We start from the raw sequence: 57671 nt of genomic DNA on the forward strand, positions 1-57671 counted from the left end.
CCCCATCGCCCACCGCCCCGTCGCCCACTGCCCGGTCCCGAGACCGCAGGGAGGCGCCGAGACCCTGGGGATACCCCACGGTCTCGTCCGGCGGCTGCGGTCTCAGGGCGGGAACGGAGTCGGGCCGAGGGGATGCCGCCGACCGCGCGGTCTCGACGGCCCGCTCCTGCGGGCGTCCGGTGTTGAACGGCGGATCCAGGTAGATCAGGGTGAACGAGGCATCCGGCAGGGTGCGGATGACGTCGAGGTTGTCGCCTACGTGGATCTCGACAGACCCTTCGACAGGCTCCGGGACCGGGACGGAGGTCACGGGACGCGGCGCAGCCACGCGTCGGTCGAGAACTTGGATTCCACGAGCGCCTCCGCTTCGGCGTACTCGTCGGGCGTGATGTGCCCGGGCACGGCGCCGTACAGGTTCGTGAAGGTCTCTTCGAGCTTGGCGATGATCGCCTCGCGCGGCAGTCCGGTCTGGCGCCGCAGCGGGTCGACGCGCTTGGCTGCCGACGTGGTGCCCTTGTCGCTGAGCTTCTCGCGCCCGATGCGCAGCACCTCGGTCATGACCTCGCCATCCATGTCATAGCTGAGGGTCGCGTGGTGCAGCACTCCGCCGTTGGCGAGGCGCTTCTGGGCGGCGCCGCCGATCTTGCCCTGCGGCGAGGCGATGTCGTTGAGCGGCTGGTACGTCGCGTCGATGCCGAGGGCCCGCAGCGCCTGCAGAACCCAGTCGTCGAGGAACGCGTACGAGTCCGCGAACGTCAGCCCTTGGACCAGGGATGCCGGCACGTACAGCGAATACGTGACGATCGAGTTGGCGCCCATCATCATCGCGCCTCCGCCCGAGATGCGGCGGACCACGTCGTAGCCGTGCTTGGCCGCCCCCTCGGGATCGACCTCGTTGCGCAGCGACTGGAACGAGCCGATGACGACGGCGTTCTCGTCCCACTCCCAGATGCGCAGCGTGGGGCGACGGCGGCCGTCGCCGACGCGGCCGGTGAGCACCTCGTCGAGCGCGAGGTTCATGCGCGGCGACACCGGCTTGTCGTGGACGATCTCCCAGTCGAAGTCCCGCCAGCCCGGCGCGGTGACGAGCGCCCGCCGCACGGCGGTGCCGACGGCCTCGGGCGTGAAGCCCAGCAGCTGCGCCCCGTCGGGGAGCGCGCCGCGCACGGCGGCGGCGATGGTCGCGACATCGGCCTCGATGGGCAGGCCGTTGACGGCGGCGTCGATGTCGAGCAGCGCGTCGTCGGGCTCGAGAAAGAAGTCGCCCGCCAGCCGGAAGTCCGCGATGCGCCCGTCGCGCTCTTCGAGGTCGACGACCACGAGCTTTCCGCCGGGCACCTTGTATTCGCCGTGCATGCTTTCAGCCTACGGCGCGGGTGGATGCCGCGACCGACCTCGCTCGTGAGACACGCTTCGTCTCGCTGGCGCTCGCTCAGCGACCGGGAACCAAGGCCCCGCACCGCCCAGCGGCGGGGGACGCTCGTCCCGGTCGTCCAACGACTGGCGCTGCTCGTGAGACACGCTTCGTCTCGCTGGCGCTCGCTCAGCGACCGGGAACCAAGGCCCTGCACCGCCCAGCGGCGGGGGACGCACGTCCCGGTCGTCCAACGACTGGCGCTGCTCGTGAGACACGCTTCGTCTCGCTGGAGTTCTCGGTCGTTGAGCGAGCGAGGAACGAGCGAGACGAAACGCTGCGGGCCGCCCGTCGGATCCGGCCATCTCGCGACGTCTGCGTGGACCGGGTTCTCGAGAGCGGCTCGCGACGTTTCGTCTTCGCGCGCCAGAGCGCGCTCCGCTCAACGACCGGAACCCCGGCCCGCGCGCCACTCATCGACCGGAACGCACGTCCCGGTCGCTGAGCGAGGGAGCGCCAGCGACCGAGACGAAGCGTGTCTCACGGATACGGCGGGCTACGACGTGCAGGCGCGGCCGTCGAGCAGGAACTGCCACGGCGTGCTGAGGGAGCTCTTCGCGTGCACGACGGTGTCGGGGGCGTTGCCCGTGCGCTTGGGCATGCCCGTCACCGTGACGACGTCGCCGGACTGAACCACAGCTGCCCGCGTCGCCTTCACGACCTTCTGCCCCTCCGGCACCGCGAAGCCCAGCGAGAACCGGTCGCCGAGCCGGCCCGACAGGCGCACCGCGGCCGACGTGCCGTCGGCGGACGGCGCCCAGTCGACGTGGCAGTCCAGCGGGGCGATCGCGGGGTCCGCGAGGGCGATGAGCTCGCGGGCCTGCTGCGCGAACCACTGCCCGGCGGCGGGGTCCTCGTAGCCGCGCTCGGGATCGTCGGGGCCGGCCGTTCCGCGGTAGCACTTGCCGTCCGACTCGCCGGGCACCTTGATCCACAGGTAGGCGTCGACCAGAGCGACCCCGGTCGTCGTGTCGGGGCGCAGGCCGAGTCCGCGGTCGGGCGGGTTGCACCAGTCCTCGTGGGCCGAGTACACCCCATCGGGGTACTGCCACGGTCCGAGTCCGTTGCGGCTGGTGTCGATCACGAAGTGCGTGGACGGCTGCGTGCCGCCGAGGATCGAGGCGTACCGCGAGTCGACGCCGGACGTGTTGAGCGCCGGGTCGGCGGCATCCGCTCTCCACTGTCCGTACTGCGACATGCTCACGCCCTGCCAGCCCGTGGCGGGGCCGCCGTTCCAGTACTGGTTGCCGCACGAGCCGAAGTCGCCCGGGACGACCTCGGTGACGTAGGCGATGCACTGCGACACCCAGGTGCCGAACGCTGTCGAGTTCGCGGTGAACTGGTAGTTCGACGCGTTGAGGAAGAACCCGTCGGCGCGCTGCACACCGCCCTTGAGCAGGCGGTCGGAGATCTCGCCGACATTGAGCCAGCTCGCGCCCGTGCCGTCGAGGTACACCGAGGTCGCCGGAAGGGCGGCGAAGGCGTCGACGGCGTGGCTCAGCTGCGCGAACCGGTCCGACGCCGCCGTCTCTGCGGGCACCTCGGCGGGCTGACACCACTCAGCCACGCCGTCGAGCGTCGTGTAGTGCGGGATGATGCCGAGGCCGTCCGGTTCGAGGATGACGGTCGCGTCGCGTCCGCCGATGCCCGCAGCGAACCCGTCGATCCACGCCGCGTAGGCGGCGGTGTCGGCCGCGCCGCCGGCGGAGTACTGCGCGCAGTCGCGGAACGGCAGGTTGTATGCCACGAGCACGGGCATGCGGTCCTGCGCCGCCGCGGCCGACACGACGGCGTCGACGGCCGCCTCGACCTCGGCCGGCGTGCCGTCGGTGAACCATGTGGCCGAGGCGATCGAGCCGAGCAGCTGCGCGTCGTCGCGCGCCTGGCCGCTGAGCGACTGCGCCGCCTCGAGGGTCGTGCTCCACGGATCGACGTAGAGCTCCGATCCCGCAAGCCCTGCGTCGTCGTCGGCGAGCGCCGCGGTCGCGGTCAGGGGCAGCGCGAGGCCCGCGGCGAGCGCGGCCGTCGCAGCGAGCGCGAGCGCGCGTCTGGTGCGCGGCCGCCCGCGGGATGGAAGGGATGCCTCGTGTCGTTCCTCGCGCAGCACACGTGCCGGGGTCATGGGTCCTCCTGTGGTCGTCGTCGACCGCCGGGCGTCGTCGTCCGGGGAGCGGGCATCGGCGAGCATGGGAGCGCTCCCACGATGTTCACTGGGGCCAGGATGACGCACGCACCCGCCCGCCGTCAACGCCGGGGCCACAGCTCCGGATCAGGCGCGGGACGGGAACCGCTGATCGAGCCACGCGAGCAGGTCGGCGCGGACATCGGTCTGCATGGTCTCGTTGAAGATCTCGTGCCGGGCACCGGGGTAGACGAGCGTGGTCACATCGGTGAAGCGCGAGCGCGTGCGGTACGCCTCGGCGAGGCGATGAACGCTGCGCGGACCACCCACGGGATCGTCTCGCCCGACCATGAGCAGCGTCGGGATGCCGCGCCCGGTGCGGCGCCTCGGCTTGCCGAGCAGGCGCACGGTGTCGGCGATGCCGAACAGCTGCGGGAGCGTGGTCGTCGTCGTCAGGGGATCCGAGAGGAACTCTTCGCCGACGGCGGCGTCGGACGACAGCCATTCGACACCCGTGGCGCCCGGCCCGTTCCAGCGCTTGTTGAGTGCGCCCGCGTTGAGCGAGCCGGGCCACAGCAGCGACGAGCCGCTGAGCACGAGTCCGTCGTATGCATCGGGGTGCGCGTTCACGAGCTTCTGCGCGAGGAACGACCCCCACGAGTGCCCCAGGAGGATGAGCGGCAGCCCGGGATTGTCGTCGCGGATCAGCTCGGTCAGCTGCCAGACCGCGGCGACCGCGGCACGGAGGCCGCCCGGGCCGAGCCTGCCGAGCTGCGACGTGTCTCCGCCGTGCTGCTTCATGCCGGTGCGGCCGTGCCCGCGATGGTCGTCGGCGTACACGGTGTAGCCGTCGGCGGTCAGCGCGTCGATGAGGGCGCCGTAGCGCCCGGCGTGCTCTCCGACGCCGTGCAGCAGCTGCACCACCGCCCGGGGCTCGGTCGCCGGGTGGACGTCGTAGACGATCGTGACACCGTGTGCGTCGATGAACTCGGGCATGCCGAGAGTCTAGGGGTGCGGCATCCCGAACTTTCTTTAGCAAGGCTAATGAGCTAGGCTAAGTATCCGGATGAGCAGCCACGGAACACTTGATACAGAACCCACGACGCCCGACGATCACGCAGACCTCTCCCCCGCCGCCTCGCAGCTGAGGATCGCGACCTTCCGCCTCGCGCGCCGCATGCGCACGCAGCGCGCCGTCGACTCCATGAGCGACGGGCAGTTCGCCGTCCTCGCCGCGCTCTGGAAGCACGGCCCCCACACGCTCGGCGAGCTCGCCGAGCGCGAGCGCGTCTCGGCCCCCTCGATGAACCGCACGGTCAACTGCCTGCAGGAGTCGGGCTGGATCACGCGCACCGCCGACGAGAAGGACGGCCGCAAGGTTGTGATCTCGCTCACGGATGCCGGCCACTCCGTCGTGGACGAGACCGCCCGGCGTCGCGACGCGTGGGTCGAGTCCGCCCTCGCGCAGCTGACCGACCAGGAGCGCGCCACCATCGCGCAGGCGGCCGAGATCATGGCTCGGATGGTGACGCTGTGAAGGCCATGTTCCGCTCGCTGTCGCTGTACAACTTCCGCGTCTGGTTCATCGGCGCGCTCATCTCGAACATCGGCGGCTGGATGCAGTCGACCGCCCAGGACTGGGTGGTCCTCACCGAGCTGACCGACCACGACGCGACCGCGATGGGCGTCACGATGGCGCTGCAGTTCGGCCCGCCGCTCATCCTCGTCGGCGTGACCGGGTGGATCGCCGACCGGTTCGACCGGCGCAAGCTGCTCATGCTGACGCAGAGCGCCCTCATGCTCCTGGCCGTCGCGGTCGGCGTGCTGCTGCTGACCGGCGTCATGACGCTGCCCCTGATGTGGGTGTTCGCCCTCGGGTTCGGCATCGCCAACGCCTTCGACGCCCCCGCGCGGCAGGCGTTCGTCTCGGACGTCGTGGCGAAGGAGAACACCTCGAACGCGGTCGCCCTGAACGCCGCGTCGTTCAACACGGCACGCCTCATCGGTCCCGCGATCGGCGGCATCATGATCGTCCTCGTGGGCACGGGGTGGATGTTCCTGGCCAACGCGGCGACGTTCCTCGCGATGCTCATCGCCCTGTGGGTGATGCGCACCGACGAGCTCGTGCCGCGCGTCAAGGCGCCCGGCGCTGCACGGCTGGCCGACGGCTTCCGCTACGTCGCGCGCCGTCCCGACCTCATCGTCACGTTCGTCATGGTGTTCCTCATCGGCGCCTTCGGCATGAACTTCCCGATCTTCGCCTCGACGATGGCGCTGGAGTTCGGGCGCGACGCCGACGGCTACGGGCTGCTGAGCTCGGTGCTCGCGATCGGCTCGCTGGCGGGCGCGCTGCTGTCGGCGCGACGCGATCGAGCCCGGCTGCGCGTGGCCATCTACGCCGCCGGCGGCTTCGGCGTCGTGTCACTCGTGTCCTCGCTGATGCCCGAATACGTGCTGTACGCCGCGACCCTCGTGTTCGTCGGCTTCTGCACCGTGACGATGCTGACGACCGCCAACGGCTACGTGCAGACCTCCACCGATCCGGCCCTGCGCGGGCGCGTCCTGGCGCTGTACATGGCCGTCATCATGGGCGCCACCCCGATCGGCGCGCCCATCGCCGGCTGGGTCGCCACGACCTTCGGCCCGCGCGCGGCGATCCAGGTCGGCGCCGTCGCCGGACTGCTCGCCTGCGTGATCGGCATGACGTGGATGATCGCGTCGGGCCGCATGCGCCGCCACGAGTCGCGGCGGTTCCTGCTGACCGTCGACGAGACGCGTCCGCTCACGATCGTGGCACCCGAGGAGTTCAGCGACGAGGTCGCCGCGACCACCCCGATCCGCACGATCGCCGACGACACGCCCCGCGCCGCCAAGGCGAGCTGACACTCCGCCCGCGACGGATGCCGGCAGCGCGTCAGTCGGCGTCCGTGCCGGCCTTCGCGTCGAGCACGTCGAGCGCGTTCTCGATGCCGGTGAGGTCGTAGCCGCGGATGAGGTTGCGGAAGCACTCGTGCATGGCTGCGGCCATGTCGGTGCAAGACGGGTCGAGCAGCCACTGCACCTGAAGCCCGTCCATCAGGGCGATCGTCGCCACGGCAGCCCGGCCGGGGTCGACGCCGTCGTTGAGGCGGCCGGCGGCCGCCACCCGCTCGAACGAGCTGGTGACGCTGGTGCGCACGTACTCGTAGCGGTTGATGAAGTACTGGTGAGCAGGGTGGTCGGGCGACGTCGCCTCGGCCGACAGCACGCAGTACAGCTCGACGATGCCGGGAGTGGACGCGTTGAAGCGGGCGAGCTCGGCAAGCGCACGCAGCGCCTCGACGCCGTCCGGCATGTCGAAGTCCACGCGGGCGCGCGAGAGGTCGTCACGGTGATCGAGGAGCGCCAGCAGCAGCGCGCTCTTGCTGCGGAAGTGGTGCAGGAGGCCGGCCTCGCTCATCCCCACCCGCTCGGCCACCTCGCGGAGGGAACCCGCCCGATAGCCCGACTGCGCGAACACCTCCAGCGCCGCGTCGAGGATCGCGGTGCGCGTCTCCTTCGACTTGGCGTACTCACCGCGGGGCTTGCGCGTCGCCGTGGGAGCGGTCCCCTTCCGCGCGGCGGCGGTCGTCGTCTCGGTCATCGTCTCACCGTATCCCCGGACGTCTCGCCACGCCTTCGTCGGGGTGCGACCGGGTCCTTCCTCTCCGTTCTATAACGAATTCCTAGTGCTCGCTAGTTTTTTGTGTCAAAAACCTAGCAACCACTCGTATTTGCTGTTAGCGTCAGCGCCCAGCAGGCGATCCGCAGGGGCATCGCCACAGATGAAGGGACCAAGGATGTTCCGTTGGAAGGCCACAGCAGCCACCATCGCGATCGCCGCGATCGTCCTGACCGGCTGTGCCGGCAGCGGTGACGGAGGGGCGGACTCGGGCGGCTCCGGTCGCGCGGACCGGCTCACGCTCACCGCGATCGCCGCCCCCACGAGCTACGACATCGGCGCCGGAGCGGAGTACGGCAACCGCAGCCCGTTCTTCCAGGCCGTCTTCGACACGCTGCTGCAGAAGGACTCCTCCGGCGAGATCGAGCCCTGGCTCGCGACCGAGTGGAGCTACAACGACGACAACACCGTGCTGACGCTCACACTCCGCGACGATGTCGAGTTCACCGACGGCACCGCCCTCGACGCCGACGCGGTCGTGGCGAGCCTCGAGCGCTTCCGCGACGGCACGTCGCCGCAGGCCGCGACGCTCGCGGGCAAGGAGTTCGCCGCCGTCGACGCCACCACGGTCACCATCACCCAGGCGGCACCCGACCCGTCGCTGATCAACCTGCTGTCGATCGCCCCGGGCCTGATCCAAGCGCCCTCGACGTTCGACGACCCCGACTCGGCGACCGAGCCCATCGGCTCCGGTCCGTACGTGCTCGACACGGCGTCCACCGTCACCGGTACGACGTACGTGTACACCGCCAACCCGGATTACTGGAACGCGGATGCCGTCAAGTACGACAACCTCACCATCAACGTCATCGAGGACCCGACCGCGACGCTCAACGCCATGAAGGCCGGCGAGGCCAACGGCGCCAAGATCGTCGACAACAGCGCGATCCCCGAGATCGAGGCGTCGGGCTGGACCATCGAGTCCAACGAGCTCGACTTCCAGGGGCTGCTGCTTTTCGACCGCGACGGAACGATGGCGCCTGAGCTCAAGGACGTCAACGTGCGCAAGGCCATCAACATGGCCTTCGACCGCGAAGCGCTGCTGGAGGCGCTGCAGTCCGGCTACGGCACGGTGACCGAGCAGGTGTTCCCCGCGACGTCGGCCGGCTTCGACGAGTCGCTCGACAGCACGTACGAATACGACCCCGAGGGCGCCAAGAAGCTCCTCGCGGACGCCGGCTACCCCGACGGGTTCACGCTGAACATGATGTCGACCCCGGCCTTCCAGCAGACGTTCGACCTCGTGGCGCAGCAGCTGTCCGACATCGGCATCACGGTCAACTACACCGATCCCGGCACCGGCAACTTCATCACCGACATGCTCGCGCCGAAGTACCCCGCGACGTGGATGGCGCTGGAGCAGAACCCCGACTGGCAGCTGATCAACTTCATGATCGCGCCCGACGCGACGTTCAACCCGTTCCACTCGCAGGACCCGCAGGTCGACGAGTACATCGCCACCATCCAGACCGGCACGCCGGACGAGGCGGAGCAGGCGACCAAGGACCTCAACGCCTGGATCGTCGACAACGCCTGGTTCGCGCCGTTCTACCGGGTCCAGGGCACGTTCGCGGTCGACGCGAACACGAACCTCGAGTTCTGGCCCACCAACGCGTACCCGTCGATCTTCGACTTCTCGCCGAAGAACTGACAACCCGCCCCGCCTGCGCGCCCGGCGCGCGGGCGGGGCGACATCACCACCCACGGGAAACGTCATGCTTGCATTCATCCTCCGGCGCCTGCTGTCGGGCGTCGTGCTCATCGCGGTGATCTCGTTCCTCGCGTTCGTGCTGCTCTATCTGGGCGGCGGCGACATCGCCCGCCGCATCCTGGGCGAGAACGCGACAGCCGAGACCGTCGCCAAGAAGACCGAGCAGCTGGGCCTGGACCGCCCCCTGCTGCAGCAGTACGGGGACTGGGTCGCCTCGGCCTTCACCGGCGATCTCGGTCGCAGCTGGTTCACGGGCGAACTGGTGTCGGTCAGCGTCACCAACCGCCTGGCCGTCACGCTGTCGATCGTCATCGGCGCGACCCTGGTCTCGGCCGTCGTCGCCGTCGTGCTCGGCGTCCTCGCCGCCCGCCGCGGCGGCTGGGTCGACGGCTCGGTCCAAGTCCTCTCGCTCATCGGCTTCGCGATCCCGGGCTTCCTCATCGCCCTCGGGCTCGTGCTCGTGTTCGCGATCAACCTCGGCTGGTTCAAGGCGACCGGGTACATCCCGATCTCGACGTCGTTCGCCGGCTGGCTGTCGTCGGTGACGCTGCCGATCATCGCGCTGTCGATCGGCGCCATCGCGACGGTCGCACAGCAGGTGCGCGGTTCGGTCATCGACGCGATGTCGCGCGACTACGTCCGCACCCTCCGTTCGCGCGGCCTCAGCACCGGCTCGGTCGTGTACCGGCACGTGCTGCGCAACGCGGGCGGACCCGCGCTCGCGGTGCTCGCGGTGCAGTTCATCGGCCTCCTCGGCGGTGCCGTCATCGTCGAGCAGGTGTTCGCGATCCCCGGCATGGGTCAGCTCACCGTCCGCGCGACCACGCTCGGCGACATCCCTGTCGTGATGGGCGTCGTGATCGCCTTCGCGATCATCGTCGTCGTCGTGAACCTCCTCATCGACCTCGCCCAGGCGGCGCTCAACCCGAAGGTGCGACTCTCATGACCGCCATCGACGTCCCCCTCGACGTGCCGGTCGCACCGGTACGCGTCTCGCTCCGGCGGCGCCTGCTGCGGCGCCCGCTCGGCCTCGCATCGCTGATCTTCCTGGTGCTCCTGGGCATCGTCGCCATCATCGGCCCGGCAATCGCCCCGCAGGACCCGAACTACGTCGACATCCGCAACGTGCTCGCCCCGCCGAGCGCCGAGCACCTCCTCGGAACCGACGGCAGCGGCCGCGACGTGCTGTCGCGTCTGCTGGCCGCGACCCAGACGACGGTCGCGGCGGCGCTGCTCGCGCTCGTCGTCGCTGTCGTCCTGGGCGTCGTCAGCGGCCTCATCGCCGGCTACTACCAGGGCTGGTTCAACAGCGCCGCCACGTGGGTGACCGAGCTGAACATGGCCCTCCCCGGCATCGTCGTGCTGCTGGCGGCGCGGGCGGTGCTCGGCCCGTCGGTGTGGATCTCGATGTTCATCTTCGGCATCCTGCTGGCGCCCGCGTTCTACCGGCTGGTGTACGCCTCGGTCACCGCTGTGCGCTCCGAGCTGTACGTCGACGCGGCACGCGTGTCGGGGCTCAGCGACTCGCGCATCATCGGCCGTCACGTCCTGTCGGTGGTGCGGGCGCCCATCATCATCCAGTCCGCGATCATCGCGGGCATCGCCATCGCGATCCAGTCCGGCCTCGAGTTCCTCGGCCTCGGCGACGTGGCCGTGCCCACGTGGGGCCAGATGCTCAACGACGGCTTCAAGAACATCTACAAGGAACCCCTCCTGATGCTCTGGCCGTCCCTGGCGATCGCGCTCACCTGCATCGCCCTGACGCTGCTCGCGAACGTCATGCGCGACGAGCTGGAGCGCACCGTGTCGGTGCGCCGCAAGCGCCGCCGGGCGGTGTCGACGGCCACCGGCTCGGTGGCCGCGGTGACGACGTCCGTCGCCCTCGGGGGCGGCGACCTCGTCGACCTGGACGAGCTGCCCGTCCACGAGGGCGCGGCCGTCATCGTCCACCGGGACGACGACCGCAGCAAGGCGACCGAGAAGGTGCTGGAGGTGCGAGACCTGCACGTCGGATACGACCAGCCGGACGGCTCGCACATCGAGGTGGTCCACGGGGTGTCGCTCGACGTCCGCAAGGGCGAGGTGCACGGCCTCATCGGCGAGTCGGGGTCGGGCAAGACCCAGACCGCGTTCGCGGTGCTGGGGCTCCTCCCCCGCGGCGGCCATGTGACGTCGGGGTCGATCCGCTACGAGGGCACGGAGCTCGCGGACGCCGCCGACCGCACCTACGCGGGCATCCGCGGCGCGCGCATCGGCTACATCCCGCAGGAGCCGATGTCGAACCTCGACCCGTCGTTCACGATCGGCAGCCAGCTCGTCGAGCCCCTGCGCAAGACCCTGAATCTGTCGAAGAAGGATGCCGCCGAGCGCTCGCTCGACCTGCTCGCACGTGTCGGCATCCCGAATCCGAAGCGCACCTTCGACGCGTATCCGTTCGAGGTGTCGGGCGGCATGGCGCAGCGCGTGCTGATCGCCGGAGCGGTGTCGACCGACCCCGACCTCATCATCGCCGACGAGCCGACGACGGCCTTGGACGTGACGGTGCAGGCCGAGGTCCTCGACCTGCTGCGCGACCTGCAGGCCGAACGTCACATGGCGATGCTGCTGGTCACCCATAACTTCGGCGTCGTCGCCGATCTGTGCGACCGCGTGACGGTCATGCAGAACGGCCGGTTCGTCGAGCAGGGCCCCGTGCGCACGATCTTCCACGACGCGCAGCATCCGTACACGTCCTCACTGCTGGAGGCGATCCTCGACGAGGGTCCCGCCCGCGGTCCGCTCGCCGGTGCGCCGGCCGTCGCGAAGGGAGCGGGAGCATGACCGCGCCGCTGCTGGAGATCACGGACCTCGTGGTCGAGTACCCGGGCAAGGGGTTCCGCGCCCAGCCGTTCCGCGCGCTGAAGGGCGTGTCGCTCGACATCCTCCCCGGCGAGACGGTCGGGCTCGTCGGAGAGTCCGGCTCGGGCAAGACGACGCTCGGCCGGGCCGCGCTCGGCCTCGCCCCGGTCACCGAGGGGTCGATCACGTACGACGGCCGCGACATCGCGCACCTCAAGCGCGGCGAGCGCCGCGACCTCAGCTCCGAGATCCAGGTCGTCTTCCAGGACCCGTACTCGTCGCTGAACCCGTCGATGACCGTGGAGCAGATCCTCACCGAGCCGCTCACGGCCGCGGGAGTGGCATCCACCGAGGCGAAGTCCCGCGTGCGCGACCTGCTCGACCAGGTGGGGCTGCCGGCCGACGCACGCGGCCGGCTGCCGCGGGAGTTCTCGGGCGGGCAGCGTCAGCGCGTCGCGATCGCACGGGCGCTGGCCCTGCAGCCGCGGCTCATCGTGTGCGACGAGCCGGTGTCGGCACTGGACCTGTCGACCCAGGCGCGCGTGCTCGACCTGTTCATCGACATCCAGGAGCGCACCGGGGTCGCGTACCTGTTCGTCACCCACGACCTCGCCGTGGTGCGTCACATCAGCCACCGCGTCGCGGTGATGTACCGGGGCGAGATCGTCGAGAGCGGCGACGCCGACCAGGTGACCGCGCGCCCGGCGCACCCGTACACGCAGCGCCTCTTCATGGCGGCGCCGGTGCCCGACCCCGACAAGCAGGAGGAGCGCCGCATCGCCCGGCGCGTGCTCCTGGACGCCGAAGCGGCTTCGAGCGCCGCGTGAAGAACCGGATGCCGCGGCCCGGCCCGTCCCGTGGGTGGCGGGTCGCGGCATCCACCCTCCTCCCCGAAACGGAACCCTCATGACAGACGTCGCCGTCCATCCCGCCGCCGTGCAGCACCTGGTCCCCCTGCTGGAACGCTTGACGCTCGAGCAGAAGGCCGCCCTCGTGCAGGGCGCGGACTTCTGGACCACCGTCCCGCTGCCCGGGATCGGCCTGCGCGCGATGACGCTGTCGGACGGCCCGGCCGGTGTCCGGGGCCCGCGGTGGGACGAGCGCGAGCCCTCGCTGAACCTGCCGTCGGGATCGGCGCTCGCCGCGTCGTGGGACGTCGACCTGGCGTACCGGTACGGGGCTGCCGCGGCATCCGAAGCCCGCCGCAAGGGCGTGGACGTCGTGCTCGGGCCGACCATCAATCTGCACCGGTCCCCGCTGGGCGGCCGCCATTTCGAATGCTTCAGCGAGGACCCCGAGCTCACCGGCGAGCTGGCCGCCGCCTATGTGCGCGGGCTGCAGGACAACGGTGTCGCCGCGTGCCCCAAGCACTACGTCGCGAACGACTCCGAGACCGACCGGTTCACGGTCGACGTGCGGGTCGACGAGCGCGCGCTGCGCGAGCTGTACCTCGCGCCGTTCGAGCGGGCGGTCGTCCACGGCGGCGCGTGGACGATCATGAGCGCCTACAACGGGGTCGACGGTGTCACGATGACGGAGAACGACCTGCTCGAGACGCCGCTCAACAGCGAATGGGGCTTCGACGGCACCGTCATCAGCGACTGGACGGCCGTGCGGTCGCTCGGCTCGGTGCCCGCCGCCCAGGATCTCGCGATGCCCGGACCGGCTCCGGCCTGGTCGGGGCTCGTCGAGGCGGTCCGCGACGGCCGGCTCGCCCAGGCCGACCTCGATCGCAAGGTGCTGCGCCTGCTGCTGCTCGCCGAGCGCGTGGGCGCGCTCGGCGACGCGTCGCCGGCGACCCCCGCGCCGCTCGACGGTCCGGCCTTCGCCCGTGCCGCCGCCGTCGAGGGCACCGTGCTGCTGCGCAACGACGGCGTGCTGCCGCTGGCGCCCGCCGCCCTCGGCCGCGTGGCGGTCATCGGCCAGAACGCGCGCGAGGCCCGCACGCAGGGCGGCGGCAGCGCCACCGTGATCCCCGAGGCCGTCGTCTCTCCCCTGGAGGGGCTGCGCGCGGCGCTGCCCGACGCCGACGTGCGCTTCGAGCTCGGCGCGGTCGTGCAGGAGGGCGTGTCCGAGCTTCCGCTGCACCAGCTGACCAACCCCGCCACCGGCGAGGCGGGTGTGCGCGTCGCCTTCTTCGACGCCGAGGGCACCGAGCTGTTCGCCGAGAACCGCCGATCGACCGCGCTGGTGTGGTTCGGCGGCGACGCGCCCGTCTCGGCGAGCGCGACCGTCGTGTTCGAGACGCTGTACCGCCCGGCCGAGACGGGCGACATCGAGCTCGGCTTCGCCGGCGCCAACCCCGGCAGGCTCTACGTCGACGACGTGCTCGTGCTCGACGACGCCCCCGTCATCGAGGGCTCGGATCTCGGCGCCGCCTTCCTCAACCCGCCGTCGATCACGGCCACGGTGCATGTCGAGGCCGGACGCGAGACAGCGATCCGCGTCGAGTTCACGCGGGCCGCGGCCGGCGCGCTGTCGGGCGCACTCAGCGCCACGCTGGGCGTCGCTCCCGGACGCACCGACCCCGAGGAGCTCATCGCCCGCGCCGTGGCGGAGGCTGCGGCATCCGACATCGCCGTCGTCGTGGTGGGCACCAGCTCGCGGGTGGAATCCGAGGGCTACGACCGCACGAGCCTCGACCTTCCCGGGCGCCAGGACGACCTGGTGCGCGCCGTCGCCGCCACCGGCACACCGACCGTCGTGGTCGTGAACGCCGGGTCGCCGGTTGTGCTGCCCTGGGCTGACGAGGTCGCCGCGGTCGTGCAGGGCTACTTCGGCGGACAGGAGTTCGGCCGGGCGATCGCCGATGTGCTCACCGGCGCCGCCGAGCCCGGCGGGCGCCTGCCCACCACGTGGCCCGCGTCGCTCGCCGACGTCCCGGTGCGCGACGTCACACCCCGCGACGGCCGGCTCGACTATCGCGAGGGCCTGCACATCGGGTACCGCGCGTGGCTGCGGGACGCGGATGCGGCCGCGCCCGCCTTCCCGTTCGGCCACGGCCTGGGGTACACGACCTGGACGTGGGATGCCGCGCACCGCCGCGGTGACGCCGTGGAGGTCGTCGTCACGAACACCGGGCGGCGCGCGGGCAAGCAGGTCGTGCAGGTGTACGCCGAGCGCCCCGACTCGACCGTGGAGCGCCCGGTGCGCTGGCTGGTCGGCTTCGCCGCCGTCCGCGCCTCCGCGGGCGAGAGCGTCACCGCGACGATCGCGGTGCCGTCGCGGCGCCTCGCCCACTGGGCGGGCGAATGGGTCGTCGAGCCGGGCGAGTACGTCCTGCGTGTCGGCGCGTCCGCGACCGAACTTCCGCTCACACTGGCGTGGCACACCGAAGGAGCCTCCGCATGACCCTGTCGCCGCTCACCTCGTCGCACCTGCACGGCGCCGCCGACGCGCGCCTCGACGATCTCGTCGCCCGCCTCGACGGCTACCTCGCGGCCGACCCCGACCTGTCGTTCCAGGTCGCCGCCTTCCATCGCGGCGAGCCCGTGCTCGACGCGTGGGGCGGACCGCACCTCGCCGAGGACTCGGTCATCGTGCCGTACTCGGTCACGAAGAACACGATCGGCCTGTCGGTCGGGCTGCTCGTGGACCGCGGCGAACTCGACCTCGACGAGCGTGTGTCCCACTACTGGCCGGAGTTCGCCGCGAAGGGCAAGCTCCGGGTGACGGTGCGTCAGCTGCTGTCGCACCAGGCGGGCCTGCCGCAGGCCACGCCGCCGCTGCGGTGGGACGAACTCCTCGATCACCACGCCGCCGCCGAGCGGCTCGCCGCGAGCGCGCCGTTCTGGCACCCGGGCAGCGCGTTCGGCTACCACGCGATCACGATCGGCAATCTGGCCTCGGAGCTGGTGTTCCGGGTGACCGGCCGCACACTGCACGAGTTCTACGAGTCCGACATCCGCGCACCCCACGGCATCGACTTCCACCTCGGCCTCCCCGTCTCCGAAGAGCACCGCCGCGCCGCCGTCCTGCCCATGATCCGGCCGGAGTCCGACACCAGCACGCCCTCGTTCTCGGCGCTCGGACCGGTCGTCTTCGCGATGGGCGGCGACCCCGTCGACATCGGCAACGACGCGGTGAGCTGGCGCTTCGGGCATCCCGCAGGATCAGGGACCGGCACCGCCCGCGGTCTCGCGCGGCTGTTCGCCGCGGCCGTCACAGGTGTGGACGGCGCCGACCCGTTCCTCAGCGCCGACACCGTCGAGCAGATCGGCCAGCAGCAGGTCCGGGGCTACGACGAGGTGCTGCATCAGCACGACCGCGCCCACGCGATCGTGTTCCAGAAGCCCTCGCAGCAGCTCGCCTTCGGCGGTCCGCGCGCGTTCGGCCACGACGGCGCGATGGGCGCGCTCGCGTGCGTCGACCCCGACAGCGGCGTGGCCTTCGCGTGGACCATCGCCCGCGGCCCGTGGCCGGGCGGCGCGGATCCGCGTGCCGTCGAGCTCGCCCGCGACCTCGGCATCCTGCTCTCGTCCTGACCGCTCCCGTTCTGCATCAGCCGACCCGATCGGAAGGAACCCCGTGTTCGACCGCGCCTCCACCTTCGGCGACACCCTCGACAGCCCCGCCGGCCGCGCCGTGCTCGAGACCCACCTGCCCGGCATCGCGGCCTCGCCCATGGCCGCGCAGTTCCGCGGTGCGCGACTCGGCCAGCTCGTCGCGCTCGTCCCTGCGCTCGAAGACCCGGCCGCCCAGGAGCGACTGTGGGAGGCCCTCGCGGCCGTCGAGGACGGCGACGCCGACCGCGTCCCCTACCCGCCGGCCATCGCACCGGACCCCGCCTACGAGGGCGAGGAGGTGGCTCGCGGCTCGGCATCCCTCGTCCTTCCGCAGCCGACCGCGCAATGGGACGTGCTGCAGGTCCGCTTCGAGGGGCCGAGCCACGGCAACCCGTTCGTGGACGTCGAGCTCGACGCGCTGTTCACGCGCCCCGACGGCACCCAGGTCCGCGTCGGCGGGTTCTACGACGGCGACGGCGTGTACGCCGTGCGTGCCCTCGCCGATGCGCAGGGCGAGTGGAGCTTCGTCACGCGCTCGACGGCGCGCTCGCTGGACGGGATCGCCGGCGCCGCGGTGGTCACGGCGGCCCGCGACGGGGCGCACGGGCCGGTGCGCGTCGACGGGCTCCACTTCCGCCACGCCGACGGCACACGCCACCGCCCCCTCGGGACGACCGCCTACGCGTGGACCCACCAGCCCGACGGCCTGCAGGAGCAGACCCTCGCGACGCTCGCGGACGCGCCGTTCACGAAGATCCGGATGTGCCTGTTCCCCAAGTCCTACCTGTTCAACGCGAACGAGCCGACCGACTTCGTGTTCCCCGGTTCGCTCGCCGACGGCTTCGACCTCGAGCGGTTCGACCCCGCCCACTTCCGCCGGCTCGAGCAGCGCATCGCACAGCTCGGGGCGCTCGGCATCGAGGCCGACCTGATCCTCTTCCACGCGTACGACCGGTGGGGCTTCGCCGACCTCGGTCCCGCCGTCGACGAGCGCTACCTGCGCTACACGGTGCGCCGCCTCGCGGCGTTCTCGAACGTGTGGTGGTCGATGGCCAACGAGTACGACCTGCTGTGGTCGAAGACGGGCGACGACTGGGAGCGCCTTGCGGCGATCGTCGGCGAGGAGGACCCGTTCGGGCACCTGAACTCCATCCACAACTGCCGTCCGTACTACGACTACTCGCGGCCGTGGATCACGCATGTCAGCATCCAGCGCGTCGACGTCTACCGCACCGCCGAGAACACCGACCAGTGGCGCGAGCGCTGGGGCAAGCCCGTCGTGATCGACGAATGCGCGTACGAGGGCGACATCGACCAGGGCTGGGGCAACATCACCGGCGAAGAGATGGTGCGCCGCTTCTGGGAGGGTGCCGTGCGCGGCGGGTACGTCGGCCACGGCGAGACGTACCTGCCCTCGGCACTCGGCCTAGAGGACGAGGTGCTGTGGTGGTCCAAGGGCGGGACGCTGCACGGCACGTCGCCCGAACGCATCGGCTTCCTGGAGCGGCTGCAGTCCGAGGCGCCCGACGGCGTGTGGGATCCGCTGCCGTCGGACTGGGACGTGCCGTGGGGCGGCACCGACACCCACCGCGTCGGCTACTTCGGCTTCAACCGCCCGCGCTTCCGCAGCCTGGTGCTGCCCGACGGCGAATGGACCGTCGACGTCATCGACACGTGGAACATGACCGTCGACCGCGTGCCCGGCACCCACCGGGCGACGGTGCGCGTCGAGCTGCCGGGCCGGCAGTTCATGGCCGTGCGCACGATCCGGGTCGGCGACTGACGCCTCCGCCGTGCGGCCTCAGCGCGGCTCGCGCACGCCCACGCGCTCGAGGTGCGCGTTCGTGAACCGCCCCTCGGGGTCGAGGCGCTCGAAGACGGCCCGTGCGTCAGCCAGTCGCGGGTGGACGCGCTCCAGGGCGGCGCGGTCGAAGCCGTGCACCTTGCCCCAGTGCGGGCGGGCGCCGAACGGCTCCAGTGCGGCCTCGATGCGCGCGACGGCGGCGACCACGTCGTCGGGCCGATCGGCGTACCACGTGAAGTGGATGATCGCGCTGTCGCGGCCGTAGGCGGGGCTCAGCCACAGCCCGTCGGCCGCCGCCGTGCGCAGCTCGGTCCAGAAGAGGAGCGGGCGGATGCCGTCGGCCAGCGCCCGCACGGCGTCGAGGGCCGCAGGGGCCACGCCGCGGTCGACGAAGTACTCCGTCTGGATCTCGTCGCCCAGCGACGGCTGCGCGTCGAGCCGGAAGTGCGGCAGCCGCAGCAGCCACGGACCGGGCACGCCGCCGATCTCGGTGGCGTTGTCGCCCTGGACGAAGGGCGACACCTCGCCGTGGGTGCGGATGCCGTCCAGCAGCGTGTCGGGCACCGCGTCGTCGTCGGCGTCGAGCCGCGTCTTGACCCACACGAACCCGACCGAAGGCTCCTCCCACCGCGAGAACACCGACACGCTGTATCCGGCGGCCGTGAGCTCGTCGTAGCCGGCGAGGGCGGCATCCCACGACACTCCCGTGTACAGGTCCTGCCGCAGACGGAACGCCGGCACGAGGTCGAGGGTCAGCGACACGACGATGCCGTAGGCGCCGAGCCCGACGACGAGCGCGTCGAAGTCGGGGTCGCCGCGGCGCACCTCGTGCACCTCGGCGTCGGCGCCGACGTAGCGCAGCGCGCGCACCGAGGCCGACAGCACCGGGTTGGCGTCGCCCGAGCCGTGGGTGCCGGTCGCCGTCGCACCGCCGACGTTGATGTGCGGCAGCGACCCCATGTTGCGCAGCGCCCAGCCGCGCTCGTGCAGCCACACGGCGAGGACGCCGTAGCGGATGCCGGCCGGGACGGTCACGGTGCCCGTCGCCTCATCGAGCTCGAACTCGGGGGCGAAGCCGGTGACGTCGACGAGCGTGCCGGTCGTGTCGGGCAGGTCGGTGAACGAATGGCGGGTGCCCAGGGCGCGCACGCGGCCGGGTCCGGCGAGCGCGCGCCGGACGTCGTCGACGGTGGATGCCGTCACGATCCGCGGTGCCGTGTACTCGTAGTTGCCTGCCCAGTTGCGCGGCATCGCACTCCCTCTCGTCGTGTCCCCTCCATCCTGCCGCGTGCGGTGCGCCGTGTTCCGCTCCGTGTCGGAGGTCCGACCTAGTGTCGAACGCGTCTTCGACCGCATGCGCGTCATGTCGGAGCCCGAGCGAGAAGGTGGGCGAGAATGAGTATCGTGCCGGAACTGCTGGAGCGAGCCGCCGACGACACGGCGGGCGCGCGAAAGGCGCGCGGCGCGTTCTTCACGCCCCCGGCGATCACGCGCTTCCTCGCGCAGTGGGCGATCCGGGAGGGGACGGATGCCGTCCTGGAGCCGTCCGCCGGCGACGCGGCGTTCCTCGTCGAGGCCGTGCGCCGCCTGCGCGACCTCGGCGCGACGGAACCCCCCGCCGTGAGCGGCATCGAGATCCACCCGCACAGCGCCGAGGTCGGTCGCGAGCGCATCCAGCGCATCGGCGGTTCCCCCGCGCTCATCGTCGACGACTTCTTCAACGTCGAGCCCGAGGCGCGCTTCGACGCCGTGATCGGCAACCCGCCGTACATCCGGTATCAGCAGTTCACGGGCGAGGCGCGGGCGCGGGCGCGCGAGGCGGCGTTCCGCGCCGGCGTGGCGCTCACCGGTCTCGCCTCCAGCTGGGCCGCCTTCACCGTGCAGTCGGCGCTGCATCTGCGCCCCGGCGGCAGGCTGGGGCTCGTGCTTCCGGCCGAGCTGCTGAGCGTCAACTACGCCGCGCCGGTGCGCCGGTTCCTCTTCGAGCGGTTCGCCCGGCTCGAGCTCGTGCTGTTCACCGAGCAGGTGTTCCCCGAGGCCGAGGCCGACGTCGTTCTGCTGATGGCCTCCGGCTTCGACGAGGGGACGAGCCGCCACGCCACCGTGTACGAGACGACGAACGCGGCGGGGCTCACGGCGCTGCCCGACGGGCTGACGTTCACGCCGGCCGATCCGTCCGACAAGTGGAACGCCGCACTGGTCGACCCCGATGCCATCGAGCCGCTGCACTCGCTGCGCGAAGCGGGTGCGTTCGTGCCGCTCAAGGCGTGGGGCGAGACGACGCTCGGCATCGTGACCGGCAACAACGGGTACTTCACGCTCAGCCCTGCGCGCGCAGCGACGCTCAAGCTCGACGCCTCCGAGCTCGTGCCGCTGTCGCCTCCGGGCAGCAGTCATCTGCGCGGTCTGACGCTGTCGGCCGAGCTCCTCGCCGAGCTCGGCGCCGCGGGTCGCTCGACGCTCATGTTCCGCCCGACGGGCGACACGCTCTCGCCCGCGGCGAAGCGGTACGTGCGCGCCGGCGAACGCACCGGCGTGCACGAGGCGTACAAGTGCCGCACGCGCAGCCCGTGGTACCGCGTCCCACTGGTGCCGCCGGCCGACTTGCTGCTGACGTGCATGAACGCCGACACCCCGCGCCTCACCACGAACGAGGCGGGTGTCCACCACCTCAACTCGGTTCACGGCGTGTATCTCGACGCCGCTGTGCAGGATCTCGGGCGTGAGCTGCTGCCGCTCGCGAGCCTCAACTCGGTCACGGTGCTCAATGCCGAGATGGTGGGGCGCGCGTACGGCGGCGGCATCCTCAAGATCGAGCCGCGCGAGGCCGACCGCTGGGCGGTCCCGTCGCCCGCGCTCGTCCGCGAACGCGCCGGGGCCCTGCACGCGGTGCGCGAGCTGATCGCCGCCGACCTTGCGGCCGGGCGGTTGTGGGATGCCGTGCAGCGCGTCGACGCCGCCCTCTTCACCGACCGCGAGCTGCCGTCGGAGGCCGACCTGCACGCCGTGCGCGCCGCCCACGCTCGCCTCATGGAGCGGCGGGTCGCGCGCTCGCGGACCGCACGCTGACTCTCCCCCGACGCCGACCGAACCGAAGGACCCGCTCCGTGCCGACCAGAAAGCCGTCCATCGCCGAACAGGGATGGCAGCTGTTCGATCGCATCGTCGAGCGGGCCACCGTCGCCGGGCACACGTCACCGTGGACCGTGGCGGACGGCGATGTCGTCTACCGGCCGGACTTCGAGACGCTGCGCCTGCTGCTGGGCGTGCCGCTGCACCTGAACGCCAACTCGCAGTCCGGCGTGCCCGCTCTCGCGCTGGACGTGTGGATCGCGTACGAGCTGAGACGCGCCGGGTTCGACCCCGACGCCGCCTGGCCCCGTGAGTCCGACCCGCGCATCATGCCGGCCGCGCTGGCGGCGCTGCTCGAGGCGACGCCGGTGCGCGGCGGCGAGCGCGCGCTGCTCGAAGAGCGGATCCGCATCAGCGGCTCGAAGTCGGGCCTCGTCGGCGGCAAGGCCAAGATCCTCGGCAAGAACTACCAGAAGCAGGTCGACGTCGTCCTGTCGGACTGGCGCACCGGGCCCGAGATGCTGATCAGCACCAAGCGCATGGACTCGTCGTTCGGCAAGAACGCCGCCAACCGCGTCGAGGAGTCGTACGGCGATGCGAAGAACCTGCGGCTGCGGCATCCCCTCGCCTCACTCGGATTCGTGTTCGGCCTGCGCACGACGATCTACGAGAAGGAGGCCGCCAAGGCGGCGTGGCTCATCGACCTGCTCGGCAAGCTCGGCCAGGAGGACGACGCGTACCACGCCGTCGCCCTCGTGCTGATGGAGTACGCGCAGGACCCGCCCGCCGACGGCGACGACGTCAACGAGCCCGAGACCGGGCCTGAGACCGCGCCCGAGCCTGCGGCGGACGCGCCGCTGGAGACGGCGGGCGACCCCGATCAGCTCTTCGCGCTCGACGACCCGGGCCCCGCCGCCGGCGTCGACACGGCCCTGGCGGCGGCTGCGGCGCGGGCCGCCGCGCAGGCCGAGCTGGACGCCGCGATCGCGCTGCTGCCGCCGGTGTCGGTCGTCCTCGACGAGCGGGTGCCCGACGAGCTGCACCCGGCGCGGTTCCTGCGCGCCATGGTCGAGCGCACGCTCGCGATCACACCCGTCGACCACCACCCCGAGGCACGAGCACGCCGCGACGCAGCGGTCCGCGCGGCGCGTCAGGCGGCCGCGGCGGGCTGACGCGTCGGTCAGCCGGCAGCCGCGGCTGCCAGTCGCTCCGACGCCGTGGCCATGTGCGTCGCCATCGCCGAGGCTGCGGCGTCCGCATCCCCGGCTTCGACCGCGCGGAAGACGGCGTCGTGCTCGTCGATCGCGATGCGCGCTTCAGCTTCGTCGTGGACGGCGCGGTCGGCGTACACCTGCAGCAGCGACCGGACGACGTGCAGCAGGTCGACGAGGGTGTCGTTCGCTGCCGCGGCGGCGAGGGCGTTGTGGAAGTCGAGGTCGGCCCTCGCGAACGACTTGAGGTCGCCGACGCCCGTGCGCATGCGCTCCAGCGACGACTGCAGGGCGTTCCGATCGGCTGCCGCCGCCCGCCCGGCCGCCAGACGCGCGACGTAGATCTCCAGGCCGGAGCGCAGTTCGAGCAGCTCACCGGTGTTCTTCTGCCCGATGAGGAGCCCCCAGCGGAGGGTCTGCGGAAGCAGCTCGCTCGCGGTGCCGCGCAGATAGGTTCCTGAGCCCGGGCGGACGTCCACGATGCCGAGGATCTCGAGTGCCGCGAGCGCCTCGCGCACCGCCGACCGTCCCACCCCCAGCGTCGCGGCGAGCTGGCGTTCCGGAGGCAGCCGCGTGCCGGCGGCGAGGTCGCCGCCGGTGAACAGGTCCATGAGCCGCCGCGCGACCTCCGAGACCGGCGTGCCGCTGGGCAGCGCCCCGAGGGCGGCCGTGATCTCGGCGGAACGGTCGTCGGGGTACGCAGGCATGCGAACAACTTACGACAGGAACTGCCGCGCCCGGGATTGCATTCGGTCAACCGGTTTGTCAGACTGACGACAGGCGACGCGGGTCGCCTTTCTCACGCGTCAGCGAGAAAACGTTTCCTGATTCTCAGCGAAGAGGTCCTGACAATGAAGTTCCGCAGCAGCACGCTCATCACGGGGGTGGCACTGACCGCCCTCGTCGCTCTCACCGGGTGCGCGTCGCAGACGCCCACCGCCGCGCAGCCCACGCTCGACCCCGACGAGGAGGCGTCGATCAGCTTCGCGTTCTGGGGCAACGACGTCCGCGCCGAGCTGTACGACGAGGCGATCGCCGAGTTCGAGAAGCAGCATCCCAACATCGACGTCTCGGTGCTGTTCCTCTCTCCCAACGACTACTGGGAGAAGCGCCAGATCGAGGCCAGCGGCGGCGGTCTTCCCGACGTCGTGACGATGGACGTCGCCTACATCCGCCAGTACTCGCAGAACGGGTCGCTGCTCGACCTCGAGCCGTACCTCGGCACGATCATCCAGACCGATCCCATCGACCCCTCGGTGCTCGGGGCGGGCGTCGTCGACGGAGTCACGACCGCCGTGCCGCTGTCGACCAACGCGTGGTCGATGTTCATGAACACGACGATCCTCGATCGCATCGGCGTCGAGCCGTTCGCCGGCGGCACGTGGGAGGACTACTACGAGTGGGTCGCCGACACGAGCGACGCCGCGAAGGCCGCGGGCCTCAGCGACGTGTGGGGCGGAGTCGACCCGACCTCACGGTTCGTGAACTTCGAGATGCAGCTGCGCGCCGAGGGCAAGGAGCTCTTCGACGAGGACGGGCAGCCGGGCTTCGACGAGGAGCGACTGGCCGAGTACTGGGAGGAGGGCGCCGACGTGCGCGAGGCGGGCCAGTTCGTGCCGCAGCAGCGCACCGCTGAGGTGCAGCCCCTGACCGCCTTCGACAGCGCGATCAGCGCGAGCGACACCCAGACCGACAACTTCGCGGCCGGATTCCTCGCGAACCTCGGCGACGGCTACGAGATCTCGCTGCAGGCTCCGCCGCTGTCGGTCGAGGGGGCGAAGGACCTGTACCTCAAGGCGTCGCAGCTGTACTCGATCGCGGCGAACACGGACCACCCGGCCGCTGCCGCGACGCTGATCGACTTCTTGATCAACTCGCCGGAGTCGGGCGAGATCTTCGGCACCAACCGCGGCCTGCCCGCGTCGGCGACCGCGCGTGAGGCGGCAGACCTCGACCCGGTCAGCCAGGACATCGTCGCCTATGAGGAGTCGATCTCGGACCGGCTGGGGGAGGCCCCGCCGGCGCCGATCGTCGGCTACGGGTCGCTGCACGAGAAGTTCCGCGAGCTCACCGAGGAGCTGAACTTCGGGACGATCACCGTCGACGAGGCCGTGGAGCGGTTCTTCGCTGAGATGGACGTCGTCCTCAGCCAGAACCAGTGACCGCCTCGGCGGGGTCCGGTGCTCGTCCACCGGGCCCCGCCGTCCGGCCGACCGCCCGACCGCACAGGAGCACCGTGCCCGCCCCCGATCCCGCACCCGTCAGACCGGCCCTCGGCATCCAGGGACCCGTCGTCGCATTCCACGATCCCTGGGCCGGCGACGCCTCGGACGCCGTGATGCGGACCGGGACCGGCATCCCGATCCCGTCGCAGGACCCGCCGCCCACACCGGCCCAGTTCGTCGCCGCGCTGGGCGACCTCGGCGCCGACTTCTATGTGCATCATGTGCTGCCGACGCACGAGGACCCCACGGCGATGGTGCGCGATCTCACCGCCGGCGGCATCGACGTCGTGCTCGGCAACGAGTACGGCAACATCAACGGCCCCTACGCCGAGGGCACCAATCGCTACGACGTCCCCGCCGACACCCTCCGCGCGGCCGCCGCCTCGGGGCGCCTCGTCGGCGTGCTGTACGACGAGCCCGAGCACCTGCAGATCCACGCCGACCAGTACCGCCGTGACGCGCACCTGCCCCACTTCGGTCAGACCGAAGGGCTCGGCGCCGATGAGGCGATCGCAGTGATCGACACCACCGTGCACGAGATCGTCGGCCGTGTCGACGCCGCGGTCGCCGGCGGTGGCGGCGCCCGCGTGCCGGTGCTCTCGGAGCAGGTCTTCCCGGTCATGTTCCATACGCTTGCGCGCGCGGGGATGACCCCCGCACCCAAGGTGATGAAGGAGTCGTTCCAGCCGCTGCAGCTCGGCACGGCGCTCGGCGCCGCCCGGCAGTACGACCGCGAACTGTGGATCTGCGCCGACCTGTGGGGTCCCGACATCGGGCCCTGGCTCACGCGGGCTCCCGGCTTCCCCGGCCACTCCCCCGCCGAGTTCGCGTCCGCGCTGCGTCTGGCCCACCTCTTCGCGCCGACGCGGCTGTTCGTCGAGAACATCGACGTCCTCGTGCGCCATCGCGGCGAGGGGCGCTTCGAGACCACGGAGCACGGGGAGGTGTGGCGCGAGTTCGTCACCGACTTCGTGCCGCGGCATCCCCTCCGCTGGTCGCACCGCGACGCGCGGGCCGACATCGCCCTCGTGCACGCCGACGACAGCGACTTCGGCCGCGGACAGCGGCCGTTCGGCAACCGGGCCGCCACCGCTCCCGAGACCTCGCGCAGCGTGTTCGCGGCGTGGCACGCGCTGAGCCACGGCCAGCTCCCCGCCACCGGCAGCTGCCTGCACATCCCGGGGTACGACTTCCCGCGGCACCGGCTGAACGCGATCCCCCGTTCGGAGTTCCCCCTCGCCGAGGGGGCGACCGAGCCGACGCGGCTGCACGGGCTGTTCCAGGCGACGCGGGGCGTCCTCGTGTTCGACGAGCACGTGCGGGCCGATCAGCTGACCGACGCGGGGCTCATCGTCGTCGCCGGCAGCCGCCTGCCCGCCGCCACCCTCGCCGCGCTGCGCACGCGCGCCGACGCGGGCGCCACGGTGCTCGTCGCTTCGTGGCTGTGCGACGCCGCGCACGCGCGCACCGAGCGCGTCGGCTCGGGCCGGTGGGTGGTCTACGGCTCCCTCGACGAGGCCGATGCCCTCGACGCCCTGTCGGCGCACCTCGGCCCGGCCGACGTGTGGACGCAGCGCTTCGGAGATCACGAGCTGCGCATCCGCCCGGCATCCCCCGGTGGCGAGACCCTCGATTTCGAGATCGCGGATGCCGCACCGCGGCCGCTCCGCTGAACCGGCGCGCAACGGATTCTCACTTGCAATTGGTCAACCGGTTTGACACACTGGTTCCCGCCCACCTCGATCACCGTCGATGAGCCAGGAGTCACTGTGGACCAGAACCAGACCATCGCCGCCGCGCCGGATGTCGCGCGCTCGGCGATCCGCAAGGTGTCGATTCGGCTCGTGCCGTTCGTCGCGCTGATGTTCTTCATCAACTACCTCGATCGCACGGCGATCGGCTTCGCCGCCCCCAACGGCATGAACGAGGATCTGGCGCTCTCCGCGGCTCAGTTCGGCTTCGCGTCGGGCGTCTTCTTCATCGGCTACATCCTGCTGGAGGTGCCCTCGAACCTGGCGCTGCACAAGTTCGGCGCCCGCCGATGGCTCTCGCGCATCATGGTCAGCTGGGGCATCGTCGCCCTGCTGTTCACGTGGGTGCAGAACTTCGAGCAGCTCGTCGTGCTGCGGTTCCTCCTCGGCGTCGCCGAGGCCGGCTTCTTCCCGGGCGCGATCCTGTTCCTGAGCCTGTGGGTTCCCGCGCAGTACCGCGGCCGCATCCTCATGCTCTTCTACCTGGCCCAGCCGCTCACCACCGTCATCGGCGCCCCGCTGGCCGGCTGGCTCATCCAGCAGCACGGCGCGCTCGGCCTCGAGGGCTGGCGGTTCATGTTCCTCGGCGTCGCGGTCCCCGCGATCATCGTCGGCGTCATCGCCTGGTTCTACCTCAAGGACCGCCCGGCCGACGCGAAGTGGCTCACCCGCGACGAGCAGGTGTGGCTGACCGACGCACTCGACCGCGAGAAGACGGCGACCCAGAAGAAGGAGCAGGGCCACGTCTCGGCGAAGTTCGCGTTCAAGAGCGGCCGGGTCTGGGTGCTCTCGTTCATCTACTTCGGCTTCATCTACGGCCTGTACGCGCTGGCGTTCTTCCTGCCGACGATCATCGAGGGCTTCCAGGCCCAGACCGGGCAGACCTTCGACACGCTGCAGAAGGGGCTCATCACCGCGATCCCCTACCTCCCGGCCGCGGTCGTCATGTACTTCTGGTCGCGCAGCGCGTCCAAGCGCGGGCTGAAGACGTGGCACATCGCCGGGCCCGCGATCGCCGGAGCCGTCAGCATCCCGCTCGCCCTCTTCGCCGGCTCGCCCGCCGCCACCATCGCGGTCATCACGGTCACGGCGTGTGCGATCTTCGCCGCGCTGCCGAACTTCTGGACGCTTCCCACGCGCTTCCTCACGGGTGCCGCTGCGGCCGCCGGCGTCGCGCTCATCAACACGATCGGCAACCTCGCCGGCTTCTCGGCCCCGTTCATCACGGGCGCTGTGCACGACTGGACCGGCGGCTACGAGGTGCCGATGTTCATCGTCGGCTTCGTCATGCTCGTCTCGGCGGTGCTCATGGTGCTGCTGGCGCGCAGCAACCGCATCAACCCCGTCGTCGTCGACGACGCGGACGGACCCGACGCCGACGCCGTCCTCGCCGCACCGGCCGACACCGTGGACGGCGACGCACGATGACGCGGCTGTGGAACGACCCCGCGGACTTCGCGGACGAGATGATCGACGGCTTCGTCGCGGCCAACGAGCGGTACGTGCGGCGGGTGCCGGGCGGCGTGGTCCGCTCGACGGCCTCGCCGGCGGGCCAGGTCGCGGTCGTCGTGGGCGGCGGGTCGGGCCACTACCCCGCGTTCGGCGGGCTCGTCGGCCCCGGGCTCGCGCACGGCGCAGCCATGGGCAATCTGTTCGCCTCGCCGTCGACGCAGCAGGTCGTCTCGGTGGCGAAGGCCGCCGACAACGGCGGCGGCGTGTTCTTCTCGTACGGCAACTACGCCGGTGACGTCCTCAACTTCGATGCCGCCCAGGAGCGCCTGCGCGCCGAGGGCATCGCGTGCGAGACCGTCACCGTGACCGACGACGTCGTCAGCGCGACACCCGACGAGAGGCACAAGCGCCGTGGCATCGCCGGCGATCTGACGGTGTTCCGCATCGCCGCGGCGGCTGCCGAAGCCGGCGCGGACCTCGCCGAGGTGACCCGCCTCGCGCGCCTCGCGAACGAGCGCACGCGCTCGTTCGGCGTCGCCTTCACCGGCTGCACGCTGCCCGGCGCCGAGCAGCCGCTGTTCACCGTGCCCGAGGGCCGCATGGCGGTCGGGCTCGGCATCCACGGCGAGCCCGGCGTCGACGAGACCGCCATCCCGACGGCCGACGGCCTGGCGGAGCTGCTCGTCGAGAGGCTGCTGGCCGAGGTGCCCGACGGGGTCGACGCGGTCCGGGGGGCCCGCGTCGTCCCGATCCTCAACGGCCTGGGCTCGCTCAAGTACGAGGAGATGTTCGTCGTCTACCGGCGCATCGCCCGACTGCTGGCCGACGCCGGCATCGAGGTGGTCGACCCGCACGTCGGCGAGTACTGCACGAGCTTCGACATGGCCGGCACGTCGCTCACCCTGTTCTGGCTCGACGAGTCGCTCGAGGCGCTGTGGCAGGCTCCCGTCGACACGCCCGCGTACCGGCGGGGCTCGGTGACACCACGGGAGCGAGTGGATGCCGTCGCCGCGGCCGCGGGCGGCTCGGACGCGGTCGGGCCCGCGGACGAGGCATCCCGAGCCGTCGCCGGCACCGTGCTCGCCGCGGTCCGGACGATCGCCGAGACCGTCGACGCCCACGTGGACGAGCTGGGCCGCATCGACGCCATCGCCGGCGACGGCGACCACGGCATCGGCATGCAGCGCGGCTCGCACGCCGCCCTCGCCGCGGCGACCGCGGCGGTCGATGCCGGTGCGGGCGCGCGCACGACCCTCGAGCGCGCGGCCGACGCGTGGTCCGACAAGGCGGGCGGCACCTCCGGCGCGCTGTGGGGCGTGATCCTCACCTCGATCGCGGCACGGCTCGGCGACGAGGGCGCACCCGAGGCCGCCGCCGTCGCGGCGGGAGTGGCCGCCGGGTCGCAGGGCGTCATGGACTACGGCAAGGCCGCGGTCGGCGACAAGACCCTCGTCGACGCGCTCGTGCCGTTCGCGGCCACGCTGTCGCAGGGCATCGACGGCGGTGCCGGGCTCGTCGACGCCTGGCGCGCGGCGGCGGCCGTCGCGACCTCCGCCGCCGAGGCCACCGCCGAGCTGCTCCCCCGGATGGGCCGCGCCCGCACGCACGGGCAGAACAGCGTGGGGACGCCCGACCCGGGCGCGATCTCGCTCGCACTCATCGCCACCGCCGTGGGCGAGACGCTCGCCGGCCTGGCGACCTCGAACGACGACAAGGAGAACGCATATGTCGACTGACAACGCGCAGCCGCTGCGCATCGTGATCGGCGCCGACGACGCCGGCTTCGATTACAAAGAGATCCTCAAGAAGGACCTGGAGCAGAACCCCGGAGTCGTGTCGGTGGTCGACGTGGGCGTGGACGCCGACGGCCACACCCCGTACCCGAAGGTCGCCATCGAGGCGGCGCAGCGCGTCGCCGCGGGCGACGCGGACCGTGCCCTGCTGATCTGCGGCACGGGCCTCGGCGTCGCCATCGCGGCGAACAAGGTGCCCGGCATCCGCGCCGTGACCGCGCACGACTCGTTCTCGGTCGAACGCGGCGTCCTGTCCAACAACGCCCAGGTGCTCACGATGGGCCAGCGCGTCGTCGGCATCGAGCTCGCCCGCCGTCTCGTGCGCGAGTGGCTCACCTACCGCTTCGACACCACGTCGGCGTCGGCCGACAAGGTCGCCGTCATCGACGAGTTCGAGACCACGGGCAGCTGCTGATGACGCAGGTCACCGTCGGGGTGAGCCTGAAGACGTACTTCGGGCATGAGCAGGCGCGCACGTGGTTCGCCGAGGTCGCGCAGCGCGCCGCCACACACCCCGCGGTGACGTCCGGAGAAGTGCGGCTGTTCGTCATCCCGACCTACCTGCAGATCCCCGCCGCCCTCGACACGTTCTCGGCCACCCCGGTCGTCGTCGGTGCACAGGACGTGTCTGAGTACGAGCCGGGCGCCTACACCGGCGAGGTCACTGCCGCCGAGCTCGCTGAGCTGGGCGTGGCGGTCGCCGAGATCGGGCACGCGGAGCGCCGCCGGCTGTTCGGCGAGACCGACGAGGTCACCGCCCGCAAGGCGGCGACCGCCCTCGCCCACGGCATCACACCGGTGCTGTGCATCGGCGAGACCTCCAGAACCGACGCGGTGGATGCCGCCACCGCGACCGTCGCGCAGCTCGCGGCCGACCTGACCGGCGCCCCGTCCGGGCCCGTCATCGTCGCGTACGAGCCGGTGTGGGCCATCGGGGCGCCCGAGCCCGCACCGGTGGAGCACATCGCGACCGTCACCCGCGCGCTCCGCGCCGCGGTGGAGGCCGACCCCGCCCGCACGGGCAGCGTCGTCATCTACGGCGGCTCGGCCGGACCCGGCCTGCTCACGCGCCTGGGCGATGACGTGGACGGCCTCTTCCTCGGCCGCTTCGCGCACGACCCGTCGGCGCTGGACGCGGTGCTGGACGAGGCGGCGGCGCTGGCCGCCGCCCGCGGCGAGGTGCGCGCATGATCGGGCTGGGCACCTACGCCTTCTTCTGGCAGCACTCCGACCAGGTGCCGCAGCCGCTGTCGCTCGTCGGCGCGTTCGAGGCCACGAAGGGCCTCGACGTCGACCTCTTCCAGATCTGCGACTACGCGCCGCTGGAGGGGATGGACGACCACGAGCTCGCCGACGCCGCCGCGGCCGCCCGCGACCTCGGACTCACGATCGAGCTCGGCACGAAGGGCGTCGAGCCCGACCGGCTCTCGCGCTATCTCGACCTCGCCGGGCGCTTCGACGCGCGCCTCGTGCGCAGCATGCTGTACTCCGCCGAGAACCGGCCGACGCTCACCCAGGCCGAGGAGTGGCTGCGCGCCGCGCTGCCGGCGTACGAGGCATCCGGGATCGATCTCGCCCTCGAGACCTACGAGCAGGTGGCGACCGCCGACCTCGTCGGGCTGATCGACCGGATCGGCAGCCCGCGACTGGGCGTCTGCCTCGACCCCGCCAACGTCGTCGCGAGGCTCGAACGGCCGCGCGACTGCGTCGAGCTCTCGGCGCCGCTGGTCAAGAACGTGCACGTGAAGGACTTCGCCTTCGCCCGGCAGCCCGGCTGGGTGGGCTTCACCTACGGCGGTGCGCCCATGGGCGAGGGCCTGCACGACTACCCGCACCTGCTCCAGACCGTCCGTCCACGCGAGCGCGGCATCAACGAGGTCGTGGAGCACTGGCTGTCGTGGCAGGGCGACGCCGAGACCACCATCCGGACCGAGCGGGAATGGACCCGCACCACCATCGAGTACCTGAGGAGCAACTCATGAGCACCACCGCTGAGAACACCAGCACCGACACCTTCAAGATCGCCGTCGTTGGCGCGGGCGGCAAGATGGGCATGCGCGTGTCGAACAACCTCGTGAAGACCGACCACCAGGTCGCGTACGTCGAGAACTCGCCCGCCGGCCGCGAGCGCACGATCGAAGCGGGTCGTGAACTGACGGATGCCGCCACCGCCGTCGCGGACGCCGACATCGTCGTGCTGGCCGTGCCGGACCTCGCGCTGCAGTCGGTCACCGCCGAACTGGTTCCGCAGCTGAAGTCGGGCGCGATCGTGCTGACGCTCGACCCCGCCGCGGCCTACGCCGGCCTGCTCACCACGCGCGAGGACGTCGTGCAGGCCGTCGCACACCCGTGCCACCCGTCGATCTTCCTGCAGCGCCAGACGCCCGAGGAGTGGGCCGACACCTTCGGCGGCATCGCGGCGCCGCAGGACGCCATCGCCGCCGTCGAGTCCGACGACCCGGCCACGAAGGCGATCGTCGAGGCGACCGTCCGCGCGATCTACGCGCCCGTCATCGACGTGCACTGGGTGACCGTCAAGCAGCTCGCGCAGCTCGAGCCGACCCTCGTCGAGACCGTCGCCTGCATGATCGGCGCGCTGCTGAACGAGGCCCTGAACGAGACCGTGAACACCATGGGCGTTCCCGAGGCAGCGGCGCGCAGCATCCTCTACGGTCACACGCAGGTGGCGCTCGCCAACGGCCTGCGCGGCGACAACCCGTTCTCGGACGCGTGCCTCATCGCCATGGACTACGGCCGCGAGTCGATCATCAAGGACGACTGGAAGAAGATCTTCCGCGACGACGAGCTCGACAAGAACCTGGCGCGGATGCTGCACCTCGACCACATCGAGCGCTGACGAGCGAGCGCAGCCGGAGAGGAGAGAGCATGGGACAGCTCGAGGGCAAGACCGCGCTCGTGACGGGCGCGGCGCTGGGCATCGGCCTGGCCGTCGCGACGCGGTTCGCGCGTGAGGGTGCGCGCGTCATCCTCGCCGATCGCAACGGCGACGGCGCGGCGGCTGCGGCCGCGGCGATCGGCGAGAACGCCCGCGCGGTGACGATGGACATCTCCGACGAGGATGCCGTCGTCGCGGCCTTCGCCGAGGTCGAGGCCGCGGGCTGGGCGCCGGACGTCGTAGTGGCAAACGCCGGCGTGCAGCTGTTCGGTCAGGATGCTCGCGCGGCCGAACTCGACCTCGACGTGTGGCGCCGCACGATCGACATCAACCTGACCGGGACGTTCTTGACGGTCAAGCACGCGGTGCGCGCGATGCTGCCGCGCGGCGGCGGGTCGATCATCCTGACGGGCAGCCCGACGGGCGTCAACGGCGAGGGCAGGGACTTCACCGCGTACAGCGCGTCGAAGGCCGGCATCCACGGTCTGGCACGCACAGTGGCCGCGGCGTATGCCGATCGCGGCATCCGCGTCAACACCGTGCAGCCCGCGTACACCGAGACGCCGCTCGTCGCCGCGATCAGCGAGGATCCACAGTCGCGCGCCGCCATCATCGGCCGCATCCCGCTCGGCCGCGCCGGCACGCCCGACGATGTCGCGGGCATCATGGTCTACCTCGCGAGCGATGACGGCGCGTTCGCCACGGGTGCGCTGTTCCAGGTGGACGGCGGCATGACCTCGCTCTGACCCGCTGGCCCCGCCGGAGCACCCCGCTCCCCTGTCACGAACCGCGGTCGAGCGACGCGCATCGCGACAGGGGAGCACTCGAACAGCAAGGATGGAGCGCATGACCGACGCGTGGCACGCCGACGAGGCACGAGTCTGGCGGAGCGGACCGTGGTCGCTGGAGCTGCGCGGCGACGAGCTGGCGGACCTCGCGTACGAGGGCCGCGTCGTGCTGCGGTCGGTGCGCGCGGTCGTGCGCGATCGCAACTGGGACACGGCCGGCATCGTCGTCGACCGGGTCGACACGTCCGACCTGGCGGTGACGCTGCACGTCCGCTCCACGGGTCTCGGCAGCGACCTGCGCGGGGTGGTGCGTGCCGAGGTGCGGGGCGACCGGCTGCGCGTGCTCACCGATCTGGAGTCGGCGACGGAGTTCCCCACCAATCGCACCGGCCTCGTCGTGCTGCACCCGCCGACCCTCGCCGGGTCGCCGCTGCGGGTGACGCACCCGGACGGCCGGGTCGAGGCATCCACTTTTCCGGCGCGGATCAGTCCCCACCAGCCGGCGTTCGACATCGCCGGCCTCGCATGGTCGCACGACGGCCTCGACGTCGCGGTGCGCTTCGAGGGCGACGTCTTCGAGATGGAGGACCAGCGCAATTGGACGGATGCCTCGTACAAGACGTACAGCCGTCCGCTCGGGCTGCCGTTCCCGTACCGCCTCACCGCCGGTGAGCGCGTCCGGCAGTCCATCGACGTCGAGGTGTCGGGCACGCCCCTCGCGTCCGACGCGGATCCGGTGGCCCGCATCCGGCTCGTCGAGGGCGCCCCGCTGCCCGCGATCGCCGTCTCGGCGTCGACGGCGCCCGATCCCGCACCCGATGCGCCCGCCGCGACGGCGACGGCCGTGCTGGTCGAGCTCGACCTCGCGATGCGCAACTGGCGCGCGGCGCTCGCCCGAGCGGCGGCAGCCGGGACGCCGCTCGACGTGCGCTTCGTGCTGTCGGATGAGGATCCGTCGACGATCCACGAGGGCGCCGAGGCTCTGCGGGGCCTGCCGGTCGCGCGCGTCACCGCGTTCTGGCCCACGGGGCCCGCGCGGCATGTGTCGGATCTCGACGCGATCGCCCTGCTGCGCGAGGCTCTCGTCGACGCGGGTGTGCAGACGTCGGTGGTGGGCGGCGCGCGCTCGCACTTCACCGAGCTCAACCGCGAGCACCACCGTCTGCCGCGCGGCCTCGACGGCATCGTGTTCAGCAGCACGCCGCTGTTCCACAGTCTCGGCACCGCTCAGCTGGTGGAGTCGCTGCCGATCCAGCGCCTCGTCGCCTCGCAGGCTGTCGAGATCGCCGGGGGGCTGCGTGTGCATGTCGGACCGATCTCGCTGCGCCCTCACTTCAACGACGTCGCGACGACCGCGCCCCCGATGCCCGCGCACGACGACCTGCGCGACGGCTACGGATCCGCGCTCACGGATGCGGCCGACCCGCGACAGTCCGCGCCCGAGCTCGCGGCGTGGACCGTCGCGAGCGCCGCGGCGTTCGCGGTGCCGGGCGTCGCGACCCTGGCGTACTTCGAGGAGTGGGGTCCACGCGGCCTGCGCACCGCCGACGGCACCGCGAGGCCCCTGCTCGACGCCGTGACGGCTCTGGCCGCGCTCGCGGGGGAACCCGGGCTGCGCGGCGACTCGCCCGACGGCCTCGTGTGGGCGCTGGGCGCCCGGACCGACGAGGGCGACGTCGTGCTCGTCGCCAACCTCGACCGCCGCACGCGCACGGTCGAGGTCGAGCTGCCCGGCGGCGGGACCCGTCACGCCGAGGTGCGACCGGGGACGTTCACCCGCGTCTGACTCCCCGGCCCACCGACGGCGGCTTCGCGCGGCTCAGCCGCCGATCCGCGTGATGCGCAGCGCGACGGCCGCCCCCTCGGGCAGCGCGACGGGCTCCGACACGCGGTCGTACGCGTCGTTGCGCTGCACCTCGGTCACCGTGAAGCGGCGCCCGACGGGAGTGACGGTCATGTTCCACGTGTCGATCACGTCGACCTCGAACACGTCGCCCTCCTCCACCCGCTCGCCGGGCACCCCGATCGGCAGGCGGAAGCTCCACGACGTCGGGGCGGAACGCCCGAGGTACTGCACGTACTGACGGCGAGGGATGCCGGCCACGTGCGCCGGGTCGTCCCACTTGTCGATCGGGTCGAGGCCGACGACGTCGAGGCCCTCGAGGATCTCGCGCAGGAATCCGAGCCGCGCGGGCGAGTCGCCGCGCAGCGGTCCGCCCTCGACCATGTGCAGACTGCCGGACTCGGTCACGAAGCTCTCGCCGTGCGACGCGTAGCAGCCCGCCACCGTCGCGATCCAGAACTGGTGCACGAGCTGCTCGGCGTCGAGGTGCCCCCAGCGCTCGGGGATGTCGCCCTCGTACTTGATCTCGTCGAGCACGACCGGCTTGCCCCATACGTCGCGGTACAGGTTCGCGCGGCCGAAGTCGGTCGTGACCGAGCCGTTCTGGATCGACGCGTGCGTCACCCACGGCTGGTTGTTGTCGTACAGCTCGATCCAGTTGTGGATCGAGCGCAGGTGGTCGTACGGGTCGATCTCGCCCAGCAGCGCGCCGGTGCGGTCCCAGCGGTCGTCCGGGCGCTCCAGCTGGTCGAACTCGTTGCACAGCGACCACCACACGTGCGGGTGGGCGGCCAGTCGGGCGACGAGGTAGCGCAGGTAGGCGGCATCCTCTTCTTCGGTCAGCTCGTCGAGCCCGAACTGGCCGCGGTCGTACGCGTTGTAGATGAGCACGTCGGCCTGGATGCCGCGTTCGCCCAGCAGCTCGACGGCACGGTCCAGGCGCTGGAAGAACTCCGGCACGGGCCGGGTGACATCCCACCGTCCGTCGGTCTTCTCGAACGGCATGAGTGTCGGCACATGCTCGACGTAACCGCCGCCCTGCGGGAAGACCATGAAGCGGAGCTTGTTGAAACCGGCCTCGGCGATCGCGTCGACGGTCTGCGTGAAGAGCGGCTCGTCCTGGTGCAGCCAGTTGTAGGCGGTCGCGCCGACGGGGCGGAACGGCGTGCCGTCGGCGTGCGCGAAGTGGAAGCGGTGCGCGACCCGCACCGGACCGTGGTCCGCGCCGCGCTCCACCGTGAAGGCGCCGTCGCGTCCCGCGAGCGACGGGTCGTCGCTCTCGCTCGCCCACGTCCAGTCCCCCTCGAGCTCGGGGGCGAGTCGCACACGGTAGGTCGTGCCGCCGTCCCAGAATCCCGGCACGACGTGTTCGGTCCGGGATGCCGCGTGCCGCAGCCGCACCGTCAACGGCGTCCGATCGGTGGGGATGGCGGCGGTGCCCTCGAAGGTCAGCTCGATCGGGCGGTACAGCTCGGGGGAAGACACGGGATTCTCCTTCGATGTCGTGTCGGTCGGGTGGGACTCAGGGGCGGCGGGAGCTCTCGCGCACGATCAGCTCGGGCGCGAAGACCCGCTGCCGTGCGGCGAGCTCGCCGGCCGGGCGCGGCCAGTGCTCGATGGCCTCGAACAGCAGGTCGACGGCGGTCGCACCGAAGTCCTCGTGACGCGCGCGCACGCTCGTCAGCGGGATGAGCGACGCCTCGGCGAACTCGTTGTCGTCGTAGCCGACGAGCGCGACCTCGTGCGGCACGCGCACACCGCCCGCCACCAGGGCCTGCAGCAGACCGAGCGCGAGCACGTCGTTCGCGGCGAAGACGCCGTCCGGCCGTTCGGCGGCCGGACGAGCGGCGAGGGCGGCGCCGACCGCGCGTCCGGCGGCGATGGAGCGCTCCGCCACCTCGATCACCTCGAGCACGTGCGGACCCGGGGCAGCGTCCAGCGCGGCGCGCGCACCGGCGAGCCGGTCGGCCACCTGCTGCACGGGCAGCGGGCCACCGACGAACGCGAGGCGGCGGCATCCCCCCGCCACCAGGTGCTCGGCCGCCTGACGGCCGCCCGAGACGTCGTCGATCGACACCGAGGGCTGGCCCTCGTCGCACGCGCGACGACCCACGAGCACCGACGGCGTGCCGCGCTCGCGCATGGCGGCCAGGCGGTCCTCGATCGGGGCGAACGACGACACCAGGAGTCCGCGCACCTGGCGCTGCTCGAAGGCCTCGAGATACGCGTCCTCGCGGTCGCGATCGCCGTGCGAGTGCGCGAAGAAGACGGTCATGCCGAGGCGCTCGGCGCGGTACTCGACCTCCTGCGCGATCTCGCTGAAGTGGGGATTGCTGACGTCGGGCGACAGATAGCCGATGAGGCTGCTGACCCCCAGGCGCAGCTGGCGGCCCGCGATGCTCGGCACGAAGCCGAGCTCGTCGATCGCGTGGGCGATGCGGGCGGCCCGTTCGGCCGAGACGCGGTCGGGATGGTTGAGGTACGCCGACACCGTGCCGACGGCGACCCCGGCCCGCGCGGCGACCTGGCGGATCCCCGGCCGCTGGCCGCCCTGCCCGCCCTGACGCGCCACGTCAGCGCCAGTCGTGCTCGGCGACGAATCCGAGCCGTTCGCGGATGCGACGAGTGGACATGAGCGACTCGAACTCGCCGAGGTCGTCGGCCACCGGCGTGCCCGGGAACCAGCGCTCGGCGAGCTCGCGCGACGGCGCGGCGCAGCCCGAGTCGGGCGCGGCCACGTTGTAGACCTCGAACCCCGGCGCAGCGTGCGCGAGAGCCAGCGAGACGGCCAGCGCGCCGTCGCGGGCATCGACCCAGGAGCCCACGAGGTCGCGGCGGTAGTCGGACTCGCCGGCCCGCTCGAACGTGCCGTACTCGTCGGCGGCGACGACGTTCGTGAACCGCAGCGCCGTGATCGACGTGTCGGGGGCCCAGTGCACGAGCTGTGCGGCGATGGCCTCCTCGGCGACCTTGCCGAGCCCATAGGTGTTGTTCGCGCTCGTGTACGTCTCGTCGACCGGAAGCGCGGGCGGTGCCTGATCGAACGGGAACCCCATCGCGGTGATGCTCGAGGCGAGCACGATCGTCCGGATCCCGGCGCGGTGCGCGGCGAAGAGCGCGTTGAACGACACCGTTACGTTGTTGTGGAACGTGGCCGCATCGGGCACCAGCCCGTTCACCGGGATCGCGGCGAGGTGCACGAGCGCGTCCAGGCCGTCGTGCCGGGCGGTGACTGACAGGAAGGCGTCGAGCGTCTGCCCGAAGTCCGTCAGGTCGACGCGCGTGAAACCGGGGCCGGGGGTGCCGGTCAGGTCGAAGCCCGAGACCGTGTTGCCCTCTGCGCGCAGCCGCTCGACCGTCGCGCGCCCGAGTTTGCCGCCGCTGCCCGTGACGCCGATCCGCATGCCGTACCTCCCTGTGCGAGCTGGGCTCCCCTGACTTGAAACGTTTCGTTCGGGATGCCACACTCACTGTACACCGAAACCGAAACGTTTCATTCCCTGCTCCCCTGTCACGACCTGCGCCGGTCGGCCGCGGATTGCGACAGGGGAGCGAACTTGCAGAGAGGACCTCGATGTCCGTCATCGTCGACGCACCCCGCATCGAACACCACCGCGAGCCGCTGGGCATCGGCGAGCGCGCACCCCGCCTGTCGTGGCGCATCTCCGCCGCGCCCGAGGGCTGGCGCCAGACCGCGTACCGCGTCGAGCTCGAGCAGCACGGCGCGACCGCCGCGCACGAGGTCGACAGCCCTCAGCAGGTGCTGGTCGCCTGGCCCGGCGAGCCGCTCCGGTCGCGCGAGCGCGTCGCCGTGCGCATCGCGGTGCGCGGCGCGGACGGGCAGTGGTCGGCGGCATCCCCCACCACCACGCTCGAGGCGGGACTGCTCGAGCCGTCCGACTGGGGCGCCCGGCCCATCGGCGCGTTCCGCAACGAGAACCCGCACTCCGACGAGCGGCGGCCCTCGCTCGTGCGTCGCGGCTTCGACGTCCGCGACGGTCTCGTCCGCGCGCGGCTGTACGCCACAGCCCACGGCGTCTACGAGGCCGAGCTCAACGGGCAGCGCGTCGGCGACGACACCCTCTCGCCCGGGTGGACGGTGTACGGACAGCGCCTGCGGTACTACACCTACGACGTGACGGAGCTGCTGCAGCCCGGCGCCAACGCGATCGGGGCGTGGCTCGGCGACGGCTGGTACCGCGGGCGCCTGGGGTGGCGCGGCGGCTTCCGCAACGTGTACGGCTACGACCAGTCGTTCCTCGGCCAACTGGAGCTCACCTATGCCGACGGCACGCGCGAGGTCGTCGCGACCGACCTGGACTGGCGGTCGGCGCCGAGCCCCATCCTCCACAGCGGCCTGTACGACGGCGAGGACTACGACGCCCGCGAAGAGCAGCCGGGCTGGTCCACGGCGGCGTTCGACGACTCGGCGTGGGAAGACGTGTCGGAGCGCCACCGCGATCCCGCCACGCTCGTGGCGCCGACCGCTCCCCCGGTGCGCGCGACGCAGGAGGTGCGTCCCGTCGCGGTGCTCACCGGCCCCAGCGGCTCGCGCATCCTGGACTTCGGGCAGAACCTCGTGGGCCGCGTGCGGATCCGGGTCAGCGGACCCGCCGGTGCGACCGTGACCCTGCGCACGGCCGAGGTCATGCAGGAGGGCGAGATCTACACGCGCCCGCTGCGCGCCGCGCGCTCGACCGACAACTACACGCTCGCCGGGCGCGATGTCGAGGAGTGGGAGCCGCGGTTCACCTTCCACGGCTTCCGGTACGTCGAGGTGGCGGGCTGGCCCGGCGACCTCGACGCGGACGCCGCCGCCGGCGCGCTGGTCGCCAGGGTCTATCACACCGACCTCGAGCGCACCGGGTGGTTCGAGTCGTCGGACGCCGCGCTCAACCGGCTGCACGAGAACGTGGTCTGGGGCATGCGCGGCAACTTCGTCGACATCCCGACCGACTGCCCGCAGCGCGACGAGCGCATCGGCTGGACCGGCGACATCCAGGTGTTCGGCCCCACCGCGTCGACGCTGTTCGACGTCTCGGGCATGCTGTCGGGCTGGCTGCGCGACGTCGCGATCGAACAGCTGCCCGACGGCACGGTGCCCTGGTACGTGCCGGTCATCCCCGCCGTCGACAAGTGGACGCCGCTGCGGCCCGGCGCCGCGTGGGGCGACGTGGCGACGCTGCTGCCCTGGACGCTGTACGAGCGCTTCGGCGACACCGGCGTGCTCCAGTCACAGTTCGACAGCGCCCGCCGCTGGGTCGACCTGCTCGAGCGCCGCTCGGGACCGTCGCGCCTGTGGAACACCGGCTTCCAGCTGGGCGACTGGCTCGACCCCGCCGCGCCGCCGAACGACCCCGCCGACGCCCTGACCGACCGGTACCTCGTCGCGACGGCGTACTTCGCGAAGTCGGCGCGGACGGTCGCGCGCATGGCCGAGGTGCTCGGCCTCGCCGACGAACAGCAGCACTACGACCGCCTCGCCGACGAGGTGGCGGCGGCCTTCGTCGCCGAGTACGTCCACCCCGACGGCACGATGACCAGCGACGCGCAGACGGCGTACGCCCTCGGCCTGCAGTTCGACCTCATCACCGACCCCGAGATGAGGGATGCCGCCGCCGCACGCCTCTCGCAGCTCGTGCATGAGGCGGGCAACCGCATCGCCACGGGGTTCGTCGGGACGCCGCTGGTGTCGGACGCACTGAGCTCGGGCGGACACGTCGACACCGCGTACGACCTGATCCTCGAGCGCGAGTGCCCCTCGTGGCTCTACCAGGTCGAGCAGGGCGCGACGACGGTGTGGGAGCGCTGGGACTCGCTGCTGCCCGACGGCACCGTCAACCCGGGCCAGATGACGTCGTTCAACCACTACGCCCTCGGCGCCGTGGCCGACTGGATGCACCGCGTCATCGCCGGCCTCGCCCCCGACGCGCCCGGCTATCGCCGCATCCGGTTCGCACCGCGCCCCGGCGGCGGTCTCACGTCCGCCTCGGCGCGCCAGCTCACGGCGTACGGCGAAGCCGCGATCTCGTGGCGCATCGAGGACGGGCGGCTTCACGTCCAGGCGACGGTCCCGGTCGGCGCCGAGGCCGTGCTCGATCTGCCCGGGACGGACGAAGAGACCCTGGCACCCGGCATCCACTCCCGCTCGGTCCTCTGGAGTTGACCGCACTGCCGGCTGCCTCAGCTCACTTGCGCTGAACGTACGCGGTCGCGGCGGTTCGCCGTACGTTCAGCGCAAGTGAGCACCGCCGATCGGACCGAAGACACCGGAATGCTGGCGCCGCGCGCGGAGAGTGAATATCCTTTCGTTAGCGAATCCGAATACACCCTGTTCGGATCGCCGCGATCGGAGACACCGTGCCACTCACGCCGTACACCCGCCCCGCGGACGGACAGGTGCGCCTGCTCACGAAGGTCGCTCGCATGTACCACGAGCGGGGCGTGCGGCAGGCCGACATCGCGACCGCGCTCAATATCTCACAGGCGAAGGTGTCGCGTCTGCTGAAGCGAGCCGAAACCGTCGGAATCGTCCGCACGATCGTCACCGTCGCACCCGGCGTGTACGCCGAGCTCGAAGAGCAGCTCGAAGACAGATACGGCCTCGCCGAGGCGGTCGTCGTCGACGTCGATCCCGACGCGGACGAGCGAGAGCTGCTCGCCTCGCTCGGCGCCGGCGCCGCGGCGTACCTCGAAGCCACGCTCTCGGGCAGCGACCGCATCGGCGTCTCGTCGTGGAGCCAGACGATCCTCGCGATGGTCGACCGCATGCGGCCGTTCACGGTGCGCGGAGCGACCGAGGTCGTTCAACTGCTCGGCGGCATCGGGGCGCCGGAAGCGCAGAGCCACTCCAACCGCATCCTCGGCGAGCTCGCCCGCACGCTCGGCGCCGACCCTGTCTACGTGCAGGCTCCCGGCGTCGTCGCGGACTCCGCCATCCGCGACAGCCTGCTCTCGGACCCGTCGATGCAGGAGGTCACCCGGCACTGGAACGAGCTCACGATGGCCATCATGGGCATCGGCAGCATCGAACCCTCGGACGTGCTGGCCACCAGCGGCAACGCGTTCACCGACGACGAGCGCCGCTCGCTGCTCGAGCAGGGGGCGGTGGGCGACATCTGCCACCGCATCTTCCGCGCCGACGGGTCTCTCGTGCGCGGCGCGCTCGACGACCGCATCATCGCCATCACCGTCGAGAACCTCCTGCGCATCCCGCGCCGCGTCGGCATCGCCGGCGGCGAACGCAAGCTCGAGGCCATCCACGGCGCCCTCGCGGGCGACTGGGTCACGACCCTCGTCACCGATCTGCGCTCGGCCGAAGCCCTCGCCGAGCGCTGACCGCGGGGCGCGGCGCGCGCACGATCCCGTGCACCACGCTTCGTCTCGCTGGCGCTCGCTCAGCGACCGGAACCGAGCTCCGCGCGAAGCCCCGATCGCTGAGCGCGCGAGCCGACGGCAGACCCGCCCCCCGGTCGTTGAGCGAGGGAGGAACGACCCAGACGAAACGCCCCGAGGCACGGACAGCCCGGGGCGGGCTCCGCGAGCGCCCAGGCGCTTCGTCTTCGCGCGCCAGAGCGCGCTCCGCTCAACGAGCGCACCCGCCGATCATTGAGCGAGCGACGAAGGTACGAGACGAAACGCCCCGAGCCTCCGTCGAGTCCGAACTCAGCGCGCGGCCAGGGATTCCGCCAGGCGCTCGACACCGAGCCGCGGGCTCGTGAGCACCGGCACGTCGACCGACGCGGCCTCGGCGGCGGAGGCCATCGATGCCTGGGCCAGCACGATCACGTCCGCCTCGGCCGCGCCGCGCTCGATCGCGGCGGCGACCAGGCGGTCGTGCGTGGCACGGTCGCCTCCGGCCACGGCGGCGAAGGCACCCTCGATGACCTCGCTCGTCACCTCCGGCTCGACGCCCGCGAGCGCCGCACGCTCCTGCAGCAGTCCCAGGGTGGGACGGCACGTCGTGGGCAGCGTCGCGAGGACGCGGATGCGGCTTCCGGCTCGGACGGCGGCATCCGCCATCGCCTCGTCGACGCGCAGCACGGGCACACCCGCAGCCGCGGCGGCAGGGGCCGCCAGCTCCGAGATGGACGAGCACGTGAAGAGGACGGCATCCGCTCCCCCTGCCGCGGCGGCGCGCACGAGGTCGTCGATCCGCTCGGGGACGGAGGCCGCGCGCTCGTCGTCGCCGAGGTCGGCCACGATGCGGTCATCGAGGTAGTTCACGACCGTCGCGCCCGGGATCAGCTCTGTTGCGAGCGCCCCGAAGGGGGCGATGTTGACGGCACCGGTGTGCAGGAACGCGATGCGGGGAGCGGCCTGTGTCATGGACCCAGCCTTTCAGCTTCTCAGCCCTTGAGGGCGCCGCCGGCCATGCCGGCCATGATCTTCTTGTTGAGCGTCAGGAAGACGATGAGCAGCACGACGATGTTGATGCTGACGGCCGCGAACAGCGGGCCGTACTGCGTCGAGCCGTACTCGTCGCTGAGGCTCAGCAGGCCCACCTGGATCGTCGCGAGTTCGGGACGCGTCGTGAACGTCAGCGCGATGAGCAGGTCGTTCCACACGCTGAAGAACTGCACGAGGCCGACGGTGAGGATCGCGTTCTTCATCATCGGGATGCCGATCACGAAGAACGAACGGAGCGGCCCCGAGCCGTCGACCGTCGCCGCCTCGAAGATCTCGCGCGGCACCGAGCGGAAGTACGTCGCCATGAGGAAGGTCGTCAGCGGCAGCCCCATCACGGTGTACGTGATGATGAGCGGCAGCAGCGTGTCGGTGATGCCCATCCGGAAGTACACGATGAACAGCGGCACGAGGATCATCTGGCCGGGCACCATGATGCCGGCGAGCACGTAGAGCAGGACGCCGTTGCGGCCCTTCCAGATCATCACCTCGAGCGCGTACCCGGCCGCGACGCCGATGAACACGATCAGCAGCACCGACGGGATGGTCACGATGATGCTGTTGAGGTAGTTCAGCGCCACGTTGCCGTTGGTGAGCGCGGCGATGTAGTTGTCGAAGTTCCAGGTCTCGGGCAGCGACAGGGCGGGGTTCGACAGGAACTCGGACTGCGTCTTGAACGAGCCGAGCACCATCCACACCTGCGGATACAGCACCACGACCATGAGGATCGCGACCACGATCCACACGGGCACACGCCGCAGCAGGCGCTTCGCGGTGCGCCGGCCCTTGCTGGGGGCGGGCTTGCGCCGGGTCGGGACCGCGACCGTGGCCGGAGCATCCAATGTCGTCGTCATGTCAGACCTCCGCCTTGCGCCGCGACGACCGGAAGATCGCGAGCGTGAACACCAGGCACAGCAGCGTCAGCACCAGTGCGATCGTCGAGCCGTAGCCGTACTCCGCGTACTCGAACGCGGTGCGGTACATGTACAGGGTGAGCGGGGCGGTCGAGGTGCCCGGACCACCGCCGTTGAGGGCCAGCAGGCTGTCGAAGACCTTCAGCGTCGAATTGAGGCTGAAGATGATCGACGACAGCAGGATGGGCAGCGACAGCGGCACGATGATGTGCCGCACGAGCTTCAGGCCGTTCGCGCCGTCGAGACGGGCGGACTCGATGACCTCCTCGGGGATGTCGAGCAGGCCCGCGTACAGCAGCACGGCGTAGAAGCCCATGGAGCCCCACAGCGTCATGACGATCGCGGTGGTCATGGTGCCCGCGGTCGAGGCGAGCACCTCGACGCTCTCGCCGCCGAAGAAGTTGATGATGTCGTTGACGGGACCCTGGTTCTGGCCGACCGCCACGAAGCTCTTGAAGAGGAGCGCGACCGCCACGGTGGGCAGGATCGCGGGGAAGAAGACGATCGTGCGCACGAACGACGAGCCCCTGCGCAGCACGAAGACGTACAGCAGCGCGAGGCCGTAGCCGAGTGCCACCTGGCCGATCGTGGCCACGATCGCGAAGAAGATGCTGACCCACATCGACTGCAGCGCGGCGCCGTCGGTGAAGAAGGTCGTGAAGTTCTGGAAGCCGACCCACTCGAAGCCGCGCAGGGTGTTGCCCTCGAAGAACGAGAGCCCGAACGACCACGCCACCGGCACGATCTTGAGCAGGGTGTACAGCAGGAGCGCAGGCGCCAGCAGGATGAAGATCGTCTTGCGATCTCCGAAGATCGAGTTCATCGGGCGGATGCCTCTCCCGGGTGTTTCTGGAGTGTGCCGGCCTCCTCCGAGCCTAGGCCGGAGCCCGGGCGGGAGGAGGCCGGCACGGAGGTCACTTGTTGGCGTCGAGGCTGGCCTGGAGATCCTTCATGTAATCCTCCGGGCTCATCTGCCCCGTCGTGAGCAGCGTGACGTTGGTCGAGGCGAGCGAGTTGCTCTTCGGGTCGAACAGGGCCTCGAACCACAGCACCGTCTCATCGATGCCCTCGATGCGCTGCTGGATCTCGGCCGTGTTCTCCGAGATGTCGGTCACCTCGCCGTTGACCTTGAAGCCCGAGATGACGCCCGCATCCTGCAGCGCCTGCTGGCCGTAGTTCTCGGCGATGCAGCTGATCCAGTCCTGCGTCTTGGGGCCGAACTGCTCGGCGTTGACGATCATCGGCGCGCCGGCGTTGGCCGGGTACTGGTCGATCGAGCCCTTGCCCCCGTCGACCTCGGGGAACGGCATGAAGCCGACGTTCTCGCCGCCGATCTGGTTGCGGTCGGGGTCGTTGATCGCGCTCAGCAGCCACGTGCCGTCGTAGGTCATCGCGGCCTGGCCGGTGAGGAACATGTTGGACGAGGTGTCGCCGTCGCGGGTCGAGAAGCCCTCGCCGAAGTAGCCGGCCTCGGCGAACTCCTGCAGCGCCTTCGCGCCGGCGACGTACTCCGGGTCGGTCAGCTTCGCGTCGCCGCTCTGGATCGCGGTCATCGCGTCGGGCCCGACGTTGCGGTAGATGTACATGCCGAGGATGCGCGTGAGCGGCCATCCGTTGGCGCCGGCCTCCGTCATCGGCACGACACCGGCGTCCTGGAGCGCAGCCGCGTCGGCGACGAGGTCGTCCCACGTCTGCGGCTCGTCGAGGCCGTTGTCGGCGAAGATCTGCTTGTTGTAGAAGATGCCCTCGATGTTGTACTGGTACGGCATCGAGAACATGCCGCCGTACACCTGCTCGACGGTCGAGGCGGCGGCGGGCAGGACGTTGTCCCATGCACCGGCGTCTTCGAGCGCCGCCTTGAGGTCGCCGACGAGCCCGGCCTTGCCGAGGTCGCCGTCGGGGCGGATGAGCGCCGTGCCCGCGATGGTGTGGGTGGCGAGGGCGCCCTGGCTGGCCAGCAGCGTCACCTTCTGCACCACGTCGGCCTGGGCGACCTTCTGGTGCTCGATAGGGAGAGCCTCGTTCTCGGCCTTGCAGGCACCCTCGGCGAGGGCGTCCAGCTCGTCCGACAGCACGGGGTTCTCGTTCGCGGTCATGACCGTGAAGGTGTCGGGGTCAGTGCCGCCGGCACCCCCGTCCGCGGATCCGTTTCCGGCGTTGCCGCCGGCGCAGGCGGCGAGCGGCACGACCGCGGCGAGCGCGATCCCGAGCGTCGCGATGCGACGTCGGTTGCTGCGTGTGTTCATAGCGTCCTCCTTGACGACGACCATGCGGGTGAAAGGTACGACCACGACAGTAGGGACGATTTCGATGTGTGTCAACAGTCAGTACTGAAATTCTATTCACTTTGAGACGATTCAGGGATTAGACTGCATTTCCATGCAGCGTTGCGAGATCTTGCATCGCTGTCTTGCCTGACCCGCATCGGTCCTGTTCTTGCCGCGACGCCGCGACGGGCACGAGACTGAACGCCACTCGGAAGGAACCGACATGACCGCCACGACCGCGACCCGGGCTCACGCCCGGTTGCGACCCCTCGGCGCCGCCCACGCGCGCTGGGCCAGCGGCTTCTGGGGAGACGTCCACGATCGCACGCGCGACGTGACGATCCCGCAGATCTGGTCCTCGCTGAGCGATCCCGCCGTGAGTCCCGGCCTCGCGAACTTCCGCATCGCCGCGGGGCTCGAGCCGGGCGAGCACTCCGGCCCGCCCTTCATGGACGGCGACTTCTACAAGTGGCTCGAGGCCGCCATCGCGCGCCTCGAGACCGACCCCGACCCCGAGCTCGGCGAGCGCATCGAGCACATCGCCGAGCTCATCGCCTCCGTCCAGCGTCCCGACGGGTACCTCCACACGCCGACGATCATCTCGACGCGCAACCACGAGGACGCCATCGCCCTCGCCGACCGCTTCAACTTCGAGACGTACAACCTCGGGCACCTCATCACCGCGGGCGTGCGCCACTACGAGGTCACCGGATCGACGACGCTCCTGGATGCCGCACGCAAGGCCGCGTCGTTCCTCGAAGACCTCGCCACGAACAAGCCGCTGGAGCTCGCCCGCAGCGCGATCTGCCCGTCGCACTACATGGCCGTCATCGACCTGTACCGTGCGACCGGCGACGAGCAGTACCTCCGGCTGTCGGAGGCGTTCATCCGCGTGCGCGACGACTTCGAGGGCGGCGACGACAACCAGGACCGTCTTCCCGTGCGCGAGCAGAAGGTGGTCGCCGGCCACGCCGTGCGCGCCAACTACCTGTACGCGGGTCTGGCCGACCTCGTCGCCGAGACCGGCGACGGCGACCTCCAGGCCGTCCTCGAGCGGCTGTGGCGCGACGTCGTCGACACCAAGCTCTACATCACCGGCGGCGCGGGGGCCCTCTACGACGGCGCCTCCCCCGACGGCTCGCCCTGGCAGGGCGACATCAGCCGCGTGCACCAGGCGTACGGGCGGGCGTACCAGCTGCCGCAGACGACGGCCCACAACGAGTCGTGCGCGAACATCGGGCTGATCCTGTGGGGCGAGCGGATGCTGGCACTCACGGGCGACGCGGCCTACGCCGACGTGATCGAGCAGGTGGCGTTCAACAGCCTCCTGTCGAGCGTCAGCCTCGCCGGTTCGGAGTACTTCTACACCAACCCGCTGCGCCAGGTGCGCGACCTCCCCTATCCGCTCCGCCGCCCGGGCGACACGGCGATCCACCCGACACCGCCCCCGCCGCCGTCGGACGAGCGCCTGCGCGAGTCCTACCTCAGCTGCTTCTGCTGCCCGCCGAACATCGCGCGCACGCTCGCGCGGTTCCACGAGCGCGCGGCATCGCTCGGCGACGACGGCCTCTACGTCCACCTGTACGGCGGCAGCGCGCTCGACGTGACGACCGACGACGGCCGCCGGCTCGCGCTTCGCGAAGACGGCGGGTACCCGTGGGGCGAGACCGTCGTCTTCACGGTGACGGCGGCGGTGGATGCCGGCGGCCACGGCATCCCGCTGCACCTGCGCATCCCGGGGTGGTCGTCGGGTGCGACGCTCACGGTGAACGGCGAGGCCGTGACGGTGAGCGACCCCGGCGCCTACACGCGCATCGACCGCGTGTGGCAGGAGGGCGACGTCGTCGCGCTGCACCTGCCGATGCCGGTGCGCGTGCTGCGCGCCCACCGCCTGGCCGAAGAGGCCACGAACCAGGTCGCGGTACGCCGCGGACCCGTCGTGTACGCCGTCGAGAGCGCCGACCTGCCCGAGGGCGTCGTGCTCGAGCAGATCGCGCTGCGTCGCGGCGCCGCGTTGATTCCCGTCGAGGCGGAGGTGGCGGGGCACTCCGTCGTCGCCCTCGAGACGGAGGCGGTCGTGCTGCCGCGCACCGACGACGACGCGCTGTACGACGACGTGGACGATGCGCCGCTGGCCGCGGCATCCATTCGGCTCATCCCGTACTTCGCGTGGGGCAACCGCGGCGCCGGCGAGATGTCGGTCTGGCTCCCGCTGGTGTGGTGACGCGCATGGAACACGTCATCGCCACCTATGTCATCGAGACATCGCTGCCGCTCGCGCATGCGGCGGAGGTGCTCGCCGGAGAGCAGTCGACCGGCACGTTCGTGCGGGTCGAGCGCGAGTCCGACGATCTGCGGGCCCGCTTCGCCGCCCAGGTCGAGTCCCTCGAAGAGCTGCCGCTCACCGGTGCGTCGCCGCTGCCGGGTTCGGTGGGCGATCCGGCGCTGCGGCGCCGTGCCCGGCTGCGCCTGCGGTTCCCGCTCGACAACTTCGGCCCGTCGCTGCCGAACCTGCTCGCCGCGGTCGCCGGCAACCTGTTCGAGATCAAGGAACTCTCGGCGATCCGCCTGGTCGACCTCGACCTGCCGCCCGCGTTCGCCGAGCGCTACCCCGGACCGGCGTTCGGTGTCGAGGGCACGCGCCGGCTGACGGGGCGCCCCGACGGCGCGATGATCGGCACGATCGTCAAGCCCAGCATCGGGCTCGCACCGTCCGAGCTCGCGGAGGTCGTCGGCGAGCTCGCCGAGGCGGGCATCGACTTCATCAAGGACGACGAGCTGCAGGGCAACGGGCCGACGGCGCCGCTGGCCGCGCGCGTGGCCGCCGTCATGCCGGTGCTCGAGCGCTACGCCGACCGTCACGGCCGCAAGCCCATGTACGCGTTCAACATCACCGACGACATCGGGCGCCTGGAGGCCAACCACGACCTCGTCGTCGCCGCGGGCGGCACGTGCGTCATGGCGTGCGTCAACCTCGTCGGACTGCCGGGGCTGGAGTTCCTGCGCCGCCACAGCGCCGTGCCGATCCACGGGCACCGCGCCATGTTCGGCTCGTTCGGACGCTCGGAGCAGGTGGGCATCGCCTTCCGCGCGTGGCAGAAGCTCGCGCGCCTGGCGGGCGCCGACCACCTGCACACGAACGGCATCAGCAACAAGTTCTACGAGACCGACGAGCAGGTGCTCGACTCGATCGCCGCGGTGCGCGAGCCGCTGCTGGGGCTGACCCCGACCGTGCCCGTGCTGTCGTCGGGCCAGTGGGGCGGTCTCGCGCATGCCACGTACGCCGCCGTGGGGACCACGGACCTGCTGGTGCTCGCCGGCGGCGGCATCCACGGTCACCCCGACGGTGCCGCGGCCGGCGTCGCCAGCATGCGCGACGCGTGGGCCTCGGCCGCACGCGGCGAGAGCGCCGACGACGCGTTTGCCACTTCGCCGGCGCTGCGACGCGCCGCCGAGCTGTTCGGACCCGTCCGTGCGTGAGAGCGGCCCCGTCGTCTTCTACGGCGACGACTTCACCGGCAGCGTCGACGCGCTGCTGCAGTTCGCGCGGCGCGGCTGGTCGGGGCGGCTGTTCACGAGACTTCCGGATGCCGCGGCGCTGACCCGTGCGGTCGCCGAGGTCGACGTGGTGGGGGTGGCGGGCATCTCGCGCTCGCTCGCGCCCGACGACATGGACGCCGAGCTGCGGCCCGTGTTCGCCGCGTTCGCTGCGCTCGACCCGCCGCTCGTGCAGTACAAGGCGTGCTCGACGGCGGACTCCGCGCCGCACGTCGGAAGCCTCGGACGCGTCGTCGAGCTCGCCCGCGAGGCGTTCGGCGAGCGCCCGGTGCCAATGCTGTTCGCCCAGCCGGACTTCGGGCGCTACACCGTGCTCGGTCAGCACTTCGCCGCCGAGCAGGGCGTGGTGTACCGCCTGGACCGCCAGCCGACGATGTCGCAGCATCCGTCGACGCCGATGACCGAGGCCGACCTCGCGGTGCATCTCGGGCGCCAGACGTCGCTTCCGATCGGGGCGGTGTCGCTGCTGTCGTACGACGACCTGCCGGCACGCCTGCGCTCGTCCGACGATGCCGCGGTCGTGCTCGACGCCCTCACCGACGAGCACCTGGTCACCGTGGGCGCCGCCGTCGGCGCGCTGCCGCGGCCCGTGTTCGCGATCGGCTCAGGCGGTCTGTCGCACGGCCTCGCGGCGGCATCGCCCGGCGAGGGCGCCGCGATCCCCACCACCTCGCCGGCGACGGGCCCGGTGCTCGCCGTGTCGGGCAGTCGTTCCGCGCAGACGCGACGGCAGGTGGATGCCGCAGCCGCCGCCGGCTGGCTGGTCCGCGCGCTGCCCCTCACGGCCGACGCCCTGGGCTCCGCGACAGCCGAGGTGCTCGAGGCGCTGCGGTCGGGCCGGAGCGTCGCCCTGACCTCCGACGACGCCGATGTCGGGGCCGCCGGCGGAGCGCCTGTGCTCGAGGCGATCGCGGAGGCCGCGGCATCCCTTGTCTCGTCCGCCGCCCGGGCCGGAGCCTCGCGCCGCATCATCGTGTGCGGCGGCGACACGTCCAGCCGCGTCGTGCGACTGCTGGGCGTGGAGTCGTTGTCGATCGCCGCGAACCCCTGGGGCAACGTCGTGCTGCTGCACGCGCACGCGGACGACGCGGCTGTCGACGGACTCGAGCTGCTCCTGAAGGGCGGGCAGGTCGGCGCGGACTCGCTGTTCACCGACGTCGCCGCGCTCGGCGCCTGAGGCGCCGCGCCCGCGGGGGCGCGCCTTGTGCTCGGGCCGGGCCCGCGGTGTGGTCCGTTCAACAGGTCAACCGCATCTCTGCAGGACGGATCCGCAGCGGGCGTCCTGTCGAAGCGCGGTTGACCTGTTGAGCGAGGGAGGGGGCGGTAGGGTCCGAGGGTGAGTCGCTTCTCGGTCGTCCCGTCGTCGTACGTCTACCTCCGCCGCGGGGCGGCCGTGCTGCTGCAGCTGCGGCAGAACACCGGCTACATGGACGGATGCTGGGCAGCCGGCGCCGCCGGGCATGTCGAGCTCGGCGAGACCGCCGCGGCGGCCGCCGTGCGCGAGGCGCGCGAAGAGCTCGGCCTCGCGCTCGATGCCGGCGCGCTGTCGCCCATCGCCGTCATGCAGCGCACGGACGGCACGGACGAGCCGCGCGAACAGCGCGTGGACTGGTTCTTCGCGTGCGATGCGTGGGAGGGCGAGCCCCGGATCCTGGAACCCCGCAAGTGCGCCGAGCTCGCCTGGTTCGATCTCGACGCGCTGCCCGATCGGATGCCCGAGTACGAGCGCTCGGCGCTGGACGCGCTGCGCGGGGGGAGCACCGCGACCCTGCTCGCCGTCGGCTTCTGAGCGGCCGACCGGATCGGGCACGGATAGTCGGGCGCCGCACCCCGCCCGGCAGCGAGGGTGGACGGCGAAGGGAGATTCGTGATCGCGACGCTCAACCAGCTGGTCGACGAGGTCGAAGCGCACCTCGGCGACGACCTCGACCTCGCCGGGTTCGCCCGCCGCCACGGCACCACGGAGTACCACCTGCGCCGGATGTTCTCGGCGCTGGCCGGGCTGCCCCTGTCGGAGTACGTCCGGCGCCGTCGCATGACGGTCGCCGCCGCGGACGTGCTCGGCGATGACGACCTGCTCGACATCGCGGTGCGCCACGGGTACGGCTCCACGGAGGCGTTCACGCGCGCGTTCCGCGCTGTGCACGGCATCGGCCCCGGCCAGCTGCGTCGCGGTCACGGCACCCTTCGCACGCAAACAACACTCAGGTTCCGCCTGACCGTCGAAGGAAGCACCACCATGGACACCCGCATCGCCGACCGCCCCGCGTTCCGCCTCATCGGCCACGCCGCTCGCGTGCCGCTCATCCACGAGGGCGTCAACCCGCACATCCAGGCCCACATCGCCGCACTGCCGGCGGAGGAGCACGCCCGCCTCAAGCAGCGCAGCACCATCGAACCCGCCGGCCTGCTGCAGGTCTCGGCCGACGTCGACCCCGACTACGCCGAGGGCAGCACGCTCACCTACCTGCACGGCGTCGCGGTGACCGCCGACGACCCGGTGCCGGACGACCTCGACGCCATCGACGTCCCGGCCGGCTACTGGGCCGTGTTCCGCACCGAGGGACCGCACCCGAAGGCGCTGCAGGATGCCTGGGCCGCGACGGCCACCGACTGGTTCCCTTCGAACCCGTGGCGCCTGCGCCCCGGACCCTCGATCGTCGCCGTGCTCGATCGCTCGCCGGACTTCACCACCGCCACGTGCGAGCTGTGGCTCCCGGTCGAGCGCGCCTGACGACCCTCGGCCGCGTCCGCGCGGTTCGCCTTGGGCTAGGTGCTCAAGCGCGTCTCACGGCGTTTCGTCTTCGCTCGTTCCTCGCTCCGCTCAACGACCAAGAGGGTGACGAACCCTCCTGGTCGTTGAGCGAGCGAAGCGAGACGAAACGCCGCGAGCCGCCGATCGGACCCGACCCGCTCCTCGTCGAAGACGGCAGCACAGACACCGCTGCGTCATCCTGCGCTCGGGTGCACGGCGCCTCGCCCCCCGTGTGCCAGCGGCCCGGTCACCCCGCCTGCAGGCGCAGACTCCAGGCCGTCGGCACGCGCGGGATCCGGTACTGCTCCGGAAGCGCGGGGCCGACCGACGCCGAGCCGATGCCCTGCTGGGCGTGGTCGAGGTTGAGCCACACGCGGCCGGAGTCCACGAGCTCGTGCGGCTTGTCGGCGCGGGCGAGGTCGTGCGACGTCCAGCGGCGCGCCGTGAAGTCGAACTCGGGCCGGCCGTCGACCCGCAGCCGCGGCATCCCCTCGCCCGACACCTCCAGCCACCGCGTCTGCACGTGATTGCCGTTCTCTTGCGGCACCGGGTACGGCACCTGAAGATCGTCGATGGATGCCGCGAACCGGCCCACCCGCGAGCCCTCGAACGAGTCGACGTAGGTCTCGCCGGGACCCCGTCCGAACCACGTCGCCCGCTCGGCCGTGCCGGGGAGCGCGAACAGCAGACCCAGCCGCGGCACGAGGATGTCGCGCCCGAGGTACGGGGTGTCGCTCCACGGACCGGTGAAGTCGACCGACACGTCGAACATGAGCCCATCGCCGTCGACGGTCCACGTCGTGGTCCACGCGACACCGTGCGGGTGCGTGCGCGGCGCCGTGCGGCCGCGGACCGTGAGGCGACCGGCGCGCGCCGACACCTCGTCGATGCGATGCAGCAGCCGGTCGAGCATGGTCTTGTGCCACACCGAGGCGAGGTCGTTGAGCGAGCCCTGGCCGTGGTCGTTCTCGGTCGGCGCGCGGTACAGGTCGAGCGTCGGGCCCTCGAGCGCGAGGTCGCCGAGCCGCACGAGGCGTCCGGTGGCGGCGTCGAACGTGCCCGCCCCGACCTCGACCACCTCACGGGAAACCGTAGGCGAGAACCTGAACCGAGGAGCCGGCGCGCCGTCACCAGGCTTCGGCTCAGCGACGATCTCCTCCGCGCGGACCACCCGCTGACCCCACGCCACGACGTGCCCGGCCGGCGCCCAGCGCGCTTCCGCGGCGAGCGCCGCCTCGACGGTCAGCACCACGTCGCGAGGAATGGATGCCGTCCCCGCGGCCGTCGCGAGCGCCCGGGCGACGGCATCCGGGATCGCGATGTCGACGGTCGAACCCGCGGCCACGGGACGGACCTCGAGCACCCCGCTCGCCACGGGCAGGCCGTCGGCCTCGACGCTCCAGCGGAACGCGAGGTCGGACGTGTCGATCGTGTGCCGGTCGTTCTCGACGAGCACCGACGTGTCGCCGACCGTGATCCGCACCGGCTCGTGCGCCTTGGCCAGCTCGACCAGCCCGGGAGTCGGCGTGCGATCGCTGAAGACCAGGCCGTGCAGGCTGAACCGGCCGCCGCGGGGCTCGTAGTCCACGTCGTCGCCGTGCATCACGACGCGCGAGCCGTCGGGCCCGTCGACGTGGAACCCGTGGTCGATCCACTCCCACACGAACGCGCCGCACAGCCGGTCGTGGGCGCGGATGATGCGCCAGTAGTCCTGCAGCGACCCCGGGCCGTTGCCCATCGCGTGCGCGTACTCGACCAGCAGGAATGGCAGTCCGCGGCGTCGCTCGTCGTCGGCGTCCGAGATGCCGTCGGGGGCGGACTCGTCCGCGTCGAACACCATGCCGTGCATGCTGAGGCGGCCGCCGCGGGGCTCCTCACGCCGGCCGATCCGCTCCAGCAGCTCCAGCGACGGATACATCAGCGAGTAGAAGTCCGAGTCGCGGTAGCACGGATCGCGCTCGTACAGCACGGCGCGCGACGGGTCGCGGGCGTCGAGCCACTCCCGCATCTCGCGGAAGGCGTCGCCGGTCATGCTCTCGTTGGCGAGCGACCACACCACGATGCTCGGATGGTTCTTGAGCGGCTCGACGGTGCGGTGCAGCCGGTCCATGACGGCGTCGCGCCACTCGGGCAGCGCCGGCGGGTTGTGATCCCACCCCTCGTAGATGAACCCGTGCGTCTCGAGGTCGGCCTCGGCGACGACCCACAGCCCGTACTCGTCGCACAGCCGGAGGAACTCCGGATGCGGCGGGTAGTGGCTCGTGCGCACCGCGTCGATGTTGGCGCGCTTCATCATCACGATGTCGCGGATCATCGTGTCGCGATCGAGCGTGCGTCCGGTGTCGGGGTGGTGCTCGTGGCGGTTGACACCGCGGAAGGTCAGCGGCCGCCCGTTGACCGTGAACACCCCGTCCACGATCTCGACATGGCGGAACCCGATCGCCAGCGACACGGTCTCGGTCGCGGTGCGGACGGTCCCGCGGTACAGCCGCGGGCTCTCGGCGCTCCACGGCTCCACGGGCACCGTGACGCTCTCACCCGCGGGGATGCGGATGCCGAGCTCGGGCACCTCGACGAGGGCCTCGTGGATGCCGGCGGCCGCGGCATCCCGGTCCGTCAGCGTGACGTCGACCCGCAGCGTTCCCAGACCCGTCTCGGCGTCGTAGTCGGCGTGCACGACGTGGTCGTCGATGCCCCCGGCCGGGCGCGCGAGCAGCTCGACGTCGCGGAAGATGCCCGGAAGCCACCACATGTCCTGGTCTTCGAGGTACGTCCCCGCCGACCACCGGTGCACGCGCACGCACAGCACGTTGCGGCCGGGGCGCACCGGAGCGTCGAACTCGAACGGCAGCCGGCTGCCCGTCGACCAGCCCAGCTCCTCGCCGTTGAGCCACACCTTGGCGCACGAGTCGACCCCCTGGAACCGCAGCACGGCGGGACCGAACGCCGGTGGCACGTCGAAGACGAGCCGGTAGTCGCCGGTGGGGTTCTCGTCCGACACGCGCGGCGGGTCGAGCGGAATGGGGTACGCCGTGTTCGTGTACAGCGGGCCCTCCTCCGTCCCCAGCATGCGTCGAGCGGGTCCACCGGCCAGCGGCGTGAACGGCTCGAGCACCCAGTGCGACGGGACCTTCATCGCGTCCCACCCGCTGTCGTCGAAGTCGTCCGCGACGAAGTCGTCGCCCGTGCCGTCGGCCGTCGGCGAGAGGCGGAAGCGCCACGTGCCGTTGAGGCTCAGCGCCGGGGCGTCCGTCACGGCCTCGGCGCGCGGCCGCCGTCGCCCCGCTCCCGGTCGCGTGCTCTCCCAGTACCGATCCGCCGCCGTCGCCCGCGCGGATCCGCTATTCTGCATGTCCATAAGAGGTTGCATATCCATTCTTGATTGAATGCGGTTGCAGTCTAACTCAGCGAGGAGCGGCAATGGCAAGAACGATCGCGCGCCCCCAGCCGGCATCGGCACGCCCGAGGCGCGCCCCCGCGACGGCCGCCGTGCCCGGGGCCATCGCACGGGCGGTGGGCGAGGCATCCCGCATCAAGACGCGCGCGATCGACCGCGTCGCGTACGCGAGCGACGCATCGCACTTCCTGCTCACGCCGCAGGCCGTCGTGGTCGCCGCCGACGCCGCCGAGGTCGGCGCGGTGATGCGGGCCGCCACCGCCGGCGGATCGACTCTGACGTTCCGTTCGGGCGGAACGAGCCTGTCGGGTCAGGCCTCGACCGAGGGCATCCTCGTCGACGTGCGGCAGCGGTTCCGGCGCATCGACGTCGAGGACGACGGCCGGCGCGTGCGCGTCCAGCCCGGCGCAACGGTGCGGCAGGTCAACGCGCGGCTCGCACGCTACGGCCATCGCCTCGGCCCCGATCCTGCCAGCGAGATCGCGTGCACGATCGGCGGGGTCGTCAACAACAACTCCAGCGGCATGGCGTGCGGCATCACCGAGAACACGTACCAGACGCTCGAGTCGCTCGTCTTCGTGCTGCCGTCGGGCACCGTGGTCGACTCCGGCGCGCCCGACGCCGACGCCGCGCTGCGCGCCGCCGAGCCCGAATTGGTGGAGCGCCTGATGCGGCTGCGCGAGCGGGTCGTGTCGAACCCTGCCTCGGTCGCGACCATCCGCCGGCAGTTCGCCATGAAGAACACGATGGGCTACGCGGTCAACGCGTTCCTCGACTTCGACACCCCCGCGCAGCTGCTCGCGCACCTCGTGGTCGGCAGCGAGGGCACGCTGGCCTTCGTGGCCGAGGCGACCTATCGCACCGTGCCGATCCTGCCGCGCATCTCGACGGCGCTCACGGTGTTCCCCGACCTCGAGGCGGCCACCCGGGCGCTGCCCGACCTCGTCGCGACGGGCGCGGCGACGCTGGAGCTGATGGATGCCGCGTCCCTGCGGGTCGGGCAGGCCCTGGCCGGCGCGCCCCGGCAGATCACGGGGCTGCCCGTGCGCGACCAGGCTGCCCTGCTCATCGAGTACCACGCGCACGGGGACGACGAGCTCGCCGACCTCGTCGCACGCGGCGCCCGCGCGCTGTCGGCGCTGCCGCTGGAGACTCCCGCCGAGTTCACCGCCGACGCCGCGGAGCGCGCCGTGGCGTGGAAGCTGCGCAAGGGCCTGTACGCCTCGGTCGCGGGTGCCCGTCCGAGCGG

General features: G+C 71.5%; 43 protein-coding genes and 1 pseudogene (1 of these 44 running past the window's edge). 29 read left to right on the forward strand and 15 right to left on the reverse strand.

Annotated elements, in window-relative coordinates; all coding sequences use genetic code 11:
- The 4 genes and pseudogenes from JNB62_RS19225 to JNB62_RS11530 form a co-directional block, all read right to left on the reverse strand.
- A pseudogene (locus tag JNB62_RS19225) lies at positions 1-310 on the reverse strand (hypothetical protein); the annotation flags it as partial.
- Complete coding sequence (locus JNB62_RS11520) at positions 307-1356, reverse strand: lipoate--protein ligase family protein (RefSeq protein ID WP_220301032.1); 1050 nt, start codon at positions 1354-1356, stop codon at positions 307-309. The pseudogene JNB62_RS19225 and the gene JNB62_RS11520, both read right to left, overlap by 4 nt.
- A gap of 554 nt (positions 1357-1910) precedes the next feature.
- The gene (locus tag JNB62_RS11525) at positions 1911-3536 is read right to left on the reverse strand and encodes a glycoside hydrolase family 6 protein (RefSeq protein WP_220301033.1); all 1626 of its coding nucleotides are present in this window, start codon (positions 3534-3536) and stop codon (positions 1911-1913) included.
- A gap of 147 nt (positions 3537-3683) precedes the next feature.
- Positions 3684-4532, reverse strand: coding sequence for an alpha/beta hydrolase (locus JNB62_RS11530; RefSeq protein ID WP_220301034.1), 849 nt, complete (start codon positions 4530-4532; stop codon positions 3684-3686).
- A 70-nt stretch (positions 4533-4602) separates the two neighbouring features.
- Between JNB62_RS11530 and JNB62_RS11535 the strand changes: the two genes are divergently transcribed.
- Both JNB62_RS11535 and JNB62_RS11540 read left to right on the forward strand, forming a co-directional pair.
- Positions 4603-5073, forward strand: a complete 471-nt coding sequence (locus tag JNB62_RS11535) for a MarR family winged helix-turn-helix transcriptional regulator (RefSeq protein ID WP_220301035.1) — start codon at positions 4603-4605, stop codon at positions 5071-5073.
- A gap of 5 nt (positions 5074-5078) precedes the next feature.
- Positions 5079-6419, forward strand: coding sequence for an MFS transporter (locus JNB62_RS11540; RefSeq protein WP_220301174.1), 1341 nt, complete (start codon positions 5079-5081; stop codon positions 6417-6419).
- 31 nt (positions 6420-6450) lie between these two features.
- Here JNB62_RS11540 and JNB62_RS11545 read toward each other — a convergent pair whose 3' ends face one another.
- Entirely contained in the window at positions 6451-7158 is a 708-nt protein-coding gene (locus tag JNB62_RS11545) for a TetR/AcrR family transcriptional regulator (RefSeq protein ID WP_220301036.1), read from the reverse strand.
- A gap of 196 nt (positions 7159-7354) precedes the next feature.
- Between JNB62_RS11545 and JNB62_RS11550 the strand changes: the two genes are divergently transcribed.
- The 7 genes from JNB62_RS11550 to JNB62_RS11580 all read left to right on the forward strand — a co-directional run bounded on the left by JNB62_RS11550 (position 7355) and on the right by JNB62_RS11580 (position 18073).
- Entirely contained in the window at positions 7355-8887 is a 1533-nt protein-coding gene (locus JNB62_RS11550; protein ID WP_220301037.1) for an ABC transporter substrate-binding protein, read from the forward strand.
- A gap of 64 nt (positions 8888-8951) precedes the next feature.
- On the forward strand, positions 8952-9893 hold the full coding sequence (locus tag JNB62_RS11555) for an ABC transporter permease (RefSeq protein WP_220301038.1): 942 nt from the start codon (positions 8952-8954) through the stop codon (positions 9891-9893).
- The gene (locus JNB62_RS11560) at positions 9890-11767 is read left to right on the forward strand and encodes a dipeptide/oligopeptide/nickel ABC transporter permease/ATP-binding protein (RefSeq protein WP_220301039.1); all 1878 of its coding nucleotides are present in this window, start codon (positions 9890-9892) and stop codon (positions 11765-11767) included. Before JNB62_RS11555 ends, JNB62_RS11560 begins: the two co-directional genes overlap by 4 nt.
- A complete protein-coding gene (locus JNB62_RS11565; RefSeq protein WP_220301040.1) occupies positions 11764-12612 on the forward strand; it encodes an ATP-binding cassette domain-containing protein in 849 nt (282 codons plus the stop codon). Before JNB62_RS11560 ends, JNB62_RS11565 begins: the two co-directional genes overlap by 4 nt.
- A gap of 79 nt (positions 12613-12691) precedes the next feature.
- The gene (locus JNB62_RS11570; protein WP_220301041.1) at positions 12692-15136 is read left to right on the forward strand and encodes a beta-glucosidase; all 2445 of its coding nucleotides are present in this window, start codon (positions 12692-12694) and stop codon (positions 15134-15136) included.
- Positions 15133-16269, forward strand: coding sequence for a serine hydrolase domain-containing protein (locus JNB62_RS11575; RefSeq protein WP_220301042.1), 1137 nt, complete (start codon positions 15133-15135; stop codon positions 16267-16269). The genes JNB62_RS11570 and JNB62_RS11575 overlap by 4 nt, the downstream gene beginning before the upstream one ends.
- Before the next feature lie 43 nt (positions 16270-16312).
- On the forward strand, positions 16313-18073 hold the full coding sequence (locus tag JNB62_RS11580; RefSeq protein ID WP_220301043.1) for a DUF5605 domain-containing protein: 1761 nt from the start codon (positions 16313-16315) through the stop codon (positions 18071-18073).
- An 18-nt stretch (positions 18074-18091) separates the two neighbouring features.
- On the opposite strand, the gene JNB62_RS11585 is transcribed toward JNB62_RS11580, so the two are convergent.
- Positions 18092-19345 (reverse strand): D-arabinono-1,4-lactone oxidase, encoded by a 1254-nt coding sequence (locus JNB62_RS11585; protein ID WP_220301044.1) that lies wholly within the window; start codon positions 19343-19345, stop codon positions 18092-18094.
- Positions 19346-19489: 144 nt separating this feature from the next.
- Between JNB62_RS11585 and JNB62_RS11590 the strand changes: the two genes are divergently transcribed.
- Positions 19490-21163, forward strand: coding sequence for an N-6 DNA methylase (locus JNB62_RS11590; protein WP_222856014.1), 1674 nt, complete (start codon positions 19490-19492; stop codon positions 21161-21163).
- A gap of 38 nt (positions 21164-21201) precedes the next feature.
- Positions 21202-22338, forward strand: coding sequence for a hypothetical protein (locus JNB62_RS11595; RefSeq protein ID WP_220301045.1), 1137 nt, complete (start codon positions 21202-21204; stop codon positions 22336-22338).
- Positions 22339-22346: 8 nt separating this feature from the next.
- On the opposite strand, the gene JNB62_RS11600 is transcribed toward JNB62_RS11595, so the two are convergent.
- On the reverse strand, positions 22347-23084 hold the full coding sequence (locus JNB62_RS11600; RefSeq protein WP_220301046.1) for a FadR/GntR family transcriptional regulator: 738 nt from the start codon (positions 23082-23084) through the stop codon (positions 22347-22349).
- Between the two features lie 144 nt (positions 23085-23228).
- Here JNB62_RS11600 and JNB62_RS11605 point away from each other — a divergent pair, with 144 nt between their 5' ends.
- The 10 genes from JNB62_RS11605 (at position 23229) to JNB62_RS11650 (ending at position 35068) form a co-directional block, all read left to right on the forward strand.
- Entirely contained in the window at positions 23229-24539 is a 1311-nt protein-coding gene (locus JNB62_RS11605) for an ABC transporter substrate-binding protein (protein ID WP_220301047.1), read from the forward strand.
- A gap of 74 nt (positions 24540-24613) precedes the next feature.
- Positions 24614-26275, forward strand: coding sequence for a hypothetical protein (locus JNB62_RS11610; RefSeq protein ID WP_220301048.1), 1662 nt, complete (start codon positions 24614-24616; stop codon positions 26273-26275).
- 96 nt (positions 26276-26371) lie between these two features.
- Positions 26372-27781, forward strand: a complete 1410-nt coding sequence (locus JNB62_RS11615) for an MFS transporter (protein WP_308291789.1) — start codon at positions 26372-26374, stop codon at positions 27779-27781.
- Positions 27778-29541 (forward strand): dihydroxyacetone kinase family protein, encoded by a 1764-nt coding sequence (locus tag JNB62_RS11620; protein ID WP_220301049.1) that lies wholly within the window; start codon positions 27778-27780, stop codon positions 29539-29541. Before JNB62_RS11615 ends, JNB62_RS11620 begins: the two co-directional genes overlap by 4 nt.
- On the forward strand, positions 29531-30013 hold the full coding sequence (locus tag JNB62_RS11625; protein ID WP_220301050.1) for a ribose-5-phosphate isomerase: 483 nt from the start codon (positions 29531-29533) through the stop codon (positions 30011-30013). The genes JNB62_RS11620 and JNB62_RS11625 overlap by 11 nt, the downstream gene beginning before the upstream one ends.
- Positions 30013-30789, forward strand: coding sequence for a triose-phosphate isomerase family protein (locus JNB62_RS11630; RefSeq protein ID WP_220301051.1), 777 nt, complete (start codon positions 30013-30015; stop codon positions 30787-30789). Before JNB62_RS11625 ends, JNB62_RS11630 begins: the two co-directional genes overlap by 1 nt.
- Positions 30786-31580 carry a sugar phosphate isomerase/epimerase family protein gene (locus JNB62_RS11635; protein ID WP_220301052.1) on the forward strand — a complete coding sequence of 265 codons (795 nt, stop codon included), beginning with the start codon at positions 30786-30788 and terminating at the stop codon, positions 31578-31580. The genes JNB62_RS11630 and JNB62_RS11635 overlap by 4 nt, the downstream gene beginning before the upstream one ends.
- The gene (locus JNB62_RS11640; protein ID WP_220301053.1) at positions 31577-32455 is read left to right on the forward strand and encodes a phosphogluconate dehydrogenase C-terminal domain-containing protein; all 879 of its coding nucleotides are present in this window, start codon (positions 31577-31579) and stop codon (positions 32453-32455) included. Before JNB62_RS11635 ends, JNB62_RS11640 begins: the two co-directional genes overlap by 4 nt.
- A 29-nt stretch (positions 32456-32484) precedes the next feature.
- Positions 32485-33240, forward strand: a complete 756-nt coding sequence (locus JNB62_RS11645) for an SDR family NAD(P)-dependent oxidoreductase (protein WP_220301054.1) — start codon at positions 32485-32487, stop codon at positions 33238-33240.
- Positions 33241-33340: 100 nt separating this feature from the next.
- Positions 33341-35068: a hypothetical protein gene (locus JNB62_RS11650; protein WP_220301055.1), complete on the forward strand. Its 1728-nt coding sequence runs from the start codon at positions 33341-33343 to the stop codon at positions 35066-35068.
- A 33-nt stretch (positions 35069-35101) separates the two neighbouring features.
- Here JNB62_RS11650 and JNB62_RS11655 read toward each other — a convergent pair whose 3' ends face one another.
- The 3 genes from JNB62_RS11655 to JNB62_RS11665 are packed head-to-tail and all read right to left on the reverse strand — an operon-like array spanning position 35102 to position 38529.
- Positions 35102-36610 (reverse strand): apiosidase-like domain-containing protein, encoded by a 1509-nt coding sequence (locus JNB62_RS11655; protein ID WP_220301056.1) that lies wholly within the window; start codon positions 36608-36610, stop codon positions 35102-35104.
- Positions 36611-36647: 37 nt separating this feature from the next.
- Positions 36648-37697: a LacI family DNA-binding transcriptional regulator gene (locus tag JNB62_RS11660; RefSeq protein WP_308291790.1), complete on the reverse strand. Its 1050-nt coding sequence runs from the start codon at positions 37695-37697 to the stop codon at positions 36648-36650.
- 1 nt (position 37698) lies between these two features.
- Positions 37699-38529, reverse strand: a complete 831-nt coding sequence (locus tag JNB62_RS11665; RefSeq protein WP_220301057.1) for an NAD-dependent epimerase/dehydratase family protein — start codon at positions 38527-38529, stop codon at positions 37699-37701.
- A gap of 170 nt (positions 38530-38699) precedes the next feature.
- On the opposite strand from JNB62_RS11665, the gene JNB62_RS11670 reads away from it, so the two are divergent.
- Together JNB62_RS11670 and JNB62_RS11675 are read left to right on the forward strand one after the other, a co-directional pair.
- The gene (locus JNB62_RS11670) at positions 38700-41291 is read left to right on the forward strand and encodes a glycoside hydrolase family 78 protein (protein WP_220301058.1); all 2592 of its coding nucleotides are present in this window, start codon (positions 38700-38702) and stop codon (positions 41289-41291) included.
- Positions 41292-41485: 194 nt separating this feature from the next.
- The gene (locus JNB62_RS11675; RefSeq protein ID WP_220301059.1) at positions 41486-42463 is read left to right on the forward strand and encodes a sugar-binding transcriptional regulator; all 978 of its coding nucleotides are present in this window, start codon (positions 41486-41488) and stop codon (positions 42461-42463) included.
- Between the two features lie 327 nt (positions 42464-42790).
- Here JNB62_RS11675 and JNB62_RS11680 read toward each other — a convergent pair whose 3' ends face one another.
- The 4 genes from JNB62_RS11680 to JNB62_RS11695 form a co-directional block, all read right to left on the reverse strand.
- Positions 42791-43453 (reverse strand): aspartate/glutamate racemase family protein, encoded by a 663-nt coding sequence (locus tag JNB62_RS11680; RefSeq protein WP_220301060.1) that lies wholly within the window; start codon positions 43451-43453, stop codon positions 42791-42793.
- A gap of 20 nt (positions 43454-43473) precedes the next feature.
- The gene (locus JNB62_RS11685; RefSeq protein ID WP_220301061.1) at positions 43474-44385 is read right to left on the reverse strand and encodes a carbohydrate ABC transporter permease; all 912 of its coding nucleotides are present in this window, start codon (positions 44383-44385) and stop codon (positions 43474-43476) included.
- Between the two features lies 1 nt (position 44386).
- On the reverse strand, positions 44387-45268 hold the full coding sequence (locus JNB62_RS11690) for a carbohydrate ABC transporter permease (RefSeq protein WP_220301062.1): 882 nt from the start codon (positions 45266-45268) through the stop codon (positions 44387-44389).
- Positions 45269-45359: 91 nt separating this feature from the next.
- Positions 45360-46691, reverse strand: a complete 1332-nt coding sequence (locus JNB62_RS11695; RefSeq protein WP_220301063.1) for an ABC transporter substrate-binding protein — start codon at positions 46689-46691, stop codon at positions 45360-45362.
- 244 nt (positions 46692-46935) lie between these two features.
- Between JNB62_RS11695 and JNB62_RS11700 the strand changes: the two genes are divergently transcribed.
- From JNB62_RS11700 to JNB62_RS11720, 5 genes are all read left to right on the forward strand, one after another.
- Complete coding sequence (locus JNB62_RS11700; RefSeq protein ID WP_220301064.1) at positions 46936-48936, forward strand: glycoside hydrolase family 127 protein; 2001 nt, start codon at positions 46936-46938, stop codon at positions 48934-48936.
- A 5-nt stretch (positions 48937-48941) separates the two neighbouring features.
- Complete coding sequence (locus JNB62_RS11705) at positions 48942-50192, forward strand: RuBisCO large subunit C-terminal-like domain-containing protein (protein WP_220301065.1); 1251 nt, start codon at positions 48942-48944, stop codon at positions 50190-50192.
- Positions 50185-51447: a four-carbon acid sugar kinase family protein gene (locus JNB62_RS11710; RefSeq protein WP_220301066.1), complete on the forward strand. Its 1263-nt coding sequence runs from the start codon at positions 50185-50187 to the stop codon at positions 51445-51447. Before JNB62_RS11705 ends, JNB62_RS11710 begins: the two co-directional genes overlap by 8 nt.
- A gap of 159 nt (positions 51448-51606) precedes the next feature.
- Entirely contained in the window at positions 51607-52059 is a 453-nt protein-coding gene (locus JNB62_RS11715; protein ID WP_220301067.1) for an NUDIX domain-containing protein, read from the forward strand.
- A gap of 78 nt (positions 52060-52137) precedes the next feature.
- A complete protein-coding gene (locus JNB62_RS11720) occupies positions 52138-53004 on the forward strand; it encodes an AraC family transcriptional regulator (protein WP_220301068.1) in 867 nt (288 codons plus the stop codon).
- Between the two features lie 268 nt (positions 53005-53272).
- Here JNB62_RS11720 and JNB62_RS11725 read toward each other — a convergent pair whose 3' ends face one another.
- The gene (locus JNB62_RS11725) at positions 53273-56383 is read right to left on the reverse strand and encodes a glycoside hydrolase family 2 TIM barrel-domain containing protein (protein ID WP_223231106.1); all 3111 of its coding nucleotides are present in this window, start codon (positions 56381-56383) and stop codon (positions 53273-53275) included.
- 62 nt (positions 56384-56445) lie between these two features.
- Between JNB62_RS11725 and JNB62_RS11730 the strand changes: the two genes are divergently transcribed.
- A protein-coding gene (locus JNB62_RS11730) for an FAD-binding and (Fe-S)-binding domain-containing protein (protein ID WP_220301070.1) crosses the window boundary here: on the forward strand, positions 56446-57671 show its 5' portion. The gene runs 1669 nt beyond the window's last position; only the first 1226 of its 2895 coding nucleotides appear in the window; its start codon is at positions 56446-56448; the stop codon falls past the right edge of the window.

The organism is Microbacterium jejuense, from assembly GCF_019511665.1.
Taxonomy (GTDB): Bacteria; Actinomycetota; Actinomycetes; order Actinomycetales; family Microbacteriaceae; genus Microbacterium; species Microbacterium jejuense_A.

Bases quoted from the DNA above. Each gene is read 5' to 3' on its own strand.
- JNB62_RS11520 (WP_220301032.1), bottom strand. From the start codon at position 1,356: ATGCACGGCGAATACAAGGTGCCCGGCGGAAAGCTCGTGGTCGTCGAC.
- JNB62_RS11525 (WP_220301033.1), bottom strand. From the start codon at position 3,536: ATGACCCCGGCACGTGTGCTGCGCGAGGAACGACACGAGGCATCCCTT.
- JNB62_RS11530 (WP_220301034.1), bottom strand. From the start codon at position 4,532: ATGCCCGAGTTCATCGACGCACACGGTGTCACGATCGTCTACGACGTC.
- JNB62_RS11535 (WP_220301035.1), top strand. From the start codon at position 4,603: ATGAGCAGCCACGGAACACTTGATACAGAACCCACGACGCCCGACGAT.
- JNB62_RS11540 (WP_220301174.1), top strand. From the start codon at position 5,079: ATGTTCCGCTCGCTGTCGCTGTACAACTTCCGCGTCTGGTTCATCGGC.
- JNB62_RS11545 (WP_220301036.1), bottom strand. From the start codon at position 7,158: ATGACCGAGACGACGACCGCCGCCGCGCGGAAGGGGACCGCTCCCACG.
- JNB62_RS11550 (WP_220301037.1), top strand. From the start codon at position 7,355: ATGTTCCGTTGGAAGGCCACAGCAGCCACCATCGCGATCGCCGCGATC.
- JNB62_RS11555 (WP_220301038.1), top strand. From the start codon at position 8,952: ATGCTTGCATTCATCCTCCGGCGCCTGCTGTCGGGCGTCGTGCTCATC.
- JNB62_RS11560 (WP_220301039.1), top strand. From the start codon at position 9,890: ATGACCGCCATCGACGTCCCCCTCGACGTGCCGGTCGCACCGGTACGC.
- JNB62_RS11565 (WP_220301040.1), top strand. From the start codon at position 11,764: ATGACCGCGCCGCTGCTGGAGATCACGGACCTCGTGGTCGAGTACCCG.
- JNB62_RS11570 (WP_220301041.1), top strand. From the start codon at position 12,692: ATGACAGACGTCGCCGTCCATCCCGCCGCCGTGCAGCACCTGGTCCCC.
- JNB62_RS11575 (WP_220301042.1), top strand. From the start codon at position 15,133: ATGACCCTGTCGCCGCTCACCTCGTCGCACCTGCACGGCGCCGCCGAC.
- JNB62_RS11585 (WP_220301044.1), bottom strand. From the start codon at position 19,345: ATGCCGCGCAACTGGGCAGGCAACTACGAGTACACGGCACCGCGGATC.
- JNB62_RS11590 (WP_222856014.1), top strand. From the start codon at position 19,490: ATGAGTATCGTGCCGGAACTGCTGGAGCGAGCCGCCGACGACACGGCG.
- JNB62_RS11600 (WP_220301046.1), bottom strand. From the start codon at position 23,084: ATGCCTGCGTACCCCGACGACCGTTCCGCCGAGATCACGGCCGCCCTC.
- JNB62_RS11605 (WP_220301047.1), top strand. From the start codon at position 23,229: ATGAAGTTCCGCAGCAGCACGCTCATCACGGGGGTGGCACTGACCGCC.
- JNB62_RS11620 (WP_220301049.1), top strand. From the start codon at position 27,778: ATGACGCGGCTGTGGAACGACCCCGCGGACTTCGCGGACGAGATGATC.
- JNB62_RS11625 (WP_220301050.1), top strand. From the start codon at position 29,531: ATGTCGACTGACAACGCGCAGCCGCTGCGCATCGTGATCGGCGCCGAC.
- JNB62_RS11630 (WP_220301051.1), top strand. From the start codon at position 30,013: ATGACGCAGGTCACCGTCGGGGTGAGCCTGAAGACGTACTTCGGGCAT.
- JNB62_RS11635 (WP_220301052.1), top strand. From the start codon at position 30,786: ATGATCGGGCTGGGCACCTACGCCTTCTTCTGGCAGCACTCCGACCAG.
- JNB62_RS11640 (WP_220301053.1), top strand. From the start codon at position 31,577: ATGAGCACCACCGCTGAGAACACCAGCACCGACACCTTCAAGATCGCC.
- JNB62_RS11645 (WP_220301054.1), top strand. From the start codon at position 32,485: ATGGGACAGCTCGAGGGCAAGACCGCGCTCGTGACGGGCGCGGCGCTG.
- JNB62_RS11650 (WP_220301055.1), top strand. From the start codon at position 33,341: ATGACCGACGCGTGGCACGCCGACGAGGCACGAGTCTGGCGGAGCGGA.
- JNB62_RS11665 (WP_220301057.1), bottom strand. From the start codon at position 38,529: ATGCGGATCGGCGTCACGGGCAGCGGCGGCAAACTCGGGCGCGCGACG.
- JNB62_RS11670 (WP_220301058.1), top strand. From the start codon at position 38,700: ATGTCCGTCATCGTCGACGCACCCCGCATCGAACACCACCGCGAGCCG.
- JNB62_RS11680 (WP_220301060.1), bottom strand. From the start codon at position 43,453: ATGACACAGGCCGCTCCCCGCATCGCGTTCCTGCACACCGGTGCCGTC.
- JNB62_RS11685 (WP_220301061.1), bottom strand. From the start codon at position 44,385: ATGACGACGACATTGGATGCTCCGGCCACGGTCGCGGTCCCGACCCGG.
- JNB62_RS11690 (WP_220301062.1), bottom strand. From the start codon at position 45,268: ATGAACTCGATCTTCGGAGATCGCAAGACGATCTTCATCCTGCTGGCG.
- JNB62_RS11695 (WP_220301063.1), bottom strand. From the start codon at position 46,691: ATGAACACACGCAGCAACCGACGTCGCATCGCGACGCTCGGGATCGCG.
- JNB62_RS11700 (WP_220301064.1), top strand. From the start codon at position 46,936: ATGACCGCCACGACCGCGACCCGGGCTCACGCCCGGTTGCGACCCCTC.
- JNB62_RS11705 (WP_220301065.1), top strand. From the start codon at position 48,942: ATGGAACACGTCATCGCCACCTATGTCATCGAGACATCGCTGCCGCTC.
- JNB62_RS11725 (WP_223231106.1), bottom strand. From the start codon at position 56,383: ATGGACATGCAGAATAGCGGATCCGCGCGGGCGACGGCGGCGGATCGG.